General features: G+C 67.8%; 41 protein-coding genes and 1 pseudogene. 17 read left to right on the forward strand and 25 right to left on the reverse strand.

The genetic code is table 11. The annotated features are described in order from the left end of the window. On the forward strand, positions 1 to 248 hold a 248-nt coding region (locus N2652_07055; GenBank protein MCX7818946.1), incomplete at its 5' end, for a hypothetical protein. Here the strand turns inward: N2652_07055 and dapF are convergent. From dapF to N2652_07140, 17 genes and pseudogenes are all read right to left on the reverse strand, one after another. Continuing rightward, positions 237 to 1,082 (reverse strand): diaminopimelate epimerase, encoded by an 846-nt coding sequence (gene dapF / locus N2652_07060; protein ID MCX7818947.1) that lies wholly within the window; start codon positions 1,080 to 1,082, stop codon positions 237 to 239. The two genes, N2652_07055 and dapF, sit on opposite strands and share 12 nt — an antisense overlap. Before the next feature lie 64 nt (positions 1,083 to 1,146). Then, on the reverse strand, positions 1,147 to 2,565 hold the full coding sequence (locus N2652_07065) for an oxidoreductase (GenBank protein ID MCX7818948.1): 1,419 nt from the start codon (positions 2,563 to 2,565) through the stop codon (positions 1,147 to 1,149). A 40-nt stretch (positions 2,566 to 2,605) separates the two neighbouring features. Beyond that, a complete protein-coding gene (locus tag N2652_07070; protein MCX7818949.1) occupies positions 2,606 to 3,967 on the reverse strand; it encodes a Gfo/Idh/MocA family oxidoreductase in 1,362 nt (453 codons plus the stop codon). Between the two features lie 91 nt (positions 3,968 to 4,058). Then, on the reverse strand, positions 4,059 to 5,270 hold the full coding sequence (locus N2652_07075; protein MCX7818950.1) for a glycosyltransferase family 4 protein: 1,212 nt from the start codon (positions 5,268 to 5,270) through the stop codon (positions 4,059 to 4,061). Then, complete coding sequence (locus tag N2652_07080; protein ID MCX7818951.1) at positions 5,267 to 6,250, reverse strand: glycosyltransferase family 2 protein; 984 nt, start codon at positions 6,248 to 6,250, stop codon at positions 5,267 to 5,269. Before N2652_07080 ends, N2652_07075 begins: the two co-directional genes overlap by 4 nt. A gap of 22 nt (positions 6,251 to 6,272) precedes the next feature. Beyond that, positions 6,273 to 7,157, reverse strand: a complete 885-nt coding sequence (locus N2652_07085) for a hypothetical protein (GenBank protein MCX7818952.1) — start codon at positions 7,155 to 7,157, stop codon at positions 6,273 to 6,275. Between the two features lie 62 nt (positions 7,158 to 7,219). Next, a complete protein-coding gene (locus tag N2652_07090; GenBank protein ID MCX7818953.1) occupies positions 7,220 to 8,656 on the reverse strand; it encodes a glycine--tRNA ligase in 1,437 nt (478 codons plus the stop codon). Positions 8,657 to 8,751: 95 nt separating this feature from the next. Further along, positions 8,752 to 9,720 carry an ADP-glyceromanno-heptose 6-epimerase gene (gene rfaD / locus N2652_07095; GenBank protein ID MCX7818954.1) on the reverse strand — a complete coding sequence of 323 codons (969 nt, stop codon included), beginning with the start codon at positions 9,718 to 9,720 and terminating at the stop codon, positions 8,752 to 8,754. Continuing rightward, a pseudogene (gene rfaE2, locus N2652_07100) lies at positions 9,717 to 10,175 on the reverse strand (D-glycero-beta-D-manno-heptose 1-phosphate adenylyltransferase). Before rfaE2 ends, rfaD begins: the two are co-directional and overlap by 4 nt. A gap of 47 nt (positions 10,176 to 10,222) precedes the next feature. Next, positions 10,223 to 11,497: an NADP-dependent isocitrate dehydrogenase gene (gene icd / locus N2652_07105; protein ID MCX7818955.1), complete on the reverse strand. Its 1,275-nt coding sequence runs from the start codon at positions 11,495 to 11,497 to the stop codon at positions 10,223 to 10,225. Between the two features lie 46 nt (positions 11,498 to 11,543). Then, positions 11,544 to 11,888: a ribosome silencing factor gene (gene rsfS / locus N2652_07110; GenBank protein ID MCX7818956.1), complete on the reverse strand. Its 345-nt coding sequence runs from the start codon at positions 11,886 to 11,888 to the stop codon at positions 11,544 to 11,546. Continuing rightward, positions 11,878 to 12,483 (reverse strand): nicotinate-nucleotide adenylyltransferase, encoded by a 606-nt coding sequence (nadD, locus tag N2652_07115; protein ID MCX7818957.1) that lies wholly within the window; start codon positions 12,481 to 12,483, stop codon positions 11,878 to 11,880. The genes rsfS and nadD overlap by 11 nt, the downstream gene beginning before the upstream one ends. Then, positions 12,480 to 13,298, reverse strand: a complete 819-nt coding sequence (locus tag N2652_07120) for a hypothetical protein (GenBank protein ID MCX7818958.1) — start codon at positions 13,296 to 13,298, stop codon at positions 12,480 to 12,482. Before N2652_07120 ends, nadD begins: the two co-directional genes overlap by 4 nt. Before the next feature lie 47 nt (positions 13,299 to 13,345). Next, on the reverse strand, positions 13,346 to 13,762 hold the full coding sequence (locus tag N2652_07125) for a hypothetical protein (GenBank protein ID MCX7818959.1): 417 nt from the start codon (positions 13,760 to 13,762) through the stop codon (positions 13,346 to 13,348). Between the two features lies 1 nt (position 13,763). Beyond that, positions 13,764 to 14,576: a hypothetical protein gene (locus N2652_07130; GenBank protein ID MCX7818960.1), complete on the reverse strand. Its 813-nt coding sequence runs from the start codon at positions 14,574 to 14,576 to the stop codon at positions 13,764 to 13,766. After that, complete coding sequence (locus N2652_07135) at positions 14,545 to 15,036, reverse strand: ferritin (GenBank protein MCX7818961.1); 492 nt, start codon at positions 15,034 to 15,036, stop codon at positions 14,545 to 14,547. Before N2652_07135 ends, N2652_07130 begins: the two co-directional genes overlap by 32 nt. Positions 15,037 to 15,152: 116 nt before the next feature. Next, entirely contained in the window at positions 15,153 to 16,022 is an 870-nt protein-coding gene (locus N2652_07140; protein MCX7818962.1) for a TIM barrel protein, read from the reverse strand. A 129-nt stretch (positions 16,023 to 16,151) separates the two neighbouring features. On the opposite strand from N2652_07140, the gene rsmI reads away from it, so the two are divergent. After that, positions 16,152 to 16,856: a 16S rRNA (cytidine(1402)-2'-O)-methyltransferase gene (gene rsmI / locus N2652_07145; GenBank protein ID MCX7818963.1), complete on the forward strand. Its 705-nt coding sequence runs from the start codon at positions 16,152 to 16,154 to the stop codon at positions 16,854 to 16,856. A gap of 15 nt (positions 16,857 to 16,871) precedes the next feature. Here the strand turns inward: rsmI and N2652_07150 are convergent, their stop codons facing one another. Beyond that, positions 16,872 to 18,080, reverse strand: coding sequence for an aminoglycoside phosphotransferase family protein (locus tag N2652_07150; GenBank protein ID MCX7818964.1), 1,209 nt, complete (start codon positions 18,078 to 18,080; stop codon positions 16,872 to 16,874). Positions 18,081 to 18,257: 177 nt separating this feature from the next. Here N2652_07150 and N2652_07155 point away from each other — a divergent pair, with 177 nt between their 5' ends. From N2652_07155 to N2652_07170, 4 genes are read left to right on the forward strand one after another with little or no spacing between them, the layout of a single operon-like run. Next, positions 18,258 to 20,003 carry a TolC family protein gene (locus tag N2652_07155; GenBank protein ID MCX7818965.1) on the forward strand — a complete coding sequence of 582 codons (1,746 nt, stop codon included), beginning with the start codon at positions 18,258 to 18,260 and terminating at the stop codon, positions 20,001 to 20,003. Next, on the forward strand, positions 19,987 to 21,684 hold the full coding sequence (locus tag N2652_07160; GenBank protein MCX7818966.1) for an efflux RND transporter periplasmic adaptor subunit: 1,698 nt from the start codon (positions 19,987 to 19,989) through the stop codon (positions 21,682 to 21,684). The genes N2652_07155 and N2652_07160 overlap by 17 nt, the downstream gene beginning before the upstream one ends. A gap of 32 nt (positions 21,685 to 21,716) precedes the next feature. Further along, positions 21,717 to 22,397, forward strand: coding sequence for an ABC transporter ATP-binding protein (locus tag N2652_07165; GenBank protein ID MCX7818967.1), 681 nt, complete (start codon positions 21,717 to 21,719; stop codon positions 22,395 to 22,397). Beyond that, entirely contained in the window at positions 22,394 to 23,659 is a 1,266-nt protein-coding gene (locus N2652_07170; GenBank protein MCX7818968.1) for an ABC transporter permease, read from the forward strand. The genes N2652_07165 and N2652_07170 overlap by 4 nt, the downstream gene beginning before the upstream one ends. Before the next feature lie 12 nt (positions 23,660 to 23,671). Here N2652_07170 and N2652_07175 read toward each other — a convergent pair whose 3' ends face one another. Both N2652_07175 and N2652_07180 read right to left on the reverse strand, forming a co-directional pair. Further along, the gene (locus N2652_07175) at positions 23,672 to 24,031 is read right to left on the reverse strand and encodes a DMT family protein (protein ID MCX7818969.1); all 360 of its coding nucleotides are present in this window, start codon (positions 24,029 to 24,031) and stop codon (positions 23,672 to 23,674) included. 45 nt (positions 24,032 to 24,076) lie between these two features. Then, a complete protein-coding gene (locus N2652_07180; protein ID MCX7818970.1) occupies positions 24,077 to 25,267 on the reverse strand; it encodes a 6-phosphofructokinase in 1,191 nt (396 codons plus the stop codon). Positions 25,268 to 25,567: 300 nt separating this feature from the next. On the opposite strand from N2652_07180, the gene N2652_07185 reads away from it, so the two are divergent. From N2652_07185 to rseP, 6 genes are read left to right on the forward strand one after another with little or no spacing between them, the layout of a single operon-like run. Further along, a complete protein-coding gene (locus tag N2652_07185; GenBank protein MCX7818971.1) occupies positions 25,568 to 27,343 on the forward strand; it encodes a 30S ribosomal protein S1 in 1,776 nt (591 codons plus the stop codon). A 45-nt stretch (positions 27,344 to 27,388) separates the two neighbouring features. After that, complete coding sequence (tyrS, locus tag N2652_07190) at positions 27,389 to 28,609, forward strand: tyrosine--tRNA ligase (GenBank protein MCX7818972.1); 1,221 nt, start codon at positions 27,389 to 27,391, stop codon at positions 28,607 to 28,609. A gap of 37 nt (positions 28,610 to 28,646) precedes the next feature. Beyond that, a complete protein-coding gene (locus N2652_07195) occupies positions 28,647 to 29,939 on the forward strand; it encodes an adenylosuccinate synthase (GenBank protein ID MCX7818973.1) in 1,293 nt (430 codons plus the stop codon). Further along, positions 29,936 to 30,655: an isoprenyl transferase gene (locus N2652_07200; protein ID MCX7818974.1), complete on the forward strand. Its 720-nt coding sequence runs from the start codon at positions 29,936 to 29,938 to the stop codon at positions 30,653 to 30,655. Before N2652_07195 ends, N2652_07200 begins: the two co-directional genes overlap by 4 nt. Further along, a complete protein-coding gene (locus tag N2652_07205; protein MCX7818975.1) occupies positions 30,652 to 31,506 on the forward strand; it encodes a phosphatidate cytidylyltransferase in 855 nt (284 codons plus the stop codon). Before N2652_07200 ends, N2652_07205 begins: the two co-directional genes overlap by 4 nt. A gap of 30 nt (positions 31,507 to 31,536) precedes the next feature. Next, positions 31,537 to 32,874 carry an RIP metalloprotease RseP gene (gene rseP / locus N2652_07210; GenBank protein MCX7818976.1) on the forward strand — a complete coding sequence of 446 codons (1,338 nt, stop codon included), beginning with the start codon at positions 31,537 to 31,539 and terminating at the stop codon, positions 32,872 to 32,874. A 446-nt stretch (positions 32,875 to 33,320) separates the two neighbouring features. Here the strand turns inward: rseP and N2652_07215 are convergent, their stop codons facing one another. The 4 genes from N2652_07215 to N2652_07230 form a co-directional block, all read right to left on the reverse strand. After that, positions 33,321 to 34,751, reverse strand: a complete 1,431-nt coding sequence (locus N2652_07215; protein MCX7818977.1) for a DUF2851 family protein — start codon at positions 34,749 to 34,751, stop codon at positions 33,321 to 33,323. A gap of 152 nt (positions 34,752 to 34,903) precedes the next feature. Then, positions 34,904 to 36,358 (reverse strand): TrkH family potassium uptake protein, encoded by a 1,455-nt coding sequence (locus tag N2652_07220; GenBank protein ID MCX7818978.1) that lies wholly within the window; start codon positions 36,356 to 36,358, stop codon positions 34,904 to 34,906. Positions 36,359 to 36,377: 19 nt separating this feature from the next. Continuing rightward, a complete protein-coding gene (gene trkA / locus N2652_07225; protein ID MCX7818979.1) occupies positions 36,378 to 37,727 on the reverse strand; it encodes a Trk system potassium transporter TrkA in 1,350 nt (449 codons plus the stop codon). Positions 37,728 to 37,898: 171 nt separating this feature from the next. Then, entirely contained in the window at positions 37,899 to 39,248 is a 1,350-nt protein-coding gene (locus N2652_07230) for a Gfo/Idh/MocA family oxidoreductase (GenBank protein MCX7818980.1), read from the reverse strand. Positions 39,249 to 39,880: 632 nt separating this feature from the next. On the opposite strand from N2652_07230, the gene N2652_07235 reads away from it, so the two are divergent. From N2652_07235 to N2652_07250, 4 genes are all read left to right on the forward strand, one after another. Next, positions 39,881 to 42,613, forward strand: coding sequence for a cation:proton antiporter (locus N2652_07235; GenBank protein ID MCX7818981.1), 2,733 nt, complete (start codon positions 39,881 to 39,883; stop codon positions 42,611 to 42,613). A gap of 69 nt (positions 42,614 to 42,682) precedes the next feature. Then, complete coding sequence (locus N2652_07240; GenBank protein ID MCX7818982.1) at positions 42,683 to 45,166, forward strand: family 10 glycosylhydrolase; 2,484 nt, start codon at positions 42,683 to 42,685, stop codon at positions 45,164 to 45,166. A 268-nt stretch (positions 45,167 to 45,434) separates the two neighbouring features. Next, the gene (locus tag N2652_07245; GenBank protein ID MCX7818983.1) at positions 45,435 to 45,575 is read left to right on the forward strand and encodes a hypothetical protein; all 141 of its coding nucleotides are present in this window, start codon (positions 45,435 to 45,437) and stop codon (positions 45,573 to 45,575) included. Between the two features lie 155 nt (positions 45,576 to 45,730). Beyond that, complete coding sequence (locus N2652_07250) at positions 45,731 to 48,229, forward strand: protein kinase (GenBank protein MCX7818984.1); 2,499 nt, start codon at positions 45,731 to 45,733, stop codon at positions 48,227 to 48,229. Positions 48,230 to 48,243: 14 nt separating this feature from the next. On the opposite strand, the gene N2652_07255 is transcribed toward N2652_07250, so the two are convergent. Next, positions 48,244 to 50,259, reverse strand: a complete 2,016-nt coding sequence (locus tag N2652_07255) for a hypothetical protein (protein ID MCX7818985.1) — start codon at positions 50,257 to 50,259, stop codon at positions 48,244 to 48,246. Positions 50,260 to 50,496: 237 nt separating this feature from the next. Between N2652_07255 and N2652_07260 the strand changes: the two genes are divergently transcribed. Next, positions 50,497 to 50,744, forward strand: a 248-nt coding sequence (locus N2652_07260; GenBank protein MCX7818986.1) for a hypothetical protein, incomplete at its 3' end; no start/stop codon positions are given.

Below are 50,744 nucleotides of genomic sequence, written 5' to 3' on the forward strand. Positions count from 1 at the left end.
CCGATTGGGCGACCGAGGAGGAGATTCTGCGCCGTCTGCAGGAACGGCAGGCATTCGTGCGCGAACAGATTGCGATGATACCCGATGTGCCGGACCGCCCCGCGACCGACCGGCTCGAGCAGTACGAGCTGCAGTTCGAGCGGCTTGCTGACACGATCGGGAGAGTTCGTGCCGCTTTTCAACGGATTCACGCCGCTCCGAGGCCTGCGGGCGTCGGAACCGGGGAGCCGCCGCCGTCACCGCGATAGAGGCGGCTGCGCACCACCGGCGTACCGGACGACCCCCTCGAACACCCGCACCGCGGGCCCCGTAAGCGTGACGTTCTCCGCAGAGCCGTCCGCACACCACGTCGCGTCCACGGTCAGCGAATCGCCACTGGCCGGCACAACGGTCGCCGGCAGTGTGACGCGGCCGGTCCTCGCCAGACACAGCGCGGCAGCGACGATGCCGGTGCCGCAGGCGAGCGTTTCTGCCTCAACGCCGCGCTCGTACGTCCGCAGCCGGAGTGAGGTCGGCCCGGTGGGCGCGACAAAGTTCACGTTCGTTCCCGCCGGCTGAAAACGCTCGTGGTAACGGATCGCGCGGCCGAGCGCGGCGACATCCGCTCGATCGAGGTCCTCCACTTCGATCACCACGTGCGGCACACCGGTGTTCACAAAGTGATACTCGAACCAGCGATCCCGTACCGCAATGTGCTGCCGGAGGGCCCAGCCGGAGGGCCTCGTCATGTGAAGACGCACCTGTTCACCGCCCTCGAGAACCTCCGCATGCAGTTCGCCCGCCAGAGTTTCAATGCGCATCTCCGACGGCGCAATGCCCAGCTCGAATGCGAGCCGAGCGAGGCAGCGCGCCCCGTTGCCGCACATCTCCACCTCGCCACCGTCCGGATTGAAAAAGCGCATTCGCAGATGCGCCGTCGCCGACCGCCGGATGAGAATCACCCCTTCCGCACCGACGCCGCGTCGGCGATCACACAGCGCAGCGATCCACGCCCGGTCCGACGCCGGAAACGTTTCCGCGCGGTCATCCACTAGGATGAAGTCGTTCGCCGCACCATGCATCTTGACAAATGGGATGTTCATGCGGTCGGTTTTCCCTCCCGCCAGCGCCGCCAGGGCCGGCAGGGGCACCGAGGGGCGGACCCCTTCACTTCGCGGAGCGGGCAAGCTCGAGCGCACGCGTGGTGGTGTAGTATTTCGCGATCATGTTGGGCACCTCCCACGCCGGCATGCGACCCTCTCGCAGAAACCGGAAGTACTTCTCCGCCACCTGAGCAAAGTGCGCCTCGTGACCGACCTTGTAGGAGTCGGGGATGATCACCTCCCAGCCCGCCGGCACCCGTTTGAGCGAGATCCCCGGGTAACGAGCCTGGAGCTGCGGCATCGCCGCCCCCAGCGCACTCTCCACGTCCGCGGCCGAAACGCCCTCCACCGGCTCAATGTACAGCGCCGGCTTCCAGTTTTGCTCCGCGCCCTGCCGGATGACGAGGTTGACCCGGGTGCCCCGCAGAATCGAATAGTGCGTATCACCTGCACCGGGCGGCGCTTCAAAGTTCCAAATCACGGAAACCTTCGCCACAATGCCTCGCAGCCGGTAGATCATCTCGCCGTTGCTGTACACATACAACTTGCCGTCCCGAACGTCCTTGCGCAGATACTCCGGCCAGGGGTCTTTCCGCGTCACCTTCTGGAACTGTTCCGGCGTCAGCACCGTCGGCCAGCGCCGTGCGGAAAGCACTTCTATATCCTTCCGCCAGTCGAGCGCCACCTCGGGGAAGCACTCCCACTGAATCAGGTCAACCAGGTGCGTGGTCACATCCACCAGCCCCTCACCCTGCTGCGTCACGTCGAAGAACCACGCCGGCCGAACAAGCGGCGCCCCCGCCACAACCTTCGAAAAGTGGTGTACGCTCTCTTTCGTGACCGCGGGCTGCTCCGGCGTCCCCGGCACGATCCGACCGAACACCGACGGAATCAGCGAGAACTCGCGCTGCAGGATCGTCGTGATCTCGTAGCGCTCGGTCATGATGTCGTAGAGCAGCACGCCGCGGCGCTCCGCCGTCTGAAACACGGTCCGCAGCCGCTCGAAACCCGCGGCATCGATCACCAGCGGTTTGTCCGCCAGCACGTTCAACCCCGCCTTCACGCAGCGTTCCAAATACTCGATTTTCCGCCGGTTGTTACCCGAGATGACGACCACATTGCCCTTCCGGTCGCGGATCATGCGCTCGAGGTAGTCCTCGCCGCGATAGACCACGGTCTGCCACGCGGTGGGGTTCTCCGACCGGCGATTGAACGACTCGATTCGCGCCAGATGCGCCTCGATCTCCTCTCCTGGCGGACCATATACGTGGACCACCGGCGACACTCCGGGCAGCATCGTTTTCTGCACCAGCGCGGCGTGGAAGTGTCCCGGATCGAGCGTCAGAAGGCGGAACGTGTCGCGATCCGGCGATCCACCAAGAACGGAGCCGTCGCCGATCAGCCCGCAGCCGGCCAACAGGCTCACCGACGCCGCGCCGACCGTGCCGACGGCCAGCCTCCACAGACCAGGAATCGTGCGCATCGGAATCGTCCTTTCAGTTTGCGCGGCCACACCGCTCGATTCACACCTCGTACGGGCGGCGCATCGGCAGCCGCAACATCCGGTTGGCCTCTTCGTCGTTCACAAAGCGTTCCTCGGTCGGGTCGAAGCGCAGCGTTCTGTTCAGCTTCATCGCGATGTGTGCGAGATTGCAAGCGGCGGTGGAACGATGGCCGATGTCCATCGGACAGATCGGCCGGCGCCGCTGCCGGATCGCCTCGAGCCAGTTCACATAGTGGTTCGAGCTGCGCTCGATCTCAACCGTCGGGGAGGCGAGGGGCTCCAACAGTTTTGGGTCGCTGGCGTCGAGCGCTTTGAGCGGACGGGTGCCGCTCGTCGGGTCGCTCGCGGTCGCTTTCTGCGCGCCGCGGCTGACGAAGATCCAACCCTCCTCGCCAATGAAGCGGATGCCATTGGGGTACTTGTCGCAGATGCGCACCGTCACCCCGTTCGCGTACTTGAGCTCGCAGCGGTACGGCCCGTGCACGGTCCAGAGGCCCTGCGTCGGAAACTCGGCTTCTGCGGTGATCTCGACCGGGCCGGTCCGCTCGGTGTCCATCCCCCAGTGCGCGATGTCCACGTGGTGCACCCCCCAGCCGGTGATCATACCGCAACAGTACTCCTCACAGCGCAGCCAGCCCGGCCGCGAGAATCCGTTCTGGGGATGAACGCGATCTTCGGTGTAGGGCCGTTCCTCGGTCCACCCCATCCACATGTCATAGTTCAGATTGGGTGGCACCGGCATCGGCGCGGGATTTCCGCCGGCAGGGTCCACGGGCAGCCCCACCTCGATCTCGCGGATACGTCCGACCCGGCCGTTGCGGACCAGCAGGACGGCCTGATAGAACTGCCGGTCCGACCGCTGCTGCGTACCGAACTGAACCACGCACTCCGGATGCGCCGCGGCGGCACGCACCATCGCGACACCCTCGTGATAAATGCGCCCGGCCGGCTTTTGCACGTACACGTGCTTGCCCGCCGCCAGCGCGTCCACGGTCGGCTTCGCGTGCCAATGATCCGGCGTACTGATCGTCACCGCGTCCAGCCCCGGCTGCCGCAACATTTCCCGGTAATCCGTGTACACACGGATGGCCGGCACGGGACGCTTGTTCTTGCGGCACCACTCCTCGACGAACGCCCGGCCTAGTTCCGCTCGCTTCGAATCCACGTCGCAGACCGCCACGCACACCGCGCCGGCCTTCAACGCGCCGGGGAGGTCTGCCTCGCGAGCGATCCGACCACACCCGATCGCACCGAACTGGATCCGCTCCACTGCCGCATCCGCACCCCGCGCGCGTCCCGCCAGCAAGAGCGGCCAGCCAGCGACCGCCGCGCTCCATCGGAAAAATTGCCGGCGCCGAATCCGTGTGTCCCCGCGTGTCATCGCATGCTCCTTCTGCTGACCCCGTCGGCCTTCATGTGTATCCGGCCGCTCCGGCCCGCGCAAGCACAAACCCGCTCTTTGTTCGGACCCCTCAGCGGGGGAGCGGCATGCGGTCCGGTGGCAGCTCCATCCAGCGCTGCAGCACACTTCGCCATCGTGCGCGGGAGGCGTCCCACGAGTACTGCGCGCGGACGAGCTCTCGGCCACTTTGTCCGATCCGGGCCGCTAGCTCCGCGTCTTCTCCCAGTCGCAGCACCGCGGCCGCAAAGTCAGTCGCCTCGGCGATCAGCAGGTGGCGGCCGTTCTCCGCGGTCAAGCCCTCGGCCGCCTTGGGCGTCGCAACCACCGGCCGGCCGGCCGCCATCGCCTCCAGAATCTTCAACCGTGTGCCCGAGCCGCTGAAAATTGGCGCCACGCAAACATCCGCCCGAACCAGGTAGGGCGCCACTTCCGGCACCCGCCCCGTAAACACCACCGCGGCCGGCCACCGCCCCGATGGCACCGGTCCCCCCACCACCAGAAGCCGCCATCGACCTGGCGCGGCTGCGTCCAGCGCCGGCAGCACAACGTCCGCCAGAAACCTCAATGCTTCGCGATTGGGCTGATAGTCCAGTTTGCCCATAAACAGTAATACCCGCCCCGCATCCGCCAGCCGCCGCAGCACATGCGCATCCAGAGGTGCCTCGCGTGCCCGCTGGTCCAGATCCAGGTCCGTCCCGTTCGGCACCACGCTGACGCGGTCCTTCGCCACACCGTACCGCGCACACATACCTGCCGCATCGGCGTCCGAGCACACGATGAGGTGGTCCACCGCCCGCACCACCGCCCCCTCCCACGCGCCCACCAGCCGGGTAAAGGGATGGCGCGGCCCGAACCGCTCCGCGATTGCCGCCGCCAGCACGTCGTGCGCATCCAGCACCGTCGGCGGTCGGTGGCCCAATCCCCGCAGCGGCGCCCACGCCCAGACCGAGGTCAGCACCACGACGGCCGGCTGGACCTCTCGAATGGTCCGTCGCACCGTGGCGGCGGCGGGCGGGAGAAAAAAGTTGAACAGCCCCCAGTTGACGCCGAGCTTGCGCCGGCCGAGATCCGGTCGGAACACGCGGCAGCAACGCGTGGGATGCGCCGGCGCGGGCTGCACCAGCACCGCCCGGGACCCCAGGAGGTCCAGCAGTGCCTCGATGCGGCGGCCGCCGCCAAAAGCCACGCGGTTGAGGTTCCAGTACGAGAGCACCAGAGCACCCCCCGGCCGGACCTCAGGATGATCGTCCAACAGCGTCGCCCGCCCGGCTGGCAGCCTCATGGGGTGCGATGCTGCTCACGGGAGCGGTGCAGCGCCCGCTCGAGCCGACGGAGTCGGTACAGCAGCTCGTCCTGGCCGGCCCGGATCCGGTCCAGCATGTCGGCGACCACACCGATCAAGAACACCAGTAGCGCCGCGCCCCCAAGCGCAGCGGCAACAAACCCCGCCCACTTGTGCGGAGAAAATCCCCCGCTGTACAGTCGCCAGCCCACCAAAAAGACCAGCAGCGCGCACGCCACACCGGCGGGCCACGCCGCCAGCCAACCAAAAAACCGTAACGGCCGGTAGTCCCGATACGTTCGCAAAATGATCGAGGCGGTGCGCCAGCCATAGCGCCAGAGGTTGGACGCCACCCGCGAGGCGCCAAACTCGCGGACCCCCCGCACCCGAACCGGGACCTCCACCATCCGCAACCCCGCGAACGCGAGCGCCAGGAAGGTTTCATGCGTGTAGGTGAAGTCTCCCGTCAGCACGAGCCGAAGAAACGCGTTCGGCCCGTAGGCGCGGAAGCCGCACGACACATCATGAAACACCCGCCCCGTCAGCCGGCTGATCCATCGCGCCATCATCGCGTTGCCCCACCGCTTCACGCGCGGCATCTCTGGCTCGAGCGCGGGATCCGCAAAGCGCGACGCGGTCGCAAAGTCCGCCTCGCCGCGGAGAATCGGCGCCGCCAGCCGCGGGATGTCCTCCGGGTTGAACTGGCCGTCGGCATCGATCGTCACGATCACGTCCGCCCCCCGCGCGATCGACGCCTCCAAACCGTCGCGGAACGCGGCGCCCACGCCTCGCGGAACATCGTGCCGAATCACGTGCGCGCCCGCCGCCACCGCGATCTCGGCGGTGCGATCTGTGGAACCGTCATCCACGACGACGATCTCGACCGCGTCCACGCCGTCCATCCGGCGCGGGATTCTCGCTATCACCTCCCCAATGGTGCGCTCCTCGTTGAGGGCGGGAATCTGAACCACCAGTTTCATCGCGGTCGCCGCGTCCCCCAGCCTACCGTCCGAGCTTCCGATCCACTTCGCGCTCGATCTCCCGCGCGCGGTAGGCGTCGTCGCACCGCAAGCGCGACGCCGGCTGAAGCTCCGCAAACGGATGCGACTCGACCGTTCCGTCCGCCGCGGCAACGGTAAACCCGGTGCGGTCGGACCGCCGCTCGAACCGGCCGCGGAGAATACGGCCGTTGCGCATCGCCACGATGGTCTCCTCGCCGTCCGCAATCCGCGGAAAACGCTCGTCCATCCGACGCACAACCTCTTGCCGTGCCGCCGTCTCCATCTCCGGCGTCGGCGCCGCGAGCATGGACACCGTCCGCTCGGCCGAGGCGGCCGCCGCCGTGGAGGTGGCTGCCGAATCGCCGGGCGGCGGTTCGATCTCCGGCGCGCGTGGCCGGGAACGCCACCAGTCGCGAAGGACGGCTGCCCACACCAGCCAGCCGAGGCCCGCGACCAGCGTCACTTTCGTCAGCAGCGACACCAGTTCCCGCACCACCTCGGTCCGCCGCGCGACATCCGCCATGGAGCGATTCGTCCGCGTGTTCCAACCGCACAGCGCGCACACAATGTCGGTGTCGCCCATGTTCGCGCCGCACTTCGGGCACGTCCGGCCTCGTCCGGAGGCGATGCGGTCCCTCGCGAGCCGCAGCCGGGGCTCCCCCGTTCCCTGCTCAGCGGTTGCCGGTTCGGGTGCCTTCGCGGACGAAGCGGCGACCGGCGGCACCCCGGCTGGAGCTGAGGCGGGGAGCGCGTCCGCCGACGGCGATTCTTCAATACGGACCGCACTGTTGCAGGCTGGGCAGTACATCGTCTGCCCCCGCAGCGACGCGGCCGCCGCGAACGGTGTACGGCAGCGCCGGCATACGATCTGGATCATCTCGCCCATGCCGCTCGCAGCTCCCGGCGCATTGTAGCGGCAAGAGCCCGGCGAACAATTCCGCCGACGGATCAGCCGAACTCCACCGCGGCCGCAATGCGAGCAGGCACCTCTGCCGCAGGCACACGGGTCTGCGCCATCGTGTCGCGATCACGGATCGTCACCGTGTCGTCGTCGAGGGTTTGAAAATCCACCGTGATGCCGAACGGCGTGCCGATCTCGTCCTGGCGGCGGTAACGGCGTCCGATCGCGCCTTGCTCGTCATAGAACACGAGCCATCGCCGCCGGAGTTCTTCAAACAGACGGCGCGCCCGCTCGACGAGAGGCGGCTTGTTTTTCAGCAGCGGGAACACCGCCGCTTTGAACGGTGCCATGCAAGGTGCGAACCGCATCACGATGCGCGGCTCGTAGCCCTCCGGGGGCCTGCCGTCCGGGACGGCGGGCAACACGCCGCCCTGCACCCCCGCGGTCGGCACCCACTCCTCGCGATACGCCTCGCACAGCAGCGCCAGCGCGATGCGATCCACGCCGGCCGACGGCTCGACCACGTGGGGCAGGTAGCGCTCGTTGGTCTCCGCATCGAAATATTCGAACGACTTCCCGCTGAACTGCTGGTGACGTCGCAGGTCATAGTCACCGCGCGCCGCGATGCCCTCCAGTTCCTGGGTGCCGAACGGGAACTCGTAGGTGATGTCCACGCAGGCGCTCGCGTAGTGCGCCAGCTCGTCGCGCGCATACACGTAGCGGTGCAGCCGCCCCTCCGGCAGCCCGATGGATGCGTACCAACGGATTCGCTCGTTCACCCAGTATTCATGCCATTGCGCATCCGTGCCCGGCTTGACGAAATACTCCAGCTCCATCTGCTCGAACTCGCGCGACCGGAACGTGAAGTTGCGCGGGTTGATCTCGTTCCGGAACGCTTTACCGATTTGCGCGATTCCGAACGGCACCTTGACGCGCGTGGTGTTCAGAATCGTCGGAAAATTCACAAAGATGCCCTGCGCGGTCTCGGGGCGCAGATACGCGACCGCGGACTCGTCCTCCACCGGTCCCACGAACGTCCGGAACATCAGATTGAACGACCTGGGCTCGGTGAGCTCCATGGAGCCGCAGGCGGAACACCGCACACCCGCCGGCAGATGCAACCTCCCAGCCGCGTCCTTCTCGAGTTTCCGGCCCTGTTCTTCGCAGAGCTGATCGGCCCGGAAGCGCCGGCGGCACGCGCGGCAGTCCACCATCGGATCCGTGAATCCCTCGAGATGGCCCGACGCCTCCCACACCCGCGGATGCATGATGATCGCCGCATCAAGCCCCACCACGTCATCGCGACGGTGCACCATCGCCCGCCACCAAGCCTCGCGGATGTTCCGTTTCAGCTCACAGCCCAGCGGCCCGTAGTCCCAAAAGCCGTTCAGCCCACCGTACGGTTCAGAGGTCTGATAAATGAACCCCCGTCGCTTGCACAGCGACGCGAGCGCGTCCATCGTCACGTTCTGTTGCTCGCTCATGGCCACCTCGGAGGTTGCACGGGCTACATGAAACGCCGGATGGTGCGCGCGGCGCCGGCACCGGTCAAGCCGCCACGGGTGACGGCCGGCGTGGGCTACCGCACTTCTCCCCGCTCGAGCCGGCGGACGTAGTCCGACACGCCCTCCTCGATGTCCGCAAACGGGGCATCGTAGCCCGAATCGCGCAGCCGGCGGATGTCCGCCTCGGTGTGATATTGGTATGTGTCCCGTAGCTCGGGCGGCATGTCCACATACTCGATCGCCGGCTCGCGACCCATCGCCGCGAACACCGCGCGCGCCAGGTCGTTCCAGGTGCGCGCCCGGCCGGTACCGCAATTGAAGAGCCCCCCCAGCTCCGCGTGCTCCACGAGAAACAGCGTGACCTCGACCGCGTCGCGCACCCACACAAAATCGCGCCGCTGCTCGCCGTCGGCGTAGTCCGGCCGGTGGCTGCGAAACAGCCGTAGCACGCCCCGCTCGCGAATCTGCCCCCAGGCCTTGTGCACCACCGACCGCATCTCCCCCTTGTGCGCTTCTCGCGGACCGTACACGTTGAAATACTTGATGCCGGCGACCCGGTCGAACAGCCCCTGCCGCAGAACCCACAGGTCGAACAGATGCTTCGAGAACCCGTACATGTTCAGCGGCCGCAATTCCGCGAGGCGCTCCAGCTCATCCGAGTACCCCGCGCTGCCGTCGCCATAGGTCGCCGCACTGGACGCATAGACGAACCGCGCGCCTTTCTCGACGCACCACTCACACAGCTCCCGAGAATACCGCATGTTGTTGTCGAGCAAATAGTCCGCGTTCGTCTCGGTGGTGGAACTGCAGGCGCCCAAATGGATCACTGCATCCACCGTCTTCACCGCATCATGCCGGATTGCATAGCGGAAATCATCGATCGGCATCACGTCCGCAAACTCGAGCCCGACGAGATTCCGCCACTTCTCCCCACGACCCAGATCGTCGACGACTAAAATGTCGGTGACGCCGCGCTGGTTCAATGCCTCGATCGTGTTCGCGCCGATGAAGCCGGCGCCACCGGTGACGATCACGCGCATCATCGCCCCGATCGCTCCGCCGGGGCGCCACGGCGGATTTTCTCGATGAGCGCCGTGGAGGATCGACCCGGCAACAGATCCACCAGCACCACGCGGCCCCCCGCCGCCTCCACAATATCGCGACCGCTGACGTAGTGCGCCCAGTCGCGCCCCTTCACCAGCACGTCCGGCCGCAGCGCGGCGATCAGGTCGCGCGGCTCGTCCTCGTCGAACACCACCACGTAGTCCACGCACTCCAGCGCCGCCAGCAGCCTCGCCCGGTCGGCCTCGGGCACGATCGGCCGCTCGGGTCCCTTGTAGCGGCGGACGGAGGCGTCGGAGTTCAGCCCCACGATCAGCACATCGCCCTCCCGTCGCGCGCGGTCGAGATACTCCGCGTGACCCGCATGCAGCAGGTCAAACGTCCCGTTCGTAAACACGACCACCTGGCCCTCCTGCGCCAGCCGGGCGCGTTCGGCCACCGCCGCCTCGCGGCTCAAAATCTTCTGCTCCGGCCGGCGCGGCGTCATCGCCCCTCCGCGTCAGTCCCCATGTGCCGCACCACCGCTTCCGCGAAGCCGGAGCAAGAGACCTCGGTTGCCCCCTCCATCAGCCGTGCAAAGTCGTACGTGACCGTCTTTGCCGCGATCGCACCCTCCATGCCCCGGATGATCAAGTCCGCTGCCTCGGTCCAACCGAGGTGACGAAACATCATTTCGCCCGAGAGGATCAGCGAGCCAGGGTTCACTTTGTCCTGATCCGCATACTTCGGAGCGGTGCCATGTGTCGCTTCGAAGCAGGCGTGACCGGTTTCGTAGTTGATGTTCGCGCCCGGTGCGATGCCGATACCGCCGACGCACGCCGCCAACGCATCGGAGATGTAGTCGCCGTTGAGGTTCAGCGTCGCGATCACGGAGTACTCGGCGGGTCGCATCAGGATCTGCTGCAAGAACGCGTCCGCGATGCAGTCTTTGATCACGACCTCGCGACCACCCGCCCGAAGCCGCAGCCACGGCCCTTCGCCGATCGGCTCCGCGCTGAACTCGCGACGTGCCAGCGCGTAGCCCCAGTCGCGGAACCCGCCCTCCGTGTACTTCATGATGTTCCCCTTGTGCACGAGCGTCACTGAGGGACGCCCCTCGCGGATCGCATAGCGGATCGCGGCGCGCACTAACCGCTCGCTCCCCTCCCGGGACACGGGCTTCACACCGATCGCGGAGGTCGCGGGAAACCGGATCTTTCGCACGCCCATCTCGCGCTGCAGGAACTCGATCACCCGTCGCGCGCCCTCCGACTCCGCCGGCCACTCGATGCCAGCGTAAATGTCCTCCGAGTTCTCGCGAAAAATCACCATATTGGTAAGCTCGGGCCGGCGGACCGGCGAGGGCACACCCGGAAACCAGCGCACCGGCCGAAGGCACACGTACAGGTCGAGCTCCTGCCGGAGCGCGACGTTGAGGCTGCGAATGCCACCCCCCACCGGCGTGGTGAGCGGACCCTTGATGGAAATGCGGTAGTCGCGGCAGGCCTCGAGCGTCTCGTCCGGAAGCCAGACGCCCTCGCCATAGATCCGGACCGCCTTCTCGCCGGCGTAGACCTCCATCCAGGCGACCGACCTCTTTCCCTGGTAGGCCCGGTCCACCGCCGCGTTCCACACGCGCATCGCAGCCCGGGTGATGTCCCGACCGATGCCGTCGCCCTCGATGAACGGGATGATCGGCCGAGCGGGCACGCGCAGCGTGCCGTCCGGCGCCACTCCAATCCGCTCTCCGTCGTCAGGTGGTCGAATCCGTCGTTGCATATCCTGCTCCACCGCAGCCGGGACCTGTTGCCGCGCGTCCGGTCGCTCAGTCGAGACGCGGCGCGTCGTTCCAGAGCAGCTCCAGCGCGTAGTAGCGCCGCTTTTCCTCCGTCATCAAGTGCACGACCACGCCGAGATAATCCTGCACGATCCAGCCGCTTTCCGGCGTTCCAGACACACGCCACGCCCGCACGCCTCCGGTGGCCTTCATCGCTCGCTCGACCTCGTCGCGCAGCGCCCGAAGATGTGGCGTGCTGCGGGCGGTGACGATCACGAAGAAGTCTGTCACGCTCGACAGCGTCCGAACGTCGAGAATGACCGGCTCCTGCCCCTTCTTCTCCTCCGCGGCTGACCGCACCAGCCGCGCGAGAGCGCCGTAGTCAGGCTCCATACAGGCGATGATCCCGGAGATAGCGCTCCACCGGATCGGGCACAAGATATCGAACGCTCAACCCGGCGGCAAGGCGCCGGCGAATTTCGCTGGACGAGATGCCGATCCAGTGCGCCTCGGTCCATCGCGCCAGCATCCGTTCGGCTGGCTCCCGCGGCAGCCCCAGCGACGCCGGCGCGGGCCGGCACGGCCCTCCCGGCCGCGCGACCGCGATAAACTCGCACAACCGCATCAGCTCCCCGATGTCCCGCCAACTGGCCATCTCGGGCACGGTGTCCGCGCCGACCAGAAAGAAGAGCTCGTCCCGCGGCAGCCGACCGCGCAACGTGCGAACGGTGTCCACCGTGTAGCTGGGGCCGTCGCGCTCCAGCTCGAGACGGCATAGCTCAAACCGCGGCTCGCCCGCGATCGCCAGCTCGACCATCGCCGCACGGTGCTCCGGAGTGGCGAGATCGGCGGTTGCCTTGTGGGGTGGAACGCGGCACGGAATCCACAGCATCCGGTCGAGACCGTGGACCTCCAACACGTCCCGCGCAATGATCAGATGACCCAAATGAACCGGATTGAAGCTGCCGCCAAAGAGACCGATCTTCATCGCGTGGACTCGGCGTGCTCGGGGAAGTCCGCCAGATACCGGCGCAGCAGCGCGGCGGGATCGGCGCGCACGATGTACATCTTGCCCCGAATCCGGCGGCGCTGACCCCGTCGCAGTCCGCCGAGCCGGAAATCCGCGTGCAGGCATCGCGCAACTCCCTGAAACAGTTCCTGGTACGGCTCCCATGCGGTCGCCCACATCCATCGCCCATCCGCACTGAAACAGCCGATCAGCCCCAGACTGGGTGTGCGCGGGTTCAATGGCCGCGGATTCACATCCTCCGGCGGAACGCCGCGCGGGCACCAAACCTGACCCGGTGTATAGCGCGCCGACACTGCCCACTCCCGCGTGGGCATGCGCGTCAACTCGCCGTCGAGCACCAGGAAGCAGTTCGTCAAATAGTCGTTCGGGTCCGGCCCGCGGTCGTCAAAGCCGGTGAATCGCCCCAGCCGTGGGCACACCTGAGCCCAATGGGCGACCGATCGCTCCCGGCCGGCGTGAGACGCCTCCACCTGAAACTCCACCTCGTCTGCCCGCGCGACGATTCGGTGATGCATCTGTAGGCCGTCTTCGACATAGGTGATCAATTCAAGTTCCGTGCGGTCGGGCGCCCCCCGCAGCCATTCGGTGCGGTGCGGAATCAACGTGTGCGTGACCCAGTCGGCGTCGCGGGAGTTTGCGCGGCACACCGCCTCCAAATAGTGCACGCGCAGCCCCTCCGGCGGCAGCGCACCGCCGCGAATGGTCAGCCAGTTGTTCGTCCACTCCAGCGCCAGCGTTGCACCGCTCGCGCCCCCTCCCACCGCCAGCGCCACCGCTCCGAGGGCGGCACCGAGACAAGCTGAGCGTCGCCCCGAGAGAATCACTTTCCAGCCGGCCCCGGCGCGCGCGGCAATCGCGGCACCGCCGCGGCCTCCTCCACCCGAAGATTGAACCGCCGCGGCCTCAGAGGATCCACTTTGAACTTCAGCGTCTCGGTACGGCCGGTCCCTGGCATCCGCACATAGCCGGGCAGCGGCGACCAGATCGCATCGCCGGAAGGTTTGTCCGTATAGAGGATCGTGTACAGCCGCCCACGCTCGGAGTGCCAGCTGAGGGTGACCTCGTCCTGCACCACACAGACAAACAGTGCGCGCTCGCGGCTCGGCAGCCAGGAGGGTTTGCGCTCCGTCGGGGCCTCCTTTTTCTCCGCTGCCGAGACCGACATCGCTGCGACGGCCGCCACGAACGCGCAGACCGCCGCCCCATGCCCACCCGCTCGGCGTCCCCGCCCGTCCATCTCACTTCACGCCGCGCGGCGCCGGCGCAGAAGGGGGCGGCTCGGGCGGCTCCCACATCGCATTCGGCGCCACCACCGTCGGCGGCGTTGCCGGAGTGGCCGGCGGGTTCGACACCGCCGCCGGTCCCTCTGGCGCGCGCAGCGTCACCGGCGCGGTCGGAGCCGGCGGCGGGCCCCCGGCGCCCCGCAGCCCCAACCCCCTCCGCAGTTCGGGATGCGGGTGGTAGTACCAGCTGTCCCGCCGCCGGGGCGCGTTTTCATCCGCCAGCTGCATCCGATAGCGCCCGGCAAACCACGCCCACTCCGATTGGCGAAACTTCAGCCACCGGCCCGCCGCGTTGATCACCGCCGCATTGTCCAGATTGGTCCAGTTCACCACCACCGGAGCCAATTTCTGCGCGGCCTCCGCCAGCACTGGCGGCAGCAGCTCCGCATCGCCAAGCAAGGCGATCCGCGCCGGCCGCGTCGAGGCGAACGACCCGTCCCGGAACTGTTCCAGCGACACCGGCACCCATTCTTCTCCCGTCCAGGCGTGGAGGGTGGGCCGCTCGGTCTGCGCGTTACCCTGGTAACTCACGAGTCCCGCGGGCCGGAACCGAAGGACGTCAAACAGCACCTGCAGCACCGAGTAGCGCGCCGGGGCGACGAACAGCTCTTGCGCGGCCGCCACCCCTGCCGCCAGCACCCCCAGCGCCACCCAGCGCGTCATCCGTCGCGTCATCATCCGCACCCCCTGCTCGTCACCGTACTGCGACTCCGCCGGCGAACGCCGCGCCGGCCGCTCAGCTCTCCCGCTGCCCAAGTTCGCGATCAATCCAGTATAGACCGCGCGCGTCCTGGCCGACCATCCTCAGCTTCGCGACGATCTCCGCCGCGATGCTCTCCTCTTCCACCTGCTCGTTCACAAACCACTGCAGCAGCCCCTGGGTCGCGAAGTCCTTTTCGCGCACCGCCTGCTCCATCAGCGCGTGAATCGCCGCGGTCACCTTTCGTTCGTGTTTCAGGGTCTCTTCGAACACCTGCCGTGCAGAACCGAATTCCGCAGGAGGCTCCGCAATTGCCTTCAGCGCGACCCGGGCCCCCTGCTCCTCGAGGTAGCGGTAGATCTTCATCGCATGGCCCCGCTCCTCGTCCGACTGGGCGATCAGCCACTTGGCCATTCCGCTCATCCCCTCCGCCTGGCAGTAGGCCGCCATCGCGAGGTACAAATAAGAGGAATACAGCTCGCGGTTGATCTGCTCGTTCAGACTCGCCGCCATCTTACGGCTGATCATCTCGTGTCTCCCTTCCGGCTTGCACACCGGTCAACAGTAAACCCCATCCGCTCCGGCGCATCAAGAGGGTCGCCGCCGCGCGGTCCCGTCCCGTTGCCAGCGCAGGCGGGCGAGAGCTACACGTCGCAGATGTCGATTGCCTGCGCGAGCGACTCCAGCGGATTGCGCTTCGGGATGAACTCCTGTCCGACGAACCCCTTGTAGCCGGCCTGCACCAGCGCCCGCATGATCGCGGGGTAGTTGAGCTCCTGCGTCTCGTCGATCTCGTTCCGCCCCGGCACTCCACCAGTGTGGACGTGGCCGATATACTCAATGTTTTCGCGAATCGTCGCGATGACGTCCCCCTCCATGATCTGCATGTGGTAGATGTCGTAGAGCAGCTTCACGTTCGGCGAGCCGACCCGTCGACAGACCTCCACCCCCCACGCGGTGCGGTCGCACTGATAGTCCTTGTGGTTGCGCTTACTGTTGAGCAGCTCCATGCAGACGGTGACCTTCTTCTGCTCCGCGAGCCCCGCGATCTGCTTCAACGCGGTGACGCAGTTGGCCAGCCCCTGCTCGTCGTCAATGCCGGCTCGATTGCCGGAGAAACAGATCACGTTCGGATACCCCGCCGCCGACGCGGCCTCGATCGCCTCGCGCAGTTTCGCAAGGCACTCCGCATGGTGCTCAACGTGATTGAGTCCCTTCGTTAGGCTGTGGCTGTTCACCATCGCGCAGATCAGCCCGTGCCGCTGCAGCGTGGGGAAGTCCGCGGGGCCGAGCAGCTCGATCGATTCAATACCGAGCCGCCGACACGCGGCGCAGAACTCGTCCATCGGAATCTTGTTGTAGCACCATCGGCTGACCGAATGCCGCAGGTTTCCCTTCCGCGGCTTCACCGCTCCTTCCTCTGCCGCGGGCGCCGCCGCAGTGGCGACCATCGCGCCACCCGCCACGAGCCACTCCCGGCGGGTCCACCCCATCGCTCCCGTTCCTCGGCTCATCGCACACCTCCCACCGCCCCGACCGGCTTCTCGGGGCATATCTGACGCACGCTACAACGCATTCGCCGGCCGCGCAAATCGCGTCGCCGGCGCTTGTATGGCGAGCGGCCGGGGCAGAGAATGCGACGCATGGAGCCGGGTCTCTACGTCGTCGGCACGCCGATCGGCAACCTGGCCGATCTCTCATCGAGGGCGATCGAAACGCTGCGCGAGGTCGCGCTGATCGTCGCGGAGGACACCCGCATCACTCGCCGGCTGCTTGAGCGGTACGCGATCCGCACACCCATGATCTCCGCTCACAAGTTCTCCGAGGCCGCCCGGGCGGAGAGCGTCGTACGGCGCGCGGCGACGGAACCGGTCGCGCTGGTCACCGATTCCGGCATGCCCGGGCTCGCTGATCCCGGCGCGCGGATCGTCGCGGCGGCCCGTCGCGCCGGCGTGCGGCTGGCGGTGGTGCCGGGCCCCTCCGCGGCGACCGCCGCGCTGGCGCTCAGCGGCTATAGCGGTGATCGCTTCGTGTTCGGCGGATTCCTTCCCTCCCACGGCGAGGCGCGCCGGCGCGTGCTGGGCGAGCTGCTGGCCATGCGAATGACGCTGATCCTGTACGAATCCCCCCATCGCATCGAACGGTTGATGGAGGACCTCGACAACCTGGCGCCCGATCGCAGGGTGTGTCTCTGCCGCGAGCTGACGAAGGTGTTTGAGGAGACAATCGAAGGTCCCGTCCCGGAGGTGCGGCGCCGTCTGACGGGCCGCCGCTCGCGCGGCGAGTTTACCGTCGTGATTGCCCCGCCGCCGCGCCAGCCGGCCGGCGAGGTGGTCGCACCGGTCTGACGCCGCCGCGGACGGTCAGCATCGGCGCAAAATCTCGCGGATCGGCCGCTCCCGCGCCTCGATGATCTCACACAGCCGAAACTGCACGCGCGCCCGGTTCAGGTTCTGTTCCGGAAACCTCACGCGGAAGTAGCGGTTGCCATCCAGGTAGTCCGTGAAAAAGCGCAACCCCAACTCAAACGCGATCAGCCGGACCGACTCGTAAAGCAGCGAACGGTCCTCCTCCGTGAGAAAGTCGCCCGCGAAGCGAATGTAACCTCGGCAAAAACCCTCGCAGAGATCTAGGTCGAAGTCCACCAGCGACAGGCGTTCAATCTCCTCGCCGGCCGGATTGCCGATTGAACGCAGCGCGTCGCCAAAATCATAGTGGATCAGACCCGGGCTCACGGTGTCGAGATCAATGATCGCGGTGCCCTTCGCCGTGTAGTCATCAATCAGGATGTTGTTCACCTTCGGATCACCGTGGATCATCCGGGTCTGCAGCCGCCCCGCCTCCAGCGCCGCCTGCAAACAGCCGGCGAAGGACCGGCGTTCCTCGACGAACTTGGCCAGGCGCTGGGCCTCCACCGATCCGCGCAGCAGCGCCTGCGCGCCGGGCTCCTCGCGCACACGGTCGTAGGCGGCCAGATAGGCCGGTGTGACGTGAAAGCCGGGCAGCGGATGGGTCACCTGCGCAGGGTCAAAGTCCGAAAGCAAACGATGAAACTGGCCGAGCACGCAGCCGACCTCGAACGCGTGCTCGGCGGTCTGCGCGGTGCTGTACGCGCGGGCCGAATCGATCAGCGTCAGCGCCCGCCAGAACTCGCCGTCCTCGGAGATGTACCAGTCGCGGCCGTCCCGGCAGGGCACGATCGCGGGCAACTGCCAGATGCGATCCGCGGTGTCGGCCTCCCGGGCGAGTTTCGCGTGCACGTGCGCGGTGATCCGCCGAAGGTTTTCCATGATCACCTCCGGACGGCGGAACACGTGCCGGTTGATCCGCTGGATGATGATGCGATGTTCGTCGAAGGTGGTGCGAAAAATCGCCTGGTATGTGTCGTTTACGTTCCCGGTGCCAGTGGGATGCACGGTGACCAGCCGTCCGTCAACTGCGAACATCTGTGCGATCTGTGCGAGCGTCATCGCAGACCTCCCGGCGGTCGCACGCTGGCCCGCTCCCGCCGCCCGCAACGGCGCCGGCATGCCGTTCGCCGCTGAGCCGCAGCCACCGGCCTCGGCGCTCATCACCGCCGCCAAGCGTGCCGGTGGGCACTATGGCGTGCGACGTCCCGCGGCGCAATACCGCCGGACCGGTGGTTGCATCGCGCGGTTGCATCCGCTATCAACTCCACTGCGCAAAGGTGGTCGCAGCCCGGACCGGCGCCCGCGGATCTCGAACAGCGTGGCCAAGGAGGTGTGACGGTGGCGCGGCCGGGTGTGCGTTTCCGCCTCGCGCCGAACGCGATGGACGATGCCTGCCGTTTGAGCCGCCGCACAGGTCCGGTCGCCGCGGTGCTTCTGCTCGCGGCGATATTGACCGCTTGCCGGTCGCCGGACACTCACCGGCGCGAAGCGGATCGCGCTGCGGCCGGCTGGATCGCGCGTGCGCGCGCGGATGCGCCCGGCACACCGCCGTTCACCATAGAGCGCCCCTCCGAACGCTTTCGCCAGCAGCTGCTCGCGATGCAGGCGCTGCCCGCAGCGTTTCGCGAGGCGCTCGCCGCCCCGGCGACAACCGCCGCGACGACGAACGCGGTGCGACTGACGCTGGCCGACTGCCTGCGGATCGCAATGGAGAACTCCCGCGAATACCAGGAAGCGCGGGAGGCCGTGTTTCTGGCCGCGCTCGAGTTGGATCTCGAAAGCGACGCCTTCCGCAACTCGTTGGCGGGTCTGGTCAGCGCCGATTATGCAGATAATCGTTCCGGCGACAGCCCCCGCCGCGCGATCCGTGCCAGCGCGGAGGGCGGGCTGACGCGGCGTCTGGAAAGGGGGGCGAAGCTCAGCGCGAAACTGGCGCTGGACGTCGCCCGAATGCTCACCGGCGATCGCGACGCCACCCGCGGCGTGCTGGCAGACTTGGCGCTCACCGTTCCGTTGGGCCGGGGTGCCGGCCGGTCGGTGGTCACCGAACCGCTGACGCAGGCGGAACGCAACCTGTTGTACGCGCTCTGGAAGCTGGAACGATTCAAGCGCTCGCTGGCGGTGGACGTGGTTCGATCCTACTACGCGGTGCTGGAGCTCGAGCAGCGGGTGCGCAACCAGCGCGAGAACCTGGCCGGCATCGCGATGGCCACCCGCCGGGCGGAAGAGCTGGGACGGGCGGGACGCATCTCGGAGATCCAGGTGAACCTGTCCCGCCAGACCGAGCTGAGCGCGCGCGACCGGCTCGCGGTCGCGATCGAATCGGTCACCGCACGGCTCGACCAGTTCAAAGTGCAGCTCGGCCTGCCGGCCGACGCGCGCATCGAACTGGACGCCGCCGATCTCGATGCGCTCACGTCGCCGCCGCCCGGCGACACCGCGGTGACGGAGGAAGCGGCCATCCGCGAGGCGCTCGAACGGCGGCTCGATCTGCGGCTGGCGCGCGAGCAGCTCGAGGACGCCCGCCGCAGGGTGCGGGTTGCGGAGGATGCGCTGCGGGCGGGGCTGGACCTCACCGCGAGCGCGCGCGCGGGTGAGCGGCGCAGCGCCGATTCGAGCGCCGGCGGCGACGCCGAGCTGCGGTTCGATCGCGGCACCTACGCGCTGGGGCTTGCGCTCGATCTGCCGTGGGAACGAACCGCCGAGCGCAACGCTTACCGCCAAAGCCTCATCGCGCTCGACGCGGCGGAGCGCAAGCTCGAGGCCGCCGAGGACGAGGTGAAAAGCGAGGTCCGCAATGTGTACCGGACGCTGCGCCAGACCCGCACCGTCTGCCAGATCCAGGAACAGGCGCTGGCGCTCGCGCGGCGGCGCGTCGAGAGCACCACGCTGATGCTCGAAGCGGGCCGCGCGGAGATGCGGGACCTGGTCGAGGCGCGTGACGCGCTGCTGCAGGCGCAAAACGCGCTCACCGCCGCCCGTGTGAGCTACCGGCTCGCGGAGCTGGATTTCTTCCGCGCGCTCGAGCGGCTCACCGTCAGCGACGACGGCCGGATGGAGGATCTTCATGTCGCGCAACAATGAATCCGTGCGACGGCGGCGATGGCGGCGTGGCTGGCCGTTGGCCGCCGCGGCGATCGCACTCGCCGCGGGCGTGATCGTGTGGCGGCGGGGAACCGACGGCACCGCCCCTGCTGCGGAGGAGCCCTACTTCGTGGCGCAGCGCGGTCCCCTCCGCATCAGCATCAACGAGTCCGGCAGCATTCAGAGCCGCGAGCGCGTGGTGATCCGCAGCGAAGTCGAGGGCCGGCGCACGATCCTCTCCATCGTCGACGAGGGCAAGTATGTGCGCAAGGGCGATCTGTTGGTCGAACTCGACACCAGCGGCCTCGAGGAAAACCGGATGGAGCAACAGATCCGCGTCGAGAACATGGAGGCGCAGTGGATCCAGGCGCGCGAGAATCTGCTCATTGTCAGCAACGCGGCGCAGGCGTCGATCGACGACGCGGAGCTCGCGCTGCGGTTTGCGCGGCTGGAGAAGGAGAAGTTCGAGAAGGCGGAATACGCGATGCAGTTCCAGCAAGCGCAGGGCGACATCTCGATCGCAATGGAGGAACTGCAGCGCGCGCGAGACAAACTCGACTGGTCCCGCCGCCTGATGGACCAGGGCTACCTGACCCGCACCGAGTTTCAGGCGGACGAGCTCGCCGCGAAACGCGCGCAGCTGAACCTCGAACTGGCGCAAGGCAAGCTCAGCATTCTGACCAACTACACCTACTCGCAAACGATCGAACGCCTGTCGCGCGAAATCACGAAGGCCGAGATGGCGCTTGCGCGCGCGAAACTGCGCGCCGCCGCGGACATCACCCAGGCGCTCGCAGCGGCGCGCGCCGCGGAGTCGGAATACCAGCGGCAGCGCGACAAGCTGGAACGCACGCTGGAGCTGATCCGCAAATGCCGCATCGTCGCCCCGTCCGATGGGATGGTCGTCTACGCAACGACCGTTTCCGAACGCCGCTGGATGCAGGAACCACTGCGGCCCGGCGTGGACGTCGTCGAACGACAGGAGCTGATCTACCTGCCGGCGACGAAAGAAATGATGGCGGTCGTGCAGCTGCCAGAGTCGAGCCTTTCGAAACTTCGCGAAGGGCTGCCCGCCCGGATTACGGTTAGCGCGCTGCCGGGGCGCTCATTCCGAGGGCATGTGGACCGCATCGCGATCCTGCCGAACTCGAGCCAGAGCTGGTTGAATCCGGACATCAAGGTCTACGACTGCAACGTGTGGATTGACGAGGACACCGAGGGCCTTCGGCCCGGCATGACCTGCCGCGTCGAGATCGTGATCGAGGAGTATGAAGACGCGGTGTACGTGCCGATCCAGTGCGTGCTGCGGGTCGCTGGCCGGCCAACGGTGTACGTGCTCTCCGGTGGCCGCGCAACGCCTCGCACCGTGGAGGTGGGCCTCGACAACAACCGGATGATCCGAATCATCAGCGGGCTGGAGGCGGGAGAACGCGTGCTGCTGGCGCCACCGATCCCGCCGTCCGAACTCGAGGCCGCGTCAACCGCAGCGCCCCCTGCGACGGCGCGAAGCCCCGCGGGCAGCACCAACGGCCCTGCCGTGTGGCGGCCGCCGGAGGGCGGCGGGCCCCCGCCGGAGGGACCGCCCCGCCGCGAAGGCCCGCCGCGGGCGCGCCCCGGCCGGCCGCCGCGCGCGGTGGAGGCGGCGGACCGCTCTTCGCCCATGCCACCGGCATCACCATGAGCCCGCTCGCGCCCGCTGCATCGCGCACGCCAATGATCCGGCTCGAGAACGTCGAGAAAGTGTATCGCGTCGGCCAGACCGACGTGCCCGCGCTGCGGGGGATCACACTGGAAATCCACCGGGGGGAGTTCTTTGGCCTGCTCGGCCCCAGCGGCTCGGGCAAGAGTACCCTGATGAACCTGATCGGCTGTCTCGACCGCCCCAGCCGCGGCCGCTACTGGCTGGACGGCGCGAACGTGGAAGAGCTGGACGACGACGCGCTCAGCGAATACCGGCTGCGGCACCTGGGCTTTGTGTTCCAGAGCTTCAACCTGATCCCCCAGCTCACCGTGCGCGAGAACATCGAGCTGCCCATGTACTACCGCGGAGTCCCGCCGGCGGAAAGCCGCGCGCGCGCGGAGAAGCTCGCCGAGATGGTCGGGTTGGCCGACCGCCTCCGTCACCGACCGGCGGAGCTCTCCGGCGGCCAGTGCCAGCGCGTGGCGATCGCCCGCGCGCTGGCGAACGATCCGCCCGTGATCCTCGCCGACGAGCCGACCGGCAATCTCGACAGCCGCACCGGTCTGCAAATCATGGAGCTGCTGGCGTCGCTCAACCGCGACGGTCGAACAGTGATTCTCGTCACTCACGAGCCAGACATCGCCGCCTACGCCCGCCGCCGCATCTGGCTGCGGGACGGACAGATCGAACGGGAAGAGGTCGCCGCGTCGTGACGCTGATCGGCCTCGTGCGAAATCTGCGGCTGGGGGTGAAGGACATCCTGCTGCACAAAACCCGCTCGCTGCTGACCACCCTCGGCGTGGTGTTCGGCGTCGGCAGCGTGATTGCGATGCTGGCGGTCGGCGAAGGGGCCAGCCAGGAGGCGCTCAATGAGATCCGCAAAGTCGGCAGCCGCAACATCATCATCCAGTCGCAGAAAGTCGTGGACGAGGAGATCTCGTCGCGGCGCTACATCCGGATGAGCGTCTACGGTCTGAAATACGAGGACGCGGAACGGATCCGGGAGCTCGGCCCGGCGATCCGCCGGATCGTACCGGTGCGCCTGATGCGACGGGATGGGATGCTCGGCATGCGCCGGATGGAACTGAGGGTGGTTGCGACCCACCCGACTTGGTTTGAGCTGGTTCCGCGCCGAGTGGTCGCCGGCCGCGTGTTGCGCGAGGAGGATGCGCGCCACTTCGCCCGCGTCTGCGTGCTCACCGAGACCGGCGCGCGCCGGCTGCTGGCCGCCGAACACGTGATTGGGGAAAAAATTCAGATCGGCAACCAGTTCTTCGAGGTGATCGGCATTGTCGAAAGCGGCGTGAGTGGTCGCAACATTGCGGTTCCGGACGAGGAGGTGGACGCGTACGTACCGATGAACGTCCAGCTCCAGCTCTTCGGCGAGATCAACGCGCGGATCACGTCCGGCAGCCGGGAGATGGAGAAGGTGGAGCTGCACCAGATCCTTGTGGAAATTGAGCGCGATGAGATGGTTGAACCAATGGCCCGCGCGATCGAGGCGATGCTGCGCACGTTTCATCCGCGAAAAGACTACAAACTGAGCGTCCCGCTCGCGCTGCTCCGGCAGGCGGAGCGCACGAAGCGCACCTTCAACATCGTGCTCGGCTCGATCGCCGGCATCAGCCTGCTGGTCGGCGGGATCGGCATCATGAACATCATGCTCGCGTCTGTCACGGAACGGACTCGCGAGATCGGCGTCCGCCGTGCAATCGGCGCGCGCCGCGGGCAGATCGTCCAGCAGTTCCTGATCGAAACAGTGGTGCTCTCAGGTGTGGGCGGTATGATCGGGATCGCGGTCGGCGTGCTGATCCCGCTGCTGATCACGCGTGTGTCCGGCATGCCGACGCTGGTGCCGTTGTACAGCCTGGTGCTGTCGTTCGGGATCAGCGTCTCGATCGGGCTGATCTTCGGGCTCTACCCGGCGGTCCGCGCCGCGCGGCTCGATCCGATCGTCGCGCTGCGCCACGAGTAAACCGCGGCCCACTCAGCCGCCGGCGAGCCGAGCACGAAAGACAAAAAAGACCGCCGCCAGAATGCAGAGCGCCGCCCACAGGTAGTCCGAGCGCACTGGCTCCTTCAGGTAGAGGACCGAAAACGGCACAAACACCGTCAGCGTGATCGCCTCCTGCAGGATTTTCAGCTGCGGCACGCTCAGCGCCTGATGTCCGATCCGGTTCGCCGGCACCTGCAACAGATACTCGAACAGCGCGATCGCCCAGCTCGCAATCGCGGCGACGAACCACGGCCGGTGCGCGAGGTTGCGCAGGTGCGCATACCACGCAAACGTCATGAACACGTTGCTACAGGTGAGCAGCCCCACCGAGATCAACAGATGCCGATTCATCGCCTCGCGCGGGGGCCGGCCTGACGCCGACTCCCGCCCCAACGACTACACCTTCGGCAGCAGCACCGCCTTCAGCCGCCCGATCTTCGGCAGCTCGCCCACCAGCGGCCGCACATACTCCAGAAACGCCGGCGTCACGTCGTTGCCCGCCGGCGAGATGAACTCGTCGGGCATGTGCCGCGTTTCCTTCGCGACCTTTGAGAGTTCGACACTATCGATCGCCACCTTGTAGGCGCGACCCGGCAGCCGCCGGATCGCGGTGCTGCCACTCTCGTGCCGACCGGAGACCGCGAAACGCACCGCCATTTCGCCCACGCGGCGCGCCTCGCGAGCGTCCACCGCGGAGACAACCCCCACAAAAGAGCGCTGCAGATAACCGAACGTATCGGCCCGCACCCGGCTGATCTCCGCCTTCGCGCGCACCATCTGCGCCAGCAGATCGCCCAGCGCACCGGTGCCGCTGAGCTGCACGTTGCCGTGCGAGTCCGTTTCGCGAGTGAACTTCGCGACGATTGGCTCGCCCTGTTCGTCCGCGATGCCCTCCGACACCGCGACCACACAGCGACCGTGCTTCGCGTAGATCGCCTTCACGTCCTCGAGAAACTTGTCCATCGAAAACGGCCGCTCGGGCAGATAAATCAGATGCGGACCGTCATCCGGAAACACCCGCGCGAGCGCGGAGGCGGCGGTGAGGAAGCCGGCATGACGACCCATCACCACGTTGATCTTCACGCCCGGCAGTGAACGGTTGTCGAGGTTGTCGCCCATGAACGCGAGCGCGACAAAGCGCGCCGCGCTGCCAAAACCGGGGGTGTGGTCGTTTTCGCGCAGGTCGTTGTCAATCGTCTTGCAGATGTGGAAGCAGCGGATCGGGAAGCCGGCCTTGCGCGCCTCCTCCGCAATGATGTGAGTGGTCTCGGCGCTGTCGTTCCCACCGATATAGAAGAAATAGCGGACTTCGCGCCGGCGCAGCACCTCGAACACCCGCGCACAGTCTTCCGGGGTGGGCTTCTTCCGGACCGAGCCCAACGCCGCGGCGGGCGTCCTCGCGACCAGTTCGAGGTTCGCGGGCGTCTCCTTGCGCAGATCGCAGAGGCGATCCTCGAGCAGACCTTTCAGCCCGTGGAGCGACCCGTAAATTCCGCGGATCTCCCGGTGTTTCTTTGCCTCGACGATCGCGCCGACGAGACTCTGATTGATCACGGCGGTTGGGCCGCCGCTCTGCGCGATCACCATGTTGCCGACGACCGAGCCGGTACGACTTGCACTCGCAGCTTTCACTTTTGCTCTCCACACGAACGACCGCCGGCGTCCGGCCGGCGTCGCGCCGAATAAAAACGCGGACTACGATAGCGGGCCGCATCGGTCGGATCAAGCCCGGCGCGAGGCCCCGGAACGGCGCGTCGGGCAGGTCGTCATTCCCGGTTGTCAGGACGTAGGGGGCGTGATAGTCTGAGGTTTTTGCGGGAATGTAGGGGGCGCTGTTTCCGCCTGCGCGGGCAGGGCTTGGGCGCCCGAAGCAACAACACATCACCCATGGCACACAAGACGACAACCCGGAGCCCGGCGGTCACCGGGCCGGACGCACAACGTGCGGCGCTCGAAAAAATGTACGAAGAGACGCTGCGCGATTTTACCGAGGGCGCGATTGTGACCGCTCGCGTGCTCGAGGTGCGGCCGACGGAGGTCCTGGTCGATATCGGCTACAAGTCCGAGGGCACGCTGCCGGCATCGGAGTTTCGCGAGGGGCTCGACCAGCTGCGGCCTGGCGACCAGTTCGAAGTTCTGATCGAAAACCTTGAAAACGACGATGGCCTCGTCGAGGTCAGCAAGGTGCGCGCCGAGCAGCAGCGCAAATGGGAGAACATCGTGCTCAACTGCACCGAGGGGAGCGCGGTGACCGGCGAGGTGAAGGCGCGGGTGAAGGGCGGCATGATCGTAGACATCGGCGTGGACGCGTTTGTGCCGGCGTCCCAGCTCGATGTGGGCGCAGTGAAGAACCCGGACGACTACCTCGGGAAGACGCTCGAGTTCAAGATCGTGAAGATCAACAAGGAGCGGCGCAACGTGGTGTTGTCCCGTCGCGAGCTGCTGGAGGAGCGGCGCCGCGAGGCGAAACGGGAGCTGTTGCGCGACATCCGGCCCGGCCAGATCCGTCGCGGCGTCGTGAAGAACCTCACCGAGTACGGCGCGTTCGTGGACCTGCAGGGCATGGACGGCCTTCTGCACATCACCGACATGTCCTACCGCCGGCTGAACCACCCCTCGGAGGTGGTGCAGGTCGGCCAAGAGGTCGAGGTGGTGGTGCTCAGCGTGGACCACGAGAAAGAACGGATCTCGCTGGGCCTGAAACAGCGCATGGCGAACCCGTGGGAGGGCGTCGAAGACCGCTATCCGGTGAATTCGCGCGTTCGCGGCAAAGTGGTCAGCCTCGTCCCCTATGGCGCGTTCGTGGAGCTGGAGCCGGGCGTGGAAGGGTTGATCCACGTGTCCGAAATGTCGTGGACGAAGCGGGTGGTGAAGGCGTCGGACGTGCTGAAGGTCGGCGACGAGGTAGAGGCGGTGGTGCTGGGCGTGAGCGCGGCGGACCAGAAAATTTCGCTGGGGCTCCGTCAAACCCTCGAAAACCCCTGGGAGCGCGTGCAGGAACGCTATCCGATCGGCAGCCGCGTGAAGGGACGCGTGCGCAATTTCACCAACTATGGCGCGTTTGTCGAAATTGAGGAGGGGATCGACGGCATGATTCACGTGTCCGATCTCTCGTGGACGCGCAAGGTCAACCATCCCTCCGAGGTGCTGCAGAAGGATCAGGAGGTCGAGTGCGTGGTCCTCGAGGTGGATCCGACCGAACAACGCATCAGCCTCGGTTTGAAACAGGCGCAGCCGGACCCGTGGTCGGGTGTGCAGCAACGGTACCGCGTCGGCCAACGCGTGAAGGGACGCGTATCGAAGGTCGCCTCGTTTGGGGCCTTCGTGGAGCTGGAGGAGGGAATCGACGGGCTGGTCCACATCAGCCAGATCAGCGACGAGCGGGTCTCGCGGGTTCGCGACGTGCTGCAACCGGGCCAGGAGGTCGAGGCGCGCGTGATCAAGATCGACCCGGTCGAACGGAAGATCGGTCTGAGCATCAAGGCGGCACAGGTGCCCGACGAGGAGTTCACCGTCAGCGACGAAATGCTGCAGGGCCTGCGGCCGGGCGAAAACCTGGTGGACATTGCGGGCGCGTTCGAAGAGGCGTTTGGCTCGCTCGGCACGAAAGAGTGGCACCCCGGCGAATCGTCGAGGGACGACCGCGACGGGCCGGCTTCCTGACGCGGCGTCGGCCCCGCTGACGAGGGCCGCATCGGAGAACACTCGATGAACGCGCAGGTGGCCGCGCAACTCGAAGCGCTGGCGAGCCGCACGGTGGACCTCGTCTCGCGAGAGGAGTTAGCTCACCGTCTGCATACCTGTGCGACAGAAGGGCGGCCGCTTCGGATAAAATACGGCGCGGACCCCTCGGCGCCGGACCTTCATCTTGGTCACGTGGTGGGGCTGAACAAGCTCCGCCAGTTCCAGGACCTCGGTCACACGGTGGTGTTCATCATCGGCGACTTCACCGCGCGGATCGGTGATCCGTCCGGCCGCTCGAAGACCCGGCCACCGCTCAGCGCGCAGCAGGTCGCAGAGAACGCCCGCACCTACCAGGCACAGGTGTTCCGCATTCTGCGAGAGGACCGCACCGAGGTGCGCTACAACTCGGAGTGGCTGGATCCGCTCCGGTTTGACGAAGTGATCCGGCTCGCCGCGCACGTCACCGTCGCGCAGATGCTCCAACGTGACGATTTCGGTGCGCGGCACGCGGCCGGCCGGCCCATCTCGCTGGTGGAGTTTCTCTACCCCCTCGTGCAAGCCTACGATTCGGTCATGGTTCGCGCCGACGTGGAGCTGGGGGGGACGGACCAGCTGTTCAATCTGCTGTTGGGCCGCGAGCTGCAGACCGCGATGGGGCAGCCACCGCAGGTGGTGATGACGATGCCGTTGCTGGAGGGGCTCGACGGTCACCAGAAGATGAGCAAGAGCCTGGGCAACTACGTCGGGGTCACGGATCCGCCGGGAGAGATGTTCGGCAAGATCATGTCGCTGCCGGACCACCTGATGTGGAAGTACTGGGCGCTGGTGATGGGCTGCCCGGAGGCGGAAGTGCGGGCGCGGCAGGCCGAGGTCGCCGCCGGTCGCCGCTCCCCCCGCGACGAAAAGGACGAACTGGCGCGGCGGATTGTCGCGCGATTCCACGGAACAGCAGCAGCGGACGCCGCGTCCGCGGAGTTTGCGAAGGTGTTTACTCGGCGGGAGCCGCCCAGCGAGATGCCGGCCGTCTCGCTGAACGACGAGGAGCGGGCGAGCGGCGTGCGGTTGTATGCGTTGTTGGTGCGGGCGGGTCTGGCCCCGACCAACAGCGAGGCCCGCCGACTGATCCTCCAGGGTGCGGTGGAGGTCGGTGGAGAGCGGATCACCGATCCGACCGCGCTGGTTCGGCCTCCGCCTGGCTGCGTGATCCGGGCAGGACGCCGCGGATTCGCACGGATCGACGGTTGAGCGCGGCGCCGCCCGCGCCGGGGAGCAACAGATGGCGATGTTCACGGTTCTCATCGGTGCGCAGTGGGGCGACGAAGGCAAAGGCAAGGTCATCGATGTGCTCACCGAGCGGGCCGACTGGGTTGTGCGCTATCAGGGCGGCAACAACGCCGGCCACACGGTGGAGATCGGTGGCGTTCGACATGTGCTGCATCTGCTGCCGTCCGGCGCGATGCGACCCGGCGTCCGATGCGTGATCGGCAATGGGGTGGTGGTGGACCCCGTCGCGCTCTGTGCGGAGATCGACGAGCTGCGCGCGGCGGGTGTGGACCTGCGTGACCGACTGTTCCTGAGCGATCGCGCCCATCTGGTGCTGCCATACCACCGCGCGCTCGACGCGGGACGCGAAGCGGCGCTCGGCCGCGGCGAGCGGATTGGCACCACTCAGCGCGGCATTGGCCCCGCCTACGTGGACAAGGCGATGCGGATCGGGCTGCGCGCGTGCGCGCTCACCGATCCCGACTTCCCGCAAATCGTTCGCGAACGGCTGGAAGCTGCGAACCGACAACTGGCGGCGACCGGACAGCCGGCGCTCGAGGTCGGTCCGCTGGCCGCGCAGATCGCTGCGGCGGCACGGCAGCTGGCTCCCCACGTCACCGACACCTCCCGGCTGCTGGACGAAGCCTGGCGGCGGGGGGAGGCAGTGCTATTCGAAGGTGCACAGGGCACCATGCTCGATGTGGACTTCGGCACGTACCCGTTTGTCACCTCCTCGAACGCGACCGCCGGCGGCGCATGCACCGGCAGCGGCGTCCCGCCCAACCGGATTTCCCGCGTGATTGGCGTGCTGAAGGCCTATACCACGCGCGTCGGTGAAGGCCCCTTCCCCACCGAACTGACCGACGCCACCGGCGAGGCGCTGCGGCAGGCCGGCCGTGAATTCGGCGCCACCACCGGCCGCCCGCGCCGTTGTGGGTGGTGGGACGCGGTCGTCGCGCGCTACTCTGCCCGCATCAACGGCGTACAGCAGTGGGCGCTGACCAAGCTGGATGTGCTCGGCGGGTTTGACCCGATCCGCCTGTGTGTCGCCTATGAACTGAACGGCCGGCGGCTCGATGACGTTCCCGCCGACGCACGCGCGCTCGCCGCCTGTCAGCCAGTTTACGAGGAAATGCCCGGTTGGACCGGCTCGCTGCAGCATGTCCGCCGGCTCGAGGATCTGCCCGCTGCGGCGCGTCGGTACCTCGCGCGCATCGAACAGCTCACCGGCGTGCCGATCGGGATCCTCTCGCTCGGCGCCGGTCGCGAGAACACCATCGTGCTCGATCCCCCCGGCGTGGAGCACGGATGAATACGACGGCGGCCAACCGGATTCCCCGGCACGTTGCGATCATCATGGACGGCAACGGCCGCTGGGCCCGCCAGCGCGGCTGGCCGCGGTTGCGGGGACATCGGGAGGGTGCCGAGTCCATCTCCGCCGTGCTGCGGGTGTGCAAGGAGGTCGGCATCGAAATTCTAACGCTATACGCGTTCAGCGTGGAGAACTGGGTCCGCCCACGGGAGGAGGTGCACGGCCTCATGAGACTGCTGCGCCGTTTTCTCCGCGAGCGCGAGCACGAGCTGCACGAGCACCGGACCCGACTGCGCGCGATCGGCCGACTGCAGGATCTGCCCCCCGCCGTGCGCGCGGAGCTGGAGCGCGTGATCGCCGCCACCGCGCACTACCGCGACCGGCAGCTTGTGCTCGCGCTCAGCTACGGCGGTCGAGCAGAGATCGCGGATGCTGCCCGACGCATCGCGCAGGCGGTCCGCGATGGCCAGCTGGATCCGCAGAGCGTGAACGAAGAGGTCGTCGCGCGTCACCTGTACGCGCCGGACCTCCCCGACCCCGACCTCGTGATCCGGACCAGCGGTGAGCTTCGACTCAGCAACTTTCTGCTTTGGCAGATCTCCTATGCCGAACTCTACTTCACGCCGGTGCTCTGGCCGGACTTCCGCGAGGAGGAATTTCGTGCCGCGCTGGCGTCCTACCGCGGACGCCGACGGCGGTTCGGAGACATTCAATGAATGAGCTCCGCGCGCGGCTCCGGAACGCGGTGCTACTCATTGCGGCCCTCGCTGCCGCTATGGCCTGGGCGCGCGGGGGATGGGCGCTGGCGGTCATCCTCCTTGTGACCGCACGAGCGCAGTGGGAGTTCTACGCACTGCTCGACGCCGCCCGTCTGCCCAGCTTCCGCTGGTTCGGCGTCGCCGGCGGCATCGCGGTCGTCAGCGCGACTTGGTGGGGGTTCCGACATCCGGGACCGGACGGCCCGGAATCCCTGTTTGCACACGCCTGGTTTGCGGCCTTCTTTGTGATCTTTGCCCGCCAGTTCCACCAGCGCTTCAACCCCCGCCCGATCGAAACGATGTCGGGCACGCTGATGGGCCTGCTGTACATCGCGTTGCCGATGTCATTTTTCGTGCGCCTCCTGATGGCCTGGGGCGATTCGCCGGACGGCCGCTGGCTGCTGCTCTACATGATCGCGGTGGTGAAAGCGGGTGATGCCGGCGCCTATTTCATCGGATGCGCGATCGGGCGGCACAAGATGATTCCGCGCATCTCGCCGGCAAAGAGCTGGGAGGGCTTCTTCGGCGGTGTTGCGACCTCGGTCGCGGTTAGCCTCGCAGCGGCCGCAGGGTGGCCGGCTTCGGTCTCGCCTGTCACCATCCCGCTCGCTCACGCGGGAGTGCTCGGCGTCGCGCTCTCTGTCGCCGGAGTGCTGGGGGACTTGGCAGAATCACTGCTGAAACGTGCGGCCGGTGTCAAGGACGCCGGCGCGCTGCTGCCGGGGCTGGGCGGTCTGTTGGACGTGGTGGACAGCTTGTTGCCGGCCGCCCCCATCCTGTACCTTTACCTCCGCCATGTGGTGATCTGAAATGCGCGGTTCCTTTCCCCCTCGGCCGTTATGATTGCGGTCCTCACCCTCGTCGCAGCGGTGCTGTTGTTCAGCTTGACGATCTTCGTGCACGAGCTGGGGCATTTTCTCGTCGCGCGGCGTTGCGGGATGGTCGTGGAGACGTTTTCGATCGGCTTCGGCCCTGCCATCTGGAGCCGCCGAATTCGCGGCGTGCGATGGAAGCTTGGTGCGTTGCCGTTCGGCGGATACGTGGCGCTGCCGCAAATGGAACCCGGCGGAGGGGCCACGGAGGGAGGCGCGCAGCCGCCGCCCGCTGCGCCGCACTACCGTATCGCGGTCGCGTTGGCGGGCGCGGTTGCGAACCTTCTGCTGGCGTTCCTCGCCGCTGTGGCGATTTACCTCGCAGCGGGCCGGTCGGCCAGTCACCGCGAACCGGTGGTCGGCAGCGTCGCGACCAACAGCCCCGCATGGTCCGCCGGTCTGCGAATCGGTGATCGAATTTTGGACGTGAACGGCTCCCCCGTACGAACGTGGGACGACGTGATGGTCAACGCGGCGCTGAACGAGGAGCTCCGATTGCGCGTGCAGCGGCCAGACGGCACCACCGCAGTCCTCCGGGTGCGCACCTCGCCCACCGGCGAGGGCGTGCACGTGCTCGAAGGAGTGGAAAAGGCCACGCCCTGTCTGGTGATCGGCACGTTCCCGGGTCAGCCGGCCGACCTGGCGGGAATCCGCCGGCGAGACATCATCCGAGAGCTCGATGGTGAGCCCATCTACAGCATCGAGCAGTTCGTACAGGCGACACAGCGTTACCGGGATCGCGAAGTGCCGCTAGTCGTAGAGCGCGAGGGCCGGCGGCTCACACTGACGGTGCGTCCTGTCTGGAACCCCGCTTTCGGCCGCGTGATGATCGGTATCGAAATGAACCGCTTCGATCTCTCCATGAAGCCGCTCGCGCAGCTCCGCGCATGGGCCGCACCGGTCTTCCGCGTGTTGCGCGCTCTGGGCAGCCGCACCGAGCGAGGCCATGCCGTCAGGTCCGTCGGCGGACCGCTCTACATCTTTCAGATGTACTGGATGGCGGCGCGCACGAGTGTCCTGCTTGCGCTGTGGGTCACTGGTCTGCTGAACGTGAATCTCGCGATCTTGAATCTGCTGCCGCTTCCCGTTCTCGACGGCGGCCATATTGTGCTGGCGGCCTGGGAAGGCTTGACGCGCCGCCCGGTGCCCGCCCCGCTGGTGGCCGCGGTTCACCGCGTGTTCGGACTGCTGCTGATCGGGCTCTTGCTGCTGATCACCATCCGGGACGTCGGACGGCTCAGCCGCCGGCCCGAGAGCGCCAGACCTGCAGGCAGCGAACCGGCCCCCGGCACCGCTGTCCGCTGACCTCTCTTGCCGCTGCGCAGCTGTATCCTGTGCGAGGTCGCGTTGCTCACTCGCTTCTTCGGCGGCAGCCCTCGCCCCGCCGCGCAGACGCCTCCGCCCCCCAGCTCAGCTGCCGGAGCGAACGCTTCGGTTTACTCTGCCGTAGCACGCCGTTGACGCTCCTCCGTCGTGCGGCAGAGCGGCAATTCCCCCCGGGCCGTCCAAAAGAGGGCTCGCAGAGTCGTCTCAGGGCCTTTCCCCTTGCAGCCTTCGGCTCTGAAGCGTGTAACACGGTGGAAAGGTGATCGCCCTTTGCGCAGTATCTCCGGCACAAGCAGAACCATCTCGGCGGTTTCCGGTACGCACCTTCCACGGCGAGATGGGCTTCTCTCGGCGGCGCGAACGCTCATAGATCCCAACCCGGCGCAGTGAGCCGCTCCATCGCAGGGACAACTCCCCCTGCTCCCTCATGCGCTGGCGGATTCCGGGCGAGCCGAGTTGGGGCTACGTGCCGCTGCCAACCAGGCGGGAAACGGACAGTCTTCACAGTGGGACCGATCACGCAGGCAGAAATCTGTAAAGATTTGGATCAGGCCCTGACGGCGAAGTGCGCCGCGGCACCACGCAGCCGGATGATCCCTCCCCAGCAACGTGTAGGCCATTTGGCGTTCAATGGCATTGGGCGCCTCGTCCGGCAACGCACGCAGCCAGCGGGGGTCCCCCGTTATGGGAACCCCGAGAGACATCGCGAATGGAACGGCCACGTTGACGAGAACGGCGACCGCGCGAGAACGCCCCAACGCGGCGGCTCCCCCTTCACCTGCCGGGTCAGGGATCACGAGATCCCGAAGCACACACCGCACAAATTCCCGCGGACCCGCTGCTACGGCGGCGGACCAACGTTCGGCGGGCAGCGGCGAGCGCACCGCCCACACCGCCGCCGCCCGAAGGCGTCGTTCTGGCCGATTGGCGGGTCGAACGCCGTCCAGTCGCCAGTCTGCCCGCGTGAGAGCGCGCCCGCACCATCGCGCACGAAACTTCCACCACCGGTCCCAGACCCGTCGGGCCGTGGCCACCATGGGTCCGGCTTCCGGCAGTAGCCCCGATGCGCCCCAGAGGATCGCGGCCGCCGACTCCGCATCTCCCTCCGACGCGGCGATCAGCTCGGCCAGCGGTACGCGCTGCGCCAGCTTCCGTGCCGCCCCTTTGTTGTGCTTGTATCCCAAGGCCGCCAACACCTCCTCCCAGAGAGCCTGGTTCGTGCCGACAAGTTCTGACCGCTGGCAAATCCGCTCGGCTTTCTGGCGGAGACGTTCGGCGCCTGCAGATTCGAGCAGACGTTCCACCTCATCGGGCGACCATCCCCGTAGCGCCTGCTCGCATGGCGCTGGCTGCGCCCGCGCCGAGTAGGGGTAAGCCGTCAGATCCACACCCGCCCAAGAAAACTCGGGATTTCGGGACAGTGGCTCCGCGAACGGAATGCAAACTGCACCGTGGGGCATCACCGCCCGGGGGGGCGGCACCAGTGTCACGTGGATACGAACACCCGCATACCGCGGATCTTCACCGTGCCTGTGACGCGCCCAGTCGGACGCACGCAGATGAATTTCCACATCACCCACCAGCTGACGGCGGCCAGCGCCCACACGAATGGCCGCGCCCACGAAATCCGGTCCTGCCTCGAGATTCCAGACACCCGGACTCACCACCTCCACCGGCTCGCCCTCCGTCGTGACGAGCCCCCCGGGGCGCAGCGCCGGGTCGTACCAGACACACTGCAGATGCCGCTCCGTTGGCGCATCTGCTCTCGATCGCGACGCGGCCTCGGCAACGGTCGCCGACCTCATCTCCCCGTACACTCGTCCCAGCCATTCCGCCGCAACGGTCGCCGTCATCATCGTCCGTTCTCCCGGTGCGGCTCCGCGGTCCACCGCGGACGCCACCATCCAAAGGAAGGTTGGGGACGCTGGGATTTCCGCGAACCTCGGGTTCGACCAAGTCGCCGCTCGGAACTCGTGCACGATAGGAGACCGCGCCCTCAGCGGCCGACTCAGCGGCGCCAGAAAGCCGGCACGAAGAGAACCAACACCGTAAACAGCTCGAGACGGCCGAGAAGCATCAAGACCGTCAGCAAGGCGAGACCCGGCGAGGGAATCGAAGAGTAGTTCAGCGAGGGCCCCACTGCTCCAAATCCGGGTCCGATGTTGCCCATGCAAGTGGCGACCGACGATGCCGCGCTGATCCAGTCCGCACCGAAATGCAGCCCCATCAGCAGGGATCCGGCCGCGAACACCATGAGATAGAGGAGGATGAACACCATGACGTTCATCAGCAGGGGGGGATCAACCGCCTCGCGGTCCACCTTCACGCTGACGACCGCCTCTGGTTGCAACCAGCGGAACACCTCGCGTGCAGTCAGACGCAACGCGATCAGCACCCGCACGACCTTGATCGAGCCGCTGGTCGAGCCCGCGCACCCACCCACAAACATCAGAAGAAACAGCACCCAGCGCGCCAGCGCAGGCCACTGGTCGTAATCTACGGTCGTGAAACCCGTGCTCGTCGCAATCGAAATCACGGTGAACGCGGCATGTCGAAGCGCGTCCGCCGGTTTGGCAAACACTCGTGAGGACCACACCACTGTGCAGACCACCACCGTCGACACTGTCAGCACCAGGAGATAAAGTTTGAATTCCGAGTCCCGGGCGTACACATCAAAACGGCCCAGGCCCGCGCGGTAGTGCAGCGCGAAATTCACTCCGCTCAGCATCATGAACACGATCACAATCCAGTGAATCGCGGGAGAGGTGAACGCGCCGAGCGATTCACTCCGCGTGGAAAAGCCCCCGGTCGCGATCGTCGCGAAGGAGTGGCAGACCGCGTCAAACCAGCCCATACCCGCCAGTCGCAACGCAACGATCTCCGCGGCGTTCAGCACCAGGTACACCGCCCACAGCCGCTTCGCGGTCCCCGCGATTCGCGGCGTCAGCCGGTCCTTTGTGGGCCCGGTCATTTCGGCCCGAAACAGCTGCATGCCGCCCGTTCCGACCAGTGGCAGCACCGCGACGAACAGCAGCAGCACACCCATGCCCCCGATGAAGTGTGTCATCGAGCGCCACAGCAGCAGCCCCCGCGGCAATGTTTCCGGCCGCGCCAGCACGGAGGCGCCCGTCGTGGTGAGTCCCGAGACGGTTTCGAAGATCGCAGCCGTCCACGTGGGTATCGCACCGGAAAGACGGAACGGCACTGCGCCCGCAAGGCTGGCCGCTACCCACCCCGCAACGACCGCCGCGATTCCCTCCCGGCGTGTCAGCTCACCGCGCCATCGGCAGAGAGCTCCGAGCGCCGCTCCCGCCGCGAGCGCTCCAACCCCCGAGGCCCCCAGCGAAAACACCGCGGCCGTCGGATCCCCCATCCCGCGGCCGACGCCCGCACAAAGCAGCAACGCCCCCCCGATCGCCCCCAGCACCCATCCCACCAGCCGGCCGATCGCGCGAAACTTCATTCTGGCGCGGCACCTCCACCTAGCGGTTGAACACCGCCCCCAGCTTGCGCGCCGCACCCGGCAACGCAAACACCGCCACGCGGTCCCCCGCCGCCAACCGCGTCTCCCCCGTCGGTACCACCACCTCGTGTTCGCGCTGCATCGTCGCCAGAATCATTCCCTTCGGCAGCGAGAGCGAGCGCACGCTCCGCCCCACCCACGGGTGCTCCGTCCCCAGCTCCAGCTCCAGCAGCTCCCCCGGCAGCGTCTGGAACAGCGTCGCCGCCCGCACGCTGCGGCCGCGCATGAAGTGCAAAATCGCGTTCATCATCGAAAGGTGCGGACTCACCGCACGGTCAAGCAGACTCAACGAGTTGATGATCGGCACGTAACCGGGCTTCGACACGCTCCCCACCGTGAAACTCGCCCCCGCCTTTTGCGCGAGAAGACACATGATGATGTTGTTCTCGTCGCTGCCGGTGGTCGCGACAAAGGCGGTCCGCTCATCGACGCCGGCGCTCTCCATCATCTCGGTCGTCATCGCGTCGCCGTGCAGCACCAGCGCGCGGTTCACCGCCGCCGAACACGCGTTCGCGGTCTCCTCATCGCTCTCGATCAGCGCAACCTCCAGATCGGTGGCCTCCAGTTGCCGGGCCGTAGTCAGTCCGAGCGTCCCACCCCCCGCAATCACCACGCGGCGCAGCTGTGGTCGGTCCGGATACACCACGCTCAGCAGCTCCAACAGCGCCGACCGGGGACCCACCGCGTACAGGTCGTCCCCCACCATGAACGTCGTCTCACCGTATGGGATCTCCACCTGCTCGCCCCGCCGACAAGCGATAAAGCGGACTGCACGAGCCAGCTCCGGCGGGAGGCACTCCCTCACCGTCAGGCGAAGCAGCGGACTGTCGGCCGAGACCTTGAACCCCATCGCCAACACCCGCCCCTGGAGCAGATCCACCACCTCCTCCGCACCAGGCAATTGCAGCAGATACGCGAGCTCCACCGCGCATTCCGCCTTTGAATTCACCGCGAGATCCACTCCAAGCTCCGCCAACGGCAGCAGGTCCGCTCCCTCCCGCAGATCGAGACGAGAAACTCGGGCCACGCGGTGCCGCACACCCGCCGCCCGCCCGCACGCGCACGCGAGGATGTTCACCTCGTCGTTGTCCGTCACCGCCACCAGCAGGTCCGCCCCCGGCAGACCGGCCTCCCGCAACACGGAGGGGCTGACCCCGTGGCCCACAACCGTCTGCACATCCATTTCCGCCTGAACGGCGTTCAACGCCTCCTCATCGGAGTCGATCAGGACGACATCAAACCGTTCAGCGTACAGCCGGGCGGCCAGCTCGCGTCCGGCGCTACCCGCACCAATGATGATGGCTCTCATCAAACAGTTCGGCGGACCCGCCACCCTCCGCGGAGGTTCGCCCGCCGCCCGTCCATGATAGCCGAAACCGGCTCCTTCCGCCAGACCACCCCCCACCCCCGCGTCCCCCGCCTCCCCCCATGCGCCGCAGGGACACGCGCCAGCCTGACGGTCGGGCCGCCGCCGGGCGGCTCAGCCGATCGGCCAGCCCGCGCGGGGATTTTCTGGCTTCAGCAGCCGGTTTGCCTCGCCGGGTTCCTCGAAGCGCCCCGCCGTCCCATTCCACCTCAGCTCGCGGCCGGGAAAGCGCTGGGCAATGATGCCGAGCAACGCGATCTCCGTCAGCGGACCTCCGTAGCCGAAGTCGGAACCGGCCTGCCGGCCGGTCTGGATTGCCTCAACGAAGTCCTCGTAGTGGCCCCCCCGGACCCTCGGCAAACGCTGCGGCGGCAGTTGAAATTCCCGCATTGCCGACTCCGGAATCAACCGCACACTGGCCGCACCATGAGACCCGTACACGATGGAACCCCGATCGCCCACGACGAGCGCGCCAATGTCCGGAAGCTCCCGATCCGGCTCCAGCTCGGGCGGCCGGGGCGGACGGATCGTGCCGTCGTACCAGTGCAGCACCACCGCCCCCCGGCCCGCAATCGCTGGGAAACGAAATTCAATGTGCGAGCCGAAAGGGAACGTCTCGCCATGCACCGCAGGGTCAAAGCGGTCGGTCGCAACCGCGCGGATGGTGGACGGCGCCCCCAGATCCAGTGCCCAAAAGACCGGGTCCACGACGTGACAGACCCAGTCACCGATCGTGCCGCAGCCAAACGCAAACCAGTTTCGCCACGCGCCCGGCAGATAGGCGGAGTGATACGGCCGCTCCGCCGCCGGCCCGAGCCAGCAATCCCAGTCCAAGCCCTCCGGCACCGGCATCCGCTCCGCCAGAACGTGCAGCTTCGGAATCGCACAGTGGATCCTGGAGCACCAGGCGTGCACCGTGTGCACCCGCCCGATCGCTCCCGCCTCGATCCACTCGCGAAACAGCCGCATGGTACCCGCGGAGTGGCCCTGGTTACCCAGCTGCGTGACCACTTTCGCCGCCCGTGAGGCGCGGACCAGTGCCCGCACCTCGTGAACCGAATGGGCCAACGGCTTCTCGCAGTAGACATGCTTGCCCAACTGAATCGCCGCCAGCGCCGCACAGGCGTGAGTGTGATCCGGCGTCGAAACAACCACCACATCCAACTCGCCCGCGTGGCGCTCCAACATCCGCCGATAGTCGCGATAACGCGGCACATCAGGATGCCGCTGATAGGTCGACGCCGCACGTCGCTCGTCAGCATCCGCAAACGCGACCACTCGAACGTGCGGCAAAAGACCTGCCAGATTGTCCGCCCCCCGACCCCCGGCGCCGATGAATGCCGCCCGCAATTTCTGACGTTCCGCCGCGTCTACCGCGGGTACCCGCCGAACCAGTCCTGCCGTGACCGCCGCCGCGCCGGCTCGCAACAGCTCACGCCGACACACGAGCCGAAGGCCTCTCATCCGTTTCACCGCCGTTCAACCCCCCTGGCGGATCCCCTTCCGGCCGGAGGGGATCCTTGGCGAAATTATTACCTGCCACTGCACCGGTGTCGATCGCCGCATTGAGCGGTCAGCTGCACCGCTCACCAGAATCAGTGTGCAAAAAATGGCACTCCCGGCCCGGTATCCGCCCACCGCCACGACCACCAGCAGTGATTCAGCGCCGCAGGCCAACCCGCATGGTGCCGGCACCGTCCAACCCTTGGCGGTTCCGGCGGTAGAGCTTTCCAAGGTTTGGACAATGCGTTATGCGAGCCGGGAGCGGCATTCAGAGAGGAACCGGACACCGTCGTCGTCCACGCGAGATTTCCCATACCGTGCGGCGGCTGACCCTACCCGGCCCCGCTGGACCGGTTGGAGGCCTCATCGGAAGTGCTCGGTGCTGGAGATTCTCCCGACCGTGGGAGTTCGAACACGGAGCCAGGCCCTGCCATTCCCCTCGAGATGGGCACTTCGCCGGCTCGTCATCTCGACAACGTTGCGGTAACATGCTCAGCTCAATGATCCCGGTCTGCGATCGCCATAGGGTACGGAGGGATCGTTCATCGGCCGGAAGGCCCGGGCCCACGCGCCGCCCGCGTGTTGGCCTTTCGGTGCCGACCCCTGCTACGTTGGGGCGCTGGGGGCTGTTGCTCGCCCCGGGTCTGCTGTTTCTGCCGGTCACCGCGTCGGCCGCGGAGGCCGGCGCAGCATCCGCCTCCGCCCCGGACCTCACGGCCCGCATGATGCTGCTGGCCATTCAGCTGGGCACGTTGCTGTTTGCAGCGCGGCTGGGCCGGATGGTGTTCGAGCGGTGGCGGCTGCCAGGTGTCCTCGGCGAGGTGGCCATTGGCATCCTCATCGGTCCCTACGCGCTGGGTGGCATCCCCCTTGCGGCACTCGGTTTCCCCCACGGCCTCTTCCCGCCTTTTCAGAGCAGCGGCGAGGGAACGTTTGCGGTAACGCCAGAGCTGTACGGCTTTTGTACTGTCGCCTCGATCCTGCTGCTGTTCATGGTGGGCCTCGAAACCGATCTGGCGCTCTTTCTGCGCTATTCGCTGCCGGGCGCGCTGGTCGGCATCGGGGGCGTCGTCGCGTCATTCCTTCTGGGCGCCGCGGTCGGCATGCTCTGGCTGCCCCGCCTCACTGGCGAAGTCTATCGGGTGACGTCTGCTCCCATTATTTTCATGGGCGTCCTATCCACCGCGACCTCGGTCGGCATCACCGCCCGCATTCTCTCCGAGGTTCGTCGGCTCGACTCTCCCGAAGGTGTGACGATCCTGGCCGCCGCGGTAATCGACGATGTGCTTGGGGTGATTTTGCTGGCGACCTCACTCGGGGTGCTCGGGGCCGGCGTCAAGGGGGGGCGCGCCAGTTGGGGTGCGATCGGTGAGCTGGCGCTGAAAACATTCGGCATCTGGCTGGCCGCCACAACCATCGGCCTCCTCGCCTCACGTCGGATCGGCAGCCTTCTGAAGCTGTTCCGGGATCGAATGGCGATCGCGCTGATGGCGTTCGGCCTGGCGCTGATTGCGGCCGGCATCTTCGAAGAGGCCCACCTCGCGATGATCATCGGCGCGTACGTGACGGGTCTGTCCCTCTCGCGGACCGATATCAGCCGGCTCGTGGTGGAGCAGCTTCACCCCGTTCACGCGCTGCTGGTGCCCGTCTTCTTTGTGGTGATGGGGATGCTGGTGGACCTCCGGGCCCTACTGTCCTGGCAGGTGGTTGGATTCGGAGCCGTCTACACCGCCGGCGCGATCCTCGCGAAAGTGATCGGTTGTGCACTGCCGGCCTTGGGGTGCGGCTTCAATTTCCGCGGAGCGCTGCGCATCGGCGTCGGGATGGTCCCGCGCGGGGAGGTCGCACTGTTGATCGCCGGCATCGGCGTCTCGGCCGGGTACCTGAGCCCCCAAGTCTTCGGCGTCGGCGTGCTGATGACGATGGTGACAACGCTGGTCGCGCCTGCGGTCTTGATGCGGCTGTTCCGCTCCGCCGCCGCCGGCACGAGGGCCGCCCCGGCCGCCGCCGCCCCGCCACCGACGATCGTCGAGTTTCCCACGCCGGAAACGGCGGCGTGGGTCGCCGGGCGCCTGCTCGAGCTGCTCGCCGCGGAAGGGTTCTTCGCGCACGAGCTGGACCCCGGCGGCGGCATCTATCAGCTCCGCAAGGACGACGCGGTGATCACCTTTGAGCAGGACGGTGCCCGGCTGGCCTTCCGGCACCGCCCCCGTGAAGCGGCGCTGATCCGCACCGCCCTGCTCGAGGTCGCCGCAGATTTCGAGCGCATGCTCGCACAGCTGCGCACGCCGCTGGAGTCTGCCGCACTCTCCCGCTCGCTGGCCACCGCCCCGGCCGACGGTCGTCCGCTGTCGCTGCTGCCAGCGGTGCTGCGCCCCTCCGCAATGGTCCCACGCCTGCGGGCGACCAACCGCAACGACGCGATTGCGGAACTGGTCGAAACGCTCGCGGCCGCCGGCTTCGTGCGCGACGCCGGCGACGCCCGCCGCGCAGTGCTCGAGCGCGAGGCGGTCATGTCCACGGGCCTCCAGCACGGCGTCGCGCTGCCGCACGGCCGCACCGACGCAGTGACCGACATCGTCTGCGCGGTCGGGCTCTCACCCGCCGGCATCGATTTCGGCTCCCTCGACCGCCAGCCCGCCCGCATCATCGTGCTGACACTGGCGCCCCGCAGCATCCCCGCCCCCCACGTTCAACTGCTGGCCGAGTTCGGTCAGCGCCTCGATGCGCTCGGCCGGGTACTGTTGCTCTCCTGCGAGACGGGCGCACAAATGCACGAGTGGTTGGTCACGCCGCCGGTCGCCGCGCCCTCACCGCCTCGCGAGGTACTCCAGCTCCCGGCCGCTGTCCGCTGGGTGCGACGCCTCTGGCGCTGGCTGCGACCACCGCCGGCCGCCCTCCGACCACAGGCGTTTGTGCTCGACCTCGACGCCGGCACGCCAGAAGCCGCGATCCACCAGCTGGTCTCCCGCGCCGCCGCGCGCCGGCGCGACCTGCCGGCAGAGGAAATCGCCTCGGCGATCGTCGCTCGCGAGCGGATCGCACCGACCGGTCTCGTGCGCGGCATCGCGCTGCCGCACGCGCGGACGGACCGCGTCGCCGAACCGTGGGTGGCGCTCGGCCTTCATCCGGCGGGGCTCGACTTCGGCGGCGAAGACCGAAAACCCGCCCACGTACTGCTCCTCGCCGCTCTGCCCCGCTGGCGGACGGATGCCGTCACCCTTCGCCGTCTCGCCGCGCTGGTCGCACAAGTGGATGCGATCGGCCTCGAGCGATGGCGCGCCGTTCGTACCGCGCGCGAGATCGCGATGCTGCTCGGCGACTGAGCCGGCCGCGCTCGAACCGTCGTACGCTGGCGCTTCGCGGCCCCCGCGCGGCCGCCTATACTTCCCGTTATGAAACACCACCACCGTCCCGCCGCCCGCCGCGTCGCCGCCGCGATGTGCCCGCACCTGCAACGCGCATTCCTCATCGCGGCGACCTGCGCGATCACCGGCTGCCGGCTGACCCAGCCGCCGTGCCCGCCCGCAGGAGACGAATCACCCATCATACTGAACCCGGTCGAACTGGACTGGCAGCCTCATGCCGGCGCCGCGCCCCCCTTGAAACTCACGGACGCCGAGCAGCCGGCAGCCGTTTTTCGCTGTCCCTTCGATTCGCTCCGGGGCGAACGCGTGTACTGGGACGCCGATCTGCGACTCGACCTCTCCGCCTGCACTGCGCTGCGTGTGCCCGTGCGCGTCTCCTCCCCGAACCCAATCGAGGGGGTTTCGTTGTACTTCCGGAGTGGCCCCGGTTGGTACCATCTCACGCTCCGTCTTCCCCCCGCCACCGGCATATGGCGCATCGTCACCGTGCCGCTGGAAACCGCCGCAGCGGAGGGCCGGCCCGGTGGCTGGTCCGGAATCGAAGCGCTCCGCTTCTCCGTCTGGCGCGGCGGAACCACCGCCACCGACATCGCGGTGGGACCGGTACGCGCGGTCGGCACGCTGGGCCGAGACATCCTCGTTGCGGTGCTTCGTCCGCCGGCCACAGACGACGAGCAGGGCGAGTCCCGGTTCGCGCGGCAGCTCGCGCAGGAAACGGTGGAGGATCTTCGAACTGCCGGCATTCCCGCCCTCGCGATGGAGGGCGAGGAGGGACTTGAACGAGCCGGATCCCGCCGCGTGCCGGTCCTCGCGGTGCCGTACTACCCCGACGCACCGACCGGTGTCGTTGCGCGCCTCGCCGCGCTGCTGGAGAGCGGCACCAGGCTGATCATCGCCTATGATGTGCCACCGCCACTGCAGCAGGCGCTCGGCGTTGGCGGCGGGCGGTATCTCCGCGACGACGCGCGTCGTCAGTTCGCCGAAATCCGCGTCACGTCCCGCGCGCTCCCCGGCGCGCCGCCTTCTCTGCGCCAGTCCTCCCACAACATCCGCGCGTTCGAACCGCTCGAGGGCCGCTCGCAGGTGCTCGCCGAATGGTGGACCGCCGACGGCCGGCCGGCCTCGTATGCGGCGATCGTCGGCTCCTCCAATGGCATCGTGCTCGGTCACGTGCTGTTTGCGGCCGACCGCACTGCGCGCGCCCGCCTCTGGCGCGCGATGGTGCTGGGCCTGGCACCCGAGGTCGGCGCCGCCGCGGTCCGTCTGGCGCTGTCCCGGCCGCCCGAACCCGACCGGGTCGTATCCTCCGGCACCACGTCCTCGATCCGCCGCATGCTGCCGCGCAACCATCCGGCGCAGGCAGAGCTCCGCATCGCGGAGGCGAAGCGCGAAGCAGCGCTACGTCTCGCCGCCCGCGGCCACCACGCCGAAGCGCTCGAACAGCTCGATGACGCACACCGCCACTTTGCCCGCGCCACCGCCGCGGCCGAGCCCCCCACCCCCCTCCCGTTCCGTGCCGTCTGGTGCCATGAGGCCTACGGCGTGCGCGGCCGCACATGGGACGAGGCGATCCACCATTTGGCCACCAACGGGATCACCGCCGTTCTGCCCAACGTGTGCTGGGGTGGCGTCGCCTTCTACCCCAGCGAAGTGCTACCCGTCGCCGATGAGGTCCGTGAACGCGGCGACGCGCTCGCAGAGTGCCTGGCCGCTGCCCGCCGATATCACCTCGAAGTCCACGCCTGGCGGGTCAACTGGAACCTCGGCCCCGCTCCCCGCCCGTTCATCGAACGGCTGCGTGCGGAGGGCCGGCTGCAGCGGGGGCGCGGCGGCGCACAGCGACCGTGGCTCTGCCCCTCCCACCCCGACAACCGGCGCCTCGAAGTCGAGGCGATGGTCGAGATCGCCCGCCGCTACAACGTGAACGGACTTCATTTCGACTACATCCGCTATCCCGATGCCGACCACTGCGTGTGCGACGGCTGCCGCGCACGTTTCGAGGAGTCGACCGGCCGCCGTGTGCAGAACTGGCCCGACGACCTGTGGAGCGACCAGTGGCGCAGCGAGTGGAACGAGTGGCGACGCCGTCAGATCTCTCTCGTCGTTGAGGAGGTGCACCGGCGGGCGCGCGCGGCGCGCCCCGGCTTGAAGCTCTCCGCCGCGGTGTTTCGCAACTGGGAACGCGACCGGCACGGCGTCGCACAGGACTGGAAACTCTGGTGTGAGCGAGGGTGGCTGGATTTCGTCTGCCCAATGAACTACACGGACGACGCCGTCCAGTTTGAGCTGCTGGTGCGCCGACAGCGCGCATGGGCGGGGGCGGTGCCCCTTTGCCCCGGCATTGGCGCCAGCGCGGTGTCGCCACGGCTGACCGCAATGGACGTCACCGAACAGATCCGCATCGCGGAGCGGGCCGGCGCCGCCGGCTTCGTGGTCTTCAACTACGGCGAGACGGAGTTCGAGGAGCTCATTCCGATGCTCGGCCTCGGCGTGCTGCGGCCGGCACGTTGAGTTCCCTCGCCCCGACCGCGGCGGCATCCTTGCTCGATGCGGCCGCGCGATCTCCGCGTTCGTTGCGAACAAACTATGACTGCTCTAGCATGTGGCCGTGAGACCACCGAGCACGGAACCGGCAGCAAATCCGCGGCCGTGGGGCGCGGTCCGTCGCTGGTTCCCGCCGCGACGCCGCCGGCGGCTCTCGCGTCGGTCCCGATACCCACCGCCGGAGCCCCCCGCCGTCCATCACCGCCGACGGCATCGAAAGCAATGGATTTTCTCCGTGCTGCTGGCGCTGCTGACGCTGGTGGTGGCCGCGGCGGTGTATCTCGCGATCCAGCGACCGACCGCCGCCCCGCTGCCCAGTCCGTCTCCTCTGCAGATCGCAGAAGATCCGTTTGGCCTCGACCCTCGGCACGATTAGCCTGCTCCCCCATGGCTCGGCGTTCGCCCGCTGCACTGCGTTGGCCGGCCGGCGTGCCCGCTCGCTGCCACGTTGTGCATGCGAACCATGCCCGCTATAGTGGCGGTCGTGCAGACGCCGGGCCGCCAAAGAGCGTCGAGGAGTGAACCGCTCCGGTGACGAACGACGACATCATCCTTGAAATTGCGGAGCCGGTCGCACGCATCGCCTGTCGCAAGTGCGCCCAAACCATTGATGTCGCCGGCCTGCCGGTCTTTCAGGTGGTCATTTGCCCCGTCTGCCAGACCGGCCAGAAGGTTCCCGCCCAGCTGAAGCACTTTCTGCTCTTCGACGTGCTGGGTCGCGGCGGGATGGCCGTCGTGTACCGCGCGCTCGACCGCACCCTGAATCGCCATGTCGCGATCAAGGTGATGCGCGGCTCGCTCGCCGACGACCCGCAGTATGTCGCCAATTTCCTGCGCGAGGCCCGTGCCGCCGCGCAGCTGAACCACCCGAACATCGTTCAGATCTACATGGTGGACGAGGCCGGCGGCCACCCCTTCATCGTGATGGAACTGCTCGATGGCGGTCGGCTCGACGAAATGATCGCCGCCGGCCGGCCGCTCTCGGAGAAGCTCGTGCTGCGCGTCGCGCTGCAGGTCGCCGAAGGCCTCGCCGCGGCCGCCGACCGCGGCCTGATCCACGGCGACATCAAGCCGGCGAACATCCTGTTCGACCGCCAGGGCACCGCGAAAATCACCGACTTCGGCCTCGCTCGCTTCCAGCAGAAACCGCTCTCGCAGGGAGAGATCTGGGGCACGCCGTACTACATCGCGCCCGAAAAGGTGCGCGAGCGCCGCGAGGATCTCCGCTCGGACATTTACAGCCTCGGCGCCACGCTGTTCCACGCGCTCGCGCTGACGCCCCCGTTCGAGGGCGAAACCGCGACCGACGTGGTGCTCGCCCGTCTGAAGACACCACCGCCGCCGCTCGACAACTTCCGCCAAGATCTGCACCCGGCGACGAAGAGCCTGATCGCGCGGATGCTAGAACCCGATCCCGCGGTGCGCTACCCGAACTATGCCTCACTGATCAGCGATATTCAGGCCGCGCTCGCCGCGGTGCAGTCCGGGCCGCCCACCACCCGCACGACGCCGCCCCAGACGCCGCGTCGGCGGGCGTGGTGGGTCGCGCTGGCCGTTCTCGCGCTGCTGGCTTCGGTCGTCGCGGTGCTGGTCGCGTTGCGCTCTCGGCGTCCGTCCCCGGCGCGCCCCCGCGCAACGACCCCGTCGGCGGCGATCGGGCCCACCTCCCCGCCCCCCGCCGCGGCGACCTCGACATCGCCGGTTGCCGCTGCGCCCGCGATCCTGCCGCTCCAGCCCTTTTCCGCCGAAGAAGAGCGCCGGCTCGCCGAAGTGTTCGAGTTGATCGCGCGCGGTGATAATCCCGCTGCCGAACGGGCACTGCTGGAGATCGGCCGGCAGCTCCCCTCCGCGCACGGCGGGCGCGGCTGGATCGCCCTGTTCACCGCCGTCCCCCCCTGGCTGAACGGCGACGTCGCGGAAACCACCCGACGACTCCAGCGGTTGATGGACGCGCGGTTCCCCGCGCAAGCCGATGGCAGTCCCCATCCCTCCGCGCTCCCGCAGGCACTCGCACGCCTGCTCGTCGGCCACCCCTACATCCCGCCCCCCGGTCCTCCCCCGCCCTGGTATGAGCCGCTGCGCCGGTTCTTTCAGAGCGGAAGCGCGATCCAAAACAACAAGATCGCCGACGGCCTGACGCACCTGGAAGCCTACCTCGCCGCTCCGACGAATCCGCCCGCATGGCCGCGCGGCCTCCAGCCAGTGGCCACCGCGCTGGTTGCGCGCGCCCGCGAATGGAGGGAGTTTCGGGATGCGATCAAACCCCGGCTCGGGCGCGGCGAGGGCGAGGCAGTGCTGCGCGAACTGCGCGACCGGCTGAACCAGCCCGGGTGGCAGTGGTACCGCACCGCGATCCGCGAGGAGATCTCGGCCACCGAACGCGCGATCAACGAACAGCGTAAACGCGAGGAGGCCGCCCGCCGCAAAGCCGAGGAGGAACGCCGCAGGGCCGAGGAAGAGGCCCGCAAGGAAGCGGTCCGCGCCGAGCTGGAAAAGGTCGCCGGCCTCCGGGCCACACTGATGCCGCTGCTCGCACAGCGGAATTTCAAGGCCGCGAGCGCGGCCGTGAAGACACTGAAAGAGTCGCTGCAAACCGAGGAGGGGCGCCGCGCGATCGCCTTCTGGGAGGACGCAACCGTCGCGGCCGACGCGCTGCTGCCCCTGCTCGCAGAACGTCTGAAAACCGAACCGTTCCGTGGCGCGATCGCCCGTCAGCTGTTCGGCGGGGACGTGGTTGCCGCCACCTCGCAGGGCGTGGTGGTGCTGGTCGGCGGCGCGGGCACCGTGGAACGCCCGTGGCGCGCGGTCTCACCCCGCGCGTTCGTGGAGCTCATGTCGTATGCGACGCCGCCCGAGGGCCGGCCAGAGCGGGCGAAACACGCGCTGGGGCTCGCGCTCTACGCGGCATCGGTTCCGGATCTGGCGGCGATCGCTCAGCGCGCGGCCGCGCTCGCCGTGCGCGCCGACGCCACCCTCGAGCCCGCACTCCGCGAGCATCTGCCGAATCTGCTGCCCGCCCCCGCGCCCTGAGGCGGCCCTCGCTCTCACTCCCCCGCGGTGTCCGTCGCCGGAACCTCGAACTCCTCCACCGGACACTCCGGGATCGAGTCCAGAAACCATCGGCCGTACCAACGCTCCACCACCCGCCGGTCCAGCACCACCACCACCCCCCGGTCCGTCGCGCTGCGAATCAGCCGGCCCACTCCCTGCCGGAACTTCGTCACCGCCGCCGGCAGCGAATACTCCCGAAACGGATCGCCGCCGCTGGCGCGGATCCGCTCCAGCCGCGCCTCCACCACTGGTTCGTCCGGCACCGCGAACGGCAGCCGCGCGATGATCACCTGTGTCAACGCCTCGCCCGGCACGTCCACGCCCATCCAGAACGAATCAAGCCCGAACAACACCATCCGCCCACCACGGCGGAACTGCTCCAACAACTGGTGCCGCGACATTCCGCCGCCCTGCGCCAGCACCGTCAAGCCCGCCCGTTCCAGCGCCGGGGCGGTCGCCGCAACCAGATCGCGCAGGAACCCCGCGCTCGTACACAGCACCAGCGTGCCCCCGCCGTTGCGCACCGCCAGCCACTCCACCGCGCGCGCCGCCGCGACGGTGTACTCCGCCACCGTCGGCGCCGGCATCCGCGCGGGGACCAGAACCCGCATCTGCCGCGCAAAATCAAACGGCGAGCCCACCGTCAGCTCCTCACACTCCGGCACGCCCAGCCGCCGCCGAACATGGTCGAACGAACCGTCCACCGCCAGCGTCGCGCTGGTCAACACCACCGAACGCACCCGGTCGAACAACGCGGCGCGCAACAGCGGCCCCACCTCCACCGGCGCCGAGTGCAGAGCCAGCCGCTCGCGCCGCCCTTCCCGCTCCAGCCAATACACGTGGTCCGCCTCGCTCTGAGCCAGGAACCCGCGAACGCCCCCCTCGAGCGCCTCCGCCCGAGACGCCAAATGGCGCAGCTCGCTGCGGATCTCCGGATCCGACTGCCCGCGGCGCAACCGGTCCAACCCCATCACAAGCTGATGCAGCAGCGCGGGCAAACGGGTCTCGAGCGCCAGCGGCTCCCGCACCCGCCAGGGTCCCGCACCCCCCGCGCGGACGGCCCACTGTTCCAGCGCGCCGAACAGTGCTCGCGTCGCCTCCGACGCCTGCCGCACCAACGGCACCAGCTCAGCGGCCGACAGCTGCACCAGCCATCCCCGCGGCCGGTTTTTCTCTTCGCTGAACAGCCGCCGATACAGCCGCTCGAAGGCGTGCTCGGAGATGCGAAGCCCGAAGTGATCCGTCGCCACATCCTCCAGCTGATGCGCCTCGTCCACCACGACCATCTGCGCTGCCGGCAGCACGCTCGCGCCCGTACCCGCGCTCGCCAGATCGGCCATCAGCAGGTGATGGTTGACCACAATCAAATCCGCCCGCTGCAGCCGCTGCCGCGCCCGCCGGTAGAAACAATTCTTCGCCTCCGTACACCGCGCGCCGCGGCAGGCGTCCGCCTCCGCACACACCTCCTCCCACACCGACGCCGGCGGCTGGCGCGGCATCTCCTGCAGCGTCCCCTCGTCCGCCTCCAGCGCCCAACCCGCCAACCACTTCAACCAAACGTGCTCCGCATCCGGCAACAATCGAGCGGCGTTCGCGTTCGCATACCGGAGACGCCGCCGGCACAAATAGTTCCCCCGCCCGATCCCGAGCGCCCACGAAAAGCTCACCCCCAGGTGTTCCCACAAAAACGGCAGGTCCCGACGGACGAGCTGCTCCTGCAGGCTGATCGTCCAGGTCGCCACAACGCACCGCTCGCGCCGGCTCCGGGCCGCCAGGATCAACGGCACCAGGTACGCAAAGCTCTTTCCAACGCCCGTGCCCGCCTCCACCACCAGGTGTCCCCCGGCCGCAAGCACGCCGGCCACCGCCTCCGCCATCCGCCGCTGCTGTGGGCGCTCCTCGAACCGAAACGCACCGCTCTCGCCCGCCCGGGCCAGCGCTCCGCCCGGCTCGAAAAACGCCCGCACCGCCGAAACCCACGGTGCCTCATCGTCAGTCGGCAGCATCATCCCCCCATTGTACCCGACCCCTCGCGAGCGTCCGAACAACTGCGCCAAGCCGACCACTCGCCTCATCGCCGCGCGTCCCCTCCCTCCCGCATCCCTCGCCAACCCGCCCCCCTCTCGACCCGCCGTTGCAACACCCGTCCGGAAACCCTAGAGTGACGCGCGGGCGCCGGCTCGCGCTCTCGTCCGGCGCCGTGTTCCACAACCACCGTGCGGAAAGCAGCTCGGCGAACATCTCCGGTGCCCGTCGCCCCCAACCTCGCGCAGCCGGTGATCCCCACCCTCGCCCGGCTCCCGCCCGCTCTTCGGACTGCGCTCGCGCACCTGGCCGCCGCCCCCAACGGAGGCGCAAAGCTCGCCCATTCGCTCCGCGTGATGGCACGCGTCCGCGGGGCCCTCGCCCGCACCGTCGCCGCGCTGCACGACGTGCTCGAAACCACCCCGCTCGCGCTCGACGACCTCCGGCGGCTCGGTTTCTCCGACGCGGT

This window comes from Kiritimatiellia bacterium (genome assembly GCA_026417735.1).
In the GTDB taxonomy this organism is placed as follows: domain Bacteria; phylum Verrucomicrobiota; class Kiritimatiellia; order PWTM01; family PWTM01; genus CAACVY01.

Bases quoted from the DNA above. Each gene is read 5' to 3' on its own strand.
- dapF (MCX7818947.1), bottom strand. From the start codon at position 1,082: ATGAACATCCCATTTGTCAAGATGCATGGTGCGGCGAACGACTTCATC.
- N2652_07065 (MCX7818948.1), bottom strand. From the start codon at position 2,565: ATGCGCACGATTCCTGGTCTGTGGAGGCTGGCCGTCGGCACGGTCGGC.
- N2652_07070 (MCX7818949.1), bottom strand. From the start codon at position 3,967: ATGACACGCGGGGACACACGGATTCGGCGCCGGCAATTTTTCCGATGG.
- N2652_07075 (MCX7818950.1), bottom strand. From the start codon at position 5,270: ATGAGGCTGCCAGCCGGGCGGGCGACGCTGTTGGACGATCATCCTGAG.
- N2652_07080 (MCX7818951.1), bottom strand. From the start codon at position 6,250: ATGAAACTGGTGGTTCAGATTCCCGCCCTCAACGAGGAGCGCACCATT.
- N2652_07085 (MCX7818952.1), bottom strand. From the start codon at position 7,157: ATGGGCGAGATGATCCAGATCGTATGCCGGCGCTGCCGTACACCGTTC.
- N2652_07090 (MCX7818953.1), bottom strand. From the start codon at position 8,656: ATGAGCGAGCAACAGAACGTGACGATGGACGCGCTCGCGTCGCTGTGC.
- rfaD (MCX7818954.1), bottom strand. From the start codon at position 9,720: ATGATGCGCGTGATCGTCACCGGTGGCGCCGGCTTCATCGGCGCGAAC.
- icd (MCX7818955.1), bottom strand. From the start codon at position 11,497: ATGCAACGACGGATTCGACCACCTGACGACGGAGAGCGGATTGGAGTG.
- rsfS (MCX7818956.1), bottom strand. From the start codon at position 11,888: ATGGAGCCTGACTACGGCGCTCTCGCGCGGCTGGTGCGGTCAGCCGCG.
- nadD (MCX7818957.1), bottom strand. From the start codon at position 12,483: ATGAAGATCGGTCTCTTTGGCGGCAGCTTCAATCCGGTTCATTTGGGT.
- N2652_07125 (MCX7818959.1), bottom strand. From the start codon at position 13,762: ATGGACGGGCGGGGACGCCGAGCGGGTGGGCATGGGGCGGCGGTCTGC.
- N2652_07135 (MCX7818961.1), bottom strand. From the start codon at position 15,036: ATGATCAGCCGTAAGATGGCGGCGAGTCTGAACGAGCAGATCAACCGC.
- N2652_07140 (MCX7818962.1), bottom strand. From the start codon at position 16,022: ATGAGCCGAGGAACGGGAGCGATGGGGTGGACCCGCCGGGAGTGGCTC.
- rsmI (MCX7818963.1), top strand. From the start codon at position 16,152: ATGGAGCCGGGTCTCTACGTCGTCGGCACGCCGATCGGCAACCTGGCC.
- N2652_07150 (MCX7818964.1), bottom strand. From the start codon at position 18,080: ATGAGCGCCGAGGCCGGTGGCTGCGGCTCAGCGGCGAACGGCATGCCG.
- N2652_07160 (MCX7818966.1), top strand. From the start codon at position 19,987: ATGTCGCGCAACAATGAATCCGTGCGACGGCGGCGATGGCGGCGTGGC.
- N2652_07165 (MCX7818967.1), top strand. From the start codon at position 21,717: ATGATCCGGCTCGAGAACGTCGAGAAAGTGTATCGCGTCGGCCAGACC.
- N2652_07175 (MCX7818969.1), bottom strand. From the start codon at position 24,031: ATGAATCGGCATCTGTTGATCTCGGTGGGGCTGCTCACCTGTAGCAAC.
- N2652_07180 (MCX7818970.1), bottom strand. From the start codon at position 25,267: ATGGTGATCGCGCAGAGCGGCGGCCCAACCGCCGTGATCAATCAGAGT.
- N2652_07185 (MCX7818971.1), top strand. From the start codon at position 25,568: ATGGCACACAAGACGACAACCCGGAGCCCGGCGGTCACCGGGCCGGAC.
- tyrS (MCX7818972.1), top strand. From the start codon at position 27,389: ATGAACGCGCAGGTGGCCGCGCAACTCGAAGCGCTGGCGAGCCGCACG.
- N2652_07195 (MCX7818973.1), top strand. From the start codon at position 28,647: ATGTTCACGGTTCTCATCGGTGCGCAGTGGGGCGACGAAGGCAAAGGC.
- N2652_07200 (MCX7818974.1), top strand. From the start codon at position 29,936: ATGAATACGACGGCGGCCAACCGGATTCCCCGGCACGTTGCGATCATC.
- N2652_07205 (MCX7818975.1), top strand. From the start codon at position 30,652: ATGAATGAGCTCCGCGCGCGGCTCCGGAACGCGGTGCTACTCATTGCG.
- rseP (MCX7818976.1), top strand. From the start codon at position 31,537: ATGATTGCGGTCCTCACCCTCGTCGCAGCGGTGCTGTTGTTCAGCTTG.
- N2652_07215 (MCX7818977.1), bottom strand. From the start codon at position 34,751: ATGATGACGGCGACCGTTGCGGCGGAATGGCTGGGACGAGTGTACGGG.
- N2652_07220 (MCX7818978.1), bottom strand. From the start codon at position 36,358: ATGAAGTTTCGCGCGATCGGCCGGCTGGTGGGATGGGTGCTGGGGGCG.
- trkA (MCX7818979.1), bottom strand. From the start codon at position 37,727: ATGAGAGCCATCATCATTGGTGCGGGTAGCGCCGGACGCGAGCTGGCC.
- N2652_07230 (MCX7818980.1), bottom strand. From the start codon at position 39,248: ATGAGAGGCCTTCGGCTCGTGTGTCGGCGTGAGCTGTTGCGAGCCGGC.
- N2652_07240 (MCX7818982.1), top strand. From the start codon at position 42,683: ATGAAACACCACCACCGTCCCGCCGCCCGCCGCGTCGCCGCCGCGATG.
- N2652_07255 (MCX7818985.1), bottom strand. From the start codon at position 50,259: ATGATGCTGCCGACTGACGATGAGGCACCGTGGGTTTCGGCGGTGCGG.